Annotated in this window: 52 protein-coding genes (1 of these 52 only partly in view); 29 read left to right on the forward strand and 23 right to left on the reverse strand. The window is 71.6% G+C overall.

Annotated features, from left to right (window positions below; all coding sequences use genetic code 11):
• The 12 genes from ACGFRB_RS23430 to ACGFRB_RS23485 form a co-directional block, all read right to left on the reverse strand.
• On the reverse strand, positions 1-617 hold the 5' portion of the coding sequence (locus ACGFRB_RS23430) for a hypothetical protein (protein WP_393245578.1). The gene continues 484 nt to the left of window position 1, outside the view; the window shows 617 of its 1,101 coding nt (coding positions 1-617); it begins with the start codon at positions 615-617; its stop codon lies off the left edge, out of view.
• 2 nt (positions 618-619) lie between these two features.
• Entirely contained in the window at positions 620-1,366 is a 747-nt protein-coding gene (locus tag ACGFRB_RS23435) for a glycosyltransferase family 2 protein (RefSeq protein ID WP_393245580.1), read from the reverse strand.
• Between the two features lie 25 nt (positions 1,367-1,391).
• A complete protein-coding gene (locus ACGFRB_RS23440) occupies positions 1,392-1,976 on the reverse strand; it encodes a hypothetical protein (protein WP_393245581.1) in 585 nt (194 codons plus the stop codon).
• Positions 1,976-2,347 carry a hypothetical protein gene (locus tag ACGFRB_RS23445; RefSeq protein WP_393245583.1) on the reverse strand — a complete coding sequence of 124 codons (372 nt, stop codon included), beginning with the start codon at positions 2,345-2,347 and terminating at the stop codon, positions 1,976-1,978. Before ACGFRB_RS23445 ends, ACGFRB_RS23440 begins: the two co-directional genes overlap by 1 nt.
• 71 nt (positions 2,348-2,418) lie before the next feature.
• Complete coding sequence (locus ACGFRB_RS23450) at positions 2,419-2,943, reverse strand: hypothetical protein (RefSeq protein ID WP_393245585.1); 525 nt, start codon at positions 2,941-2,943, stop codon at positions 2,419-2,421.
• Positions 2,944-2,977: 34 nt separating this feature from the next.
• The gene (locus ACGFRB_RS23455) at positions 2,978-4,471 is read right to left on the reverse strand and encodes an ATP-binding protein (RefSeq protein ID WP_393245587.1); all 1,494 of its coding nucleotides are present in this window, start codon (positions 4,469-4,471) and stop codon (positions 2,978-2,980) included.
• Between the two features lie 23 nt (positions 4,472-4,494).
• Positions 4,495-4,923: a DUF6238 family protein gene (locus tag ACGFRB_RS23460; protein WP_393245589.1), complete on the reverse strand. Its 429-nt coding sequence runs from the start codon at positions 4,921-4,923 to the stop codon at positions 4,495-4,497.
• A 42-nt stretch (positions 4,924-4,965) separates the two neighbouring features.
• A complete protein-coding gene (locus ACGFRB_RS23465; RefSeq protein WP_393245591.1) occupies positions 4,966-6,414 on the reverse strand; it encodes an SCO6880 family protein in 1,449 nt (482 codons plus the stop codon).
• Positions 6,415-6,503: 89 nt separating this feature from the next.
• Positions 6,504-7,847 (reverse strand): ATP-binding protein, encoded by a 1,344-nt coding sequence (locus ACGFRB_RS23470; protein ID WP_393245593.1) that lies wholly within the window; start codon positions 7,845-7,847, stop codon positions 6,504-6,506.
• A 27-nt stretch (positions 7,848-7,874) separates the two neighbouring features.
• Positions 7,875-8,558: a hypothetical protein gene (locus ACGFRB_RS23475; protein ID WP_393245595.1), complete on the reverse strand. Its 684-nt coding sequence runs from the start codon at positions 8,556-8,558 to the stop codon at positions 7,875-7,877.
• Positions 8,558-8,887, reverse strand: a complete 330-nt coding sequence (locus ACGFRB_RS23480) for a DUF6112 family protein (protein WP_393245691.1) — start codon at positions 8,885-8,887, stop codon at positions 8,558-8,560. Before ACGFRB_RS23480 ends, ACGFRB_RS23475 begins: the two co-directional genes overlap by 1 nt.
• 120 nt (positions 8,888-9,007) lie before the next feature.
• A complete protein-coding gene (locus ACGFRB_RS23485; RefSeq protein ID WP_393245596.1) occupies positions 9,008-10,090 on the reverse strand; it encodes a C40 family peptidase in 1,083 nt (360 codons plus the stop codon).
• 703 nt (positions 10,091-10,793) lie between these two features.
• Here ACGFRB_RS23485 and ACGFRB_RS23490 point away from each other — a divergent pair.
• The 23 genes from ACGFRB_RS23490 (at position 10,794) to ACGFRB_RS23600 (ending at position 28,292) form a co-directional block, all read left to right on the forward strand.
• Positions 10,794-11,549 (forward strand): DNA-methyltransferase, encoded by a 756-nt coding sequence (locus ACGFRB_RS23490; protein ID WP_393245598.1) that lies wholly within the window; start codon positions 10,794-10,796, stop codon positions 11,547-11,549.
• Positions 11,550-11,766: 217 nt separating this feature from the next.
• Positions 11,767-12,327, forward strand: coding sequence for a DUF4913 domain-containing protein (locus tag ACGFRB_RS23495; RefSeq protein WP_393245693.1), 561 nt, complete (start codon positions 11,767-11,769; stop codon positions 12,325-12,327).
• Complete coding sequence (locus ACGFRB_RS23500) at positions 12,324-12,803, forward strand: type II toxin-antitoxin system RelE/ParE family toxin (protein WP_393245600.1); 480 nt, start codon at positions 12,324-12,326, stop codon at positions 12,801-12,803. The genes ACGFRB_RS23495 and ACGFRB_RS23500 overlap by 4 nt, the downstream gene beginning before the upstream one ends.
• Complete coding sequence (locus tag ACGFRB_RS23505) at positions 12,800-13,453, forward strand: DUF3631 domain-containing protein (RefSeq protein ID WP_393245602.1); 654 nt, start codon at positions 12,800-12,802, stop codon at positions 13,451-13,453. The genes ACGFRB_RS23500 and ACGFRB_RS23505 overlap by 4 nt, the downstream gene beginning before the upstream one ends.
• Before the next feature lie 45 nt (positions 13,454-13,498).
• Complete coding sequence (locus ACGFRB_RS23510) at positions 13,499-14,146, forward strand: hypothetical protein (protein ID WP_393245604.1); 648 nt, start codon at positions 13,499-13,501, stop codon at positions 14,144-14,146.
• A 117-nt stretch (positions 14,147-14,263) separates the two neighbouring features.
• Entirely contained in the window at positions 14,264-14,602 is a 339-nt protein-coding gene (locus ACGFRB_RS23515; RefSeq protein WP_393245606.1) for an SH3 domain-containing protein, read from the forward strand.
• Between the two features lie 123 nt (positions 14,603-14,725).
• Positions 14,726-15,430 (forward strand): hypothetical protein, encoded by a 705-nt coding sequence (locus ACGFRB_RS23520; RefSeq protein ID WP_393245608.1) that lies wholly within the window; start codon positions 14,726-14,728, stop codon positions 15,428-15,430.
• A gap of 282 nt (positions 15,431-15,712) precedes the next feature.
• Positions 15,713-15,901 carry an SH3 domain-containing protein gene (locus tag ACGFRB_RS23525; RefSeq protein ID WP_393245610.1) on the forward strand — a complete coding sequence of 63 codons (189 nt, stop codon included), beginning with the start codon at positions 15,713-15,715 and terminating at the stop codon, positions 15,899-15,901.
• Between the two features lie 36 nt (positions 15,902-15,937).
• Positions 15,938-16,381 carry a hypothetical protein gene (locus ACGFRB_RS23530; RefSeq protein WP_393245612.1) on the forward strand — a complete coding sequence of 148 codons (444 nt, stop codon included), beginning with the start codon at positions 15,938-15,940 and terminating at the stop codon, positions 16,379-16,381.
• On the forward strand, positions 16,378-16,716 hold the full coding sequence (locus ACGFRB_RS23535) for a hypothetical protein (RefSeq protein WP_393245614.1): 339 nt from the start codon (positions 16,378-16,380) through the stop codon (positions 16,714-16,716). Before ACGFRB_RS23530 ends, ACGFRB_RS23535 begins: the two co-directional genes overlap by 4 nt.
• Entirely contained in the window at positions 16,717-17,130 is a 414-nt protein-coding gene (locus ACGFRB_RS23540) for a hypothetical protein (RefSeq protein ID WP_393245615.1), read from the forward strand.
• Between the two features lie 35 nt (positions 17,131-17,165).
• Complete coding sequence (locus tag ACGFRB_RS23545) at positions 17,166-18,062, forward strand: winged helix-turn-helix transcriptional regulator (RefSeq protein WP_393245617.1); 897 nt, start codon at positions 17,166-17,168, stop codon at positions 18,060-18,062.
• Complete coding sequence (locus tag ACGFRB_RS23550; RefSeq protein ID WP_393245619.1) at positions 18,059-18,484, forward strand: hypothetical protein; 426 nt, start codon at positions 18,059-18,061, stop codon at positions 18,482-18,484. Before ACGFRB_RS23545 ends, ACGFRB_RS23550 begins: the two co-directional genes overlap by 4 nt.
• A gap of 31 nt (positions 18,485-18,515) precedes the next feature.
• Positions 18,516-19,781 carry an MFS transporter gene (locus ACGFRB_RS23555; protein ID WP_393245621.1) on the forward strand — a complete coding sequence of 422 codons (1,266 nt, stop codon included), beginning with the start codon at positions 18,516-18,518 and terminating at the stop codon, positions 19,779-19,781.
• 45 nt (positions 19,782-19,826) lie between these two features.
• Positions 19,827-21,020, forward strand: coding sequence for a hypothetical protein (locus ACGFRB_RS23560; RefSeq protein ID WP_393245623.1), 1,194 nt, complete (start codon positions 19,827-19,829; stop codon positions 21,018-21,020).
• A 26-nt stretch (positions 21,021-21,046) separates the two neighbouring features.
• Entirely contained in the window at positions 21,047-21,850 is an 804-nt protein-coding gene (locus tag ACGFRB_RS23565) for a DUF317 domain-containing protein (RefSeq protein WP_393245625.1), read from the forward strand.
• A 16-nt stretch (positions 21,851-21,866) separates the two neighbouring features.
• Entirely contained in the window at positions 21,867-22,346 is a 480-nt protein-coding gene (locus ACGFRB_RS23570; RefSeq protein WP_393245627.1) for a hypothetical protein, read from the forward strand.
• An 84-nt stretch (positions 22,347-22,430) separates the two neighbouring features.
• Positions 22,431-24,119 carry a collagen binding domain-containing protein gene (locus ACGFRB_RS23575; protein WP_393245628.1) on the forward strand — a complete coding sequence of 563 codons (1,689 nt, stop codon included), beginning with the start codon at positions 22,431-22,433 and terminating at the stop codon, positions 24,117-24,119.
• 215 nt (positions 24,120-24,334) lie between these two features.
• Complete coding sequence (locus ACGFRB_RS23580; protein WP_393245630.1) at positions 24,335-25,876, forward strand: restriction endonuclease fold toxin-2 domain-containing protein; 1,542 nt, start codon at positions 24,335-24,337, stop codon at positions 25,874-25,876.
• Between the two features lie 26 nt (positions 25,877-25,902).
• Positions 25,903-26,340: a hypothetical protein gene (locus ACGFRB_RS23585; RefSeq protein ID WP_393245632.1), complete on the forward strand. Its 438-nt coding sequence runs from the start codon at positions 25,903-25,905 to the stop codon at positions 26,338-26,340.
• A gap of 461 nt (positions 26,341-26,801) precedes the next feature.
• Positions 26,802-27,113, forward strand: a complete 312-nt coding sequence (locus ACGFRB_RS23590) for a DUF317 domain-containing protein (protein WP_393245634.1) — start codon at positions 26,802-26,804, stop codon at positions 27,111-27,113.
• A 79-nt stretch (positions 27,114-27,192) separates the two neighbouring features.
• On the forward strand, positions 27,193-27,516 hold the full coding sequence (locus tag ACGFRB_RS23595) for a hypothetical protein (RefSeq protein WP_393245635.1): 324 nt from the start codon (positions 27,193-27,195) through the stop codon (positions 27,514-27,516).
• 188 nt (positions 27,517-27,704) lie between these two features.
• Positions 27,705-28,292 (forward strand): DUF317 domain-containing protein, encoded by a 588-nt coding sequence (locus tag ACGFRB_RS23600; RefSeq protein WP_393245637.1) that lies wholly within the window; start codon positions 27,705-27,707, stop codon positions 28,290-28,292.
• 159 nt (positions 28,293-28,451) lie between these two features.
• Here ACGFRB_RS23600 and ACGFRB_RS23605 read toward each other — a convergent pair whose 3' ends face one another.
• From ACGFRB_RS23605 to ACGFRB_RS23650, 10 genes are all read right to left on the reverse strand, one after another.
• Positions 28,452-28,736, reverse strand: coding sequence for a hypothetical protein (locus tag ACGFRB_RS23605; RefSeq protein WP_393245639.1), 285 nt, complete (start codon positions 28,734-28,736; stop codon positions 28,452-28,454).
• Positions 28,737-28,765: 29 nt separating this feature from the next.
• Positions 28,766-28,966 (reverse strand): hypothetical protein, encoded by a 201-nt coding sequence (locus ACGFRB_RS23610; protein WP_393245641.1) that lies wholly within the window; start codon positions 28,964-28,966, stop codon positions 28,766-28,768.
• 29 nt (positions 28,967-28,995) lie between these two features.
• Entirely contained in the window at positions 28,996-29,415 is a 420-nt protein-coding gene (locus ACGFRB_RS23615) for a hypothetical protein (protein WP_393245643.1), read from the reverse strand.
• A 340-nt stretch (positions 29,416-29,755) separates the two neighbouring features.
• Positions 29,756-31,456 (reverse strand): mobilization protein, encoded by a 1,701-nt coding sequence (locus ACGFRB_RS23620; RefSeq protein ID WP_393245645.1) that lies wholly within the window; start codon positions 31,454-31,456, stop codon positions 29,756-29,758.
• A gap of 4 nt (positions 31,457-31,460) precedes the next feature.
• On the reverse strand, positions 31,461-31,985 hold the full coding sequence (locus ACGFRB_RS23625) for a plasmid mobilization protein (protein ID WP_393245646.1): 525 nt from the start codon (positions 31,983-31,985) through the stop codon (positions 31,461-31,463).
• A gap of 245 nt (positions 31,986-32,230) precedes the next feature.
• A complete protein-coding gene (locus ACGFRB_RS23630; RefSeq protein ID WP_363009328.1) occupies positions 32,231-32,422 on the reverse strand; it encodes a hypothetical protein in 192 nt (63 codons plus the stop codon).
• Positions 32,419-33,402: a DUF2637 domain-containing protein gene (locus tag ACGFRB_RS23635; RefSeq protein WP_393245648.1), complete on the reverse strand. Its 984-nt coding sequence runs from the start codon at positions 33,400-33,402 to the stop codon at positions 32,419-32,421. Before ACGFRB_RS23635 ends, ACGFRB_RS23630 begins: the two co-directional genes overlap by 4 nt.
• Positions 33,403-33,453: 51 nt before the next feature.
• The gene (locus ACGFRB_RS23640; RefSeq protein WP_393245650.1) at positions 33,454-34,065 is read right to left on the reverse strand and encodes a WhiB family transcriptional regulator; all 612 of its coding nucleotides are present in this window, start codon (positions 34,063-34,065) and stop codon (positions 33,454-33,456) included.
• 118 nt (positions 34,066-34,183) lie between these two features.
• Complete coding sequence (locus tag ACGFRB_RS23645) at positions 34,184-34,945, reverse strand: ATP-binding protein (protein WP_393245652.1); 762 nt, start codon at positions 34,943-34,945, stop codon at positions 34,184-34,186.
• A complete protein-coding gene (locus ACGFRB_RS23650; RefSeq protein WP_393245654.1) occupies positions 34,942-36,072 on the reverse strand; it encodes a hypothetical protein in 1,131 nt (376 codons plus the stop codon). The genes ACGFRB_RS23645 and ACGFRB_RS23650 overlap by 4 nt, the downstream gene beginning before the upstream one ends.
• Positions 36,073-37,109: 1,037 nt before the next feature.
• On the opposite strand from ACGFRB_RS23650, the gene ACGFRB_RS23655 reads away from it, so the two are divergent.
• Positions 37,110-38,048: a helix-turn-helix transcriptional regulator gene (locus tag ACGFRB_RS23655; RefSeq protein ID WP_393245656.1), complete on the forward strand. Its 939-nt coding sequence runs from the start codon at positions 37,110-37,112 to the stop codon at positions 38,046-38,048.
• A 102-nt stretch (positions 38,049-38,150) separates the two neighbouring features.
• On the opposite strand, the gene ACGFRB_RS23660 is transcribed toward ACGFRB_RS23655, so the two are convergent.
• The gene (locus ACGFRB_RS23660; protein ID WP_393245658.1) at positions 38,151-39,365 is read right to left on the reverse strand and encodes a helix-turn-helix domain-containing protein; all 1,215 of its coding nucleotides are present in this window, start codon (positions 39,363-39,365) and stop codon (positions 38,151-38,153) included.
• Positions 39,366-39,653: 288 nt separating this feature from the next.
• Between ACGFRB_RS23660 and ACGFRB_RS23665 the strand changes: the two genes are divergently transcribed.
• Genes ACGFRB_RS23665 through ACGFRB_RS23685 form a run of 5 tightly spaced genes read left to right on the forward strand, consistent with a single transcriptional unit; the run spans position 39,654 to position 42,711 of the window.
• A complete protein-coding gene (locus ACGFRB_RS23665) occupies positions 39,654-40,214 on the forward strand; it encodes a hypothetical protein (protein ID WP_393245660.1) in 561 nt (186 codons plus the stop codon).
• Positions 40,211-40,732 carry a 2'-deoxycytidine 5'-triphosphate deaminase domain-containing protein gene (locus ACGFRB_RS23670; RefSeq protein WP_393245662.1) on the forward strand — a complete coding sequence of 174 codons (522 nt, stop codon included), beginning with the start codon at positions 40,211-40,213 and terminating at the stop codon, positions 40,730-40,732. The genes ACGFRB_RS23665 and ACGFRB_RS23670 overlap by 4 nt, the downstream gene beginning before the upstream one ends.
• A 37-nt stretch (positions 40,733-40,769) precedes the next feature.
• Positions 40,770-41,297: a dCTP deaminase gene (locus ACGFRB_RS23675; RefSeq protein ID WP_393245664.1), complete on the forward strand. Its 528-nt coding sequence runs from the start codon at positions 40,770-40,772 to the stop codon at positions 41,295-41,297.
• Positions 41,297-41,770, forward strand: a complete 474-nt coding sequence (locus tag ACGFRB_RS23680; RefSeq protein WP_393245666.1) for a hypothetical protein — start codon at positions 41,297-41,299, stop codon at positions 41,768-41,770. The genes ACGFRB_RS23675 and ACGFRB_RS23680 overlap by 1 nt, the downstream gene beginning before the upstream one ends.
• Before the next feature lie 32 nt (positions 41,771-41,802).
• The gene (locus ACGFRB_RS23685; protein ID WP_393245667.1) at positions 41,803-42,711 is read left to right on the forward strand and encodes a class I SAM-dependent methyltransferase; all 909 of its coding nucleotides are present in this window, start codon (positions 41,803-41,805) and stop codon (positions 42,709-42,711) included.
• The last annotated feature ends 180 nt before the right edge of the window (positions 42,712-42,891 follow it).

The following is a 42,891-nucleotide window of genomic DNA, read 5'->3' on the forward strand; positions in this document are numbered from 1 at the left end:
GGCAGGAACTGCCCCGCCACGAGGGAAGCCGCACGCGCGGGGGAGGCGCCCAGCACCACGGAGCGCGGGGCGAAGACGTTCTCATAGCTGTCATCGAACGTGCTGGACGCGCACGCACCGAGCAGATAGCCCTCGGCATGGCCGGGACGTTCGATCAGGATCAGTTCCGTGCCGGCGCCGTTACCGAGGACGGCCCCGAACGGGACACGGCGGTGTTCCATCGCCTGGACCAGCTCGCCGCTGTCCCACAGCAGCGGGATCCAGTCCTCCTGCCACACTGGATGGGCGTAGACCTCTGTCTTCGCCGTCCACGTCCCGGGCAGACGGGCGGCCAAGACGGTGGCGTAGTCGCCGATGTAGGGGCGGGTGCTCGCGGTGACGACGGCGCGGTGCCGGCGCGCGGTGCGGAGGAATTCGGGCATCACCGCCTGGAGCGCGGTGATGTCGCGCAGCGTGTGGATGCCGGTCTCGTGCCGCTCGAACCCGGCTGTGAGACGCAGCGCGGTGTCCGCCCACTGGTACTTCTCGCCGACAGGTACGGCGACCAGGCCCTGCGAGGCGCTGGCGGACAGGATGATCTCGGCCGCGGGACGCGACTGCCGCTCGTGCTCGGTCACGCTCACTCCGCCCGGGCTGTGACGAAGACATCGCGCAGGGCGTGGCCGAAGGCGTGGGCGTGGCGCCGGGCGGCGAGTTCGAGCTCGTCGTACCGCGCGCCCCGTGTCATCTGCCCTTCGTGCCGGCGGTACTTGTACACGGGCAGCGGCAGCAGCACGCCGGGCGCCAGGGCCGTGGTGCCGACGGCCGCCATGTAATCCTCGCCCTGGACGAGGCCGCCCATCCCGCCGGCCGCGCGCACGAGGCGGGTACGGGCCAGAATCGTGGTCGGCCCGATCGGGATGGTGTCCTCGGGACGCGGCCAGTAGGTGACGACGTCGCCGGCGTCGTGGAAGCCGGGCGGCACCGGGCACTCCCACAGACGGGTGGAGCCGTCGGGCAGCCAGTCCTCGCTGTATCCGGCGACCCACCCGAGCCGTTCGGTGAACGCCTCCAGCCGTACGCCCAGGCTCCAGTCGTGGAAGGCGTCATCGTCGTCGGCCCAGTTCACGAACTCGGTGGTGACGAGGTTCAGGCCGAGGTTGCGGGCGCAGGCGGCGCCAACCTGCCGGGGCAGCGCGAGGATCCGCACACGCGGGTCGGCTGCGATCGTGCCGGGGACGCGACCGGGGGCAGCGCCGTCGAGGACGAGGACCGCCTTCCACGGCACGGTCTGCCGGGTGAGGCTCGCGTGCATCTGCTGTAGGTAGGGAAGGCGTTCGGGGCGGAGCCGGGTGGTGATGACGACGGTGATCTGCGGGGAGGACAAAGAGCGTCTCCTGTGGTCGGGACGGTCAGCGGGTGGCGCGCAGCCGGGAAGCGGCTGGGGCGGGCGTAGTCGGCGAGGCGGTCTTCAGCGGGCTGCGCGGCGCGTGGACGGGAGCGGGGCGGCCTTGCTCCCACTGCGACCGGCCGCCCAGGATGCGGGCGAGGGGGGAGGTGTCCCAGCCGACGATGGGGCCGCGGGTGTCCCAGGTCAGGGATATGACCTCGATGCCGTGGTCGTGCAGGACGTAGCCCCAGTCGAGACCGTCGCTGTTGCGTTCGGTGATGAGGAACGGCTCGGCGGGCTTGCCATCGGGGGTGATGACGTCGGTGAGAGGCGTGCTGGGCGGGAGTGCTTTGTGACGGTCGAGCTGGTTGAGCACGTGGTCCGGGGCGCCTCGGAGAAGATCGAGGCCGAGGTTGCTCCATTCATGCGGGGCGTCGATCAGGTGGTGGCGCAGGGCGTCGATGTCGCCGTTGAAGCGGTAGCGCAGGGCGCCGAGGAGCAGCGGGAGCTGGTAGTCGGGATAGCCGTCGAAGTGGCAGTAGATGCCGGCGTACCGGCTGCCGGTCGCGGGGTCGGTGGGACGGGCGATGAAGCTGCGTGTGCCCATCAGGCTCCTTGGCGGCGGGTCGCGGAAGGGGGGTTTGGCGGGGCGACGGGACGCGGGTGAGACGAGGAAAGCGTCGAGTGGCCCCTCGGCGGAGCGGGGGCAGGAGCCAGGCTTGCCATGCGTTCGGGGGCGACATGGAGAATTTCGCCGAGGCGGCGCAGCCGGATGGCGGTGTCGGCGAAGTCGACGGCGAGGTAGAACGCGTCGTCGTCCCCGTCGTTCCTGTCGTAGGCGCGGGCCCGGGCAGCGGCGGCGTCGAAGAACCCGGCGGTCCGGGCGAGCAGCCCGTCGCTCGCGTCCAGGACCTGGTGCAGCAGAGCGGCGACTTCGTGGGGGCCGGAGGAGCGTACGGACTCGGTCAAGGCGGCCACGAGGGCTCCGCACGGGAACCGAGGACCCGGATCATCACGGGTGCCGGACGGATGGGTCTGGTTGGCCGCGGTCACCGGGCGGTCCGCGGCTTGGTGGTGGGAACACTTGCCGAGTGGAACGGAGCGCTCGGAGTGGGTGTGATGTTGGCGGGGTGCCGAGGTGCGAGCGGTTGTGAGACGGGGGCGCGTTCGGGCGAACGTTGTTCGAGCGACAGCGTGGCGAGTTCGACTGCGAGCCGCTTCGGCAGGGTGACGGCGTCTTCGACCAGCTCCTCCAAGCGGACTTGTAGCGTGACCAGATGATCTGCCGAGTCGCTGGCGCCATGTTCACGGCACCAGCGGACCGCGGCTTCCACGAACTCCTGCATCTGAGGGAAGGCGCCGTGATCTTCGTCGAAGGTGTGCGAGAACACCTCGGTGAACCGCCCGGCATCGGGGGCGGATTCGAGAGCCTCTACCGCGGCGCGGACGGAGACACCGGAGTCGGGCGGCTGCACGCATGGAACCGGGTGGTCGGTGCCGGAGGCAGCCGTGGGGATAGGCCGGGCAACGCGGCGTGATCCCTCGTACTCGTAGTAGACCTGGGAAACGGCCATGGGTAGCTCCGATCGTGAGGAGGGCGACCCTCGCTCAGTGCATGCGGGCGTCGGTGTCGAACAGGGAAAGCTCGGCGGGGTGGAGGCGGTGCTGGACGACGAAGGAGCGTCCGGCGACTCGCCACAGGCCGCGGCCCCGGGTGAGGTGGGAGAGCGCTCCGGCCTCGACGGACGTCAGGCCGAGGAGGCCGGAGGCGGCGGAGAGCTGGTCGGCTTCCTGGCGGTAGATCACGCGGGTGGAGCAGTCGGCGAGCAGGCCCTCGGCGAGCGCGCGGCTCTGGCTGCCGGCGTCACCGGCGGACAGCAGGTCGGACAGCCGGTGGATCACCAGCAAATTCGCGATTCCGAGGCCGCGGGAGAGCTTCCACTGGGCCTGCATGCGCATGAGCAGGGCGGGATGGCGCATCAGACGCCACGCTTCGTCGTAGATGACCCAGCGCCGGCCGCCGTGGGGGTCGGTGAGGGCGGCTTCCATCCAGGCGGAGGCGCAGGTCATGGCGAGGACGAGGGCGGTGTCGTCGCTGCCGCCGAGGCGGGAGAGGTCGACGGTCAGCATCGGCCGGTACGGGTTGAAGGCGGTGGTGGACGGCGCGTCGAACATGCCGGCCAGGTCGCCGTGCACGAGGCGGCGCATGGCGTGGGCGAGGTCGCGGGCGGCGTCTCCGAGGCGCCCGGCGAGCATGCCGCCGGCGAGTTCGAGGCCGGGCCCGTCGGCCAGGGTGTGCGCGACGTCGCCGAGCAGGGGTTCGCGGCCACAGGCACTGGCGCGGGTGACGGCGGTGTCGAGGGCGACATCGAGGACGGTGTGTTCCATGGGCAGCAGGTCGCGGCCGAGGACGGTGCGGGCCAGGGATGCGAGCAGGAGCAGACGCCGGGTGCGGACCTCGCCGGCCCACTCCGCCTCCGGTACGGACGGCGGCCGGGGCGGGGTGCCGAGGGGGTTGAGCCGCCCGGGCAGGCCGGGGCCGAGCGCGATGGACTCGCCGCCAAGGGCCTGGGCGACGGCAGTCCACTCGCCCTTGGGGTCGCACGGCACGTAGACGCGGTAGCCGAAGGCCACCGACCGCAGGGCCAGACTCTTGGCCAGAGCGGACTTGCCCTGCCCGATCACCCCGGCGAGCAGCATGTTCGGGTTGGTGAAGCCGTCGATCTTCCCGTACAGGGAGAACGGGTCGAAGGTGAAGGACCCTTCGGCGTGCAGGTCTTTGCCGATGTAGACGCCGTCGGAGCCGAGTCCGCCTTCGGCGAGGAAGGGGTAGGCGGCGCTCGCGACGGCGGTGGTCATGCGGTGCGCGGGGAGTTTGAGCCGGCTGCCGCGGGCGGAGGCGGGGCCGGGCCGTCCGGCGGGCGGATAGAGGGGTGCGGGGAACGCGGCCTCGTGGGGCTGTCCGCCGGGGCCGGCTGTCTCGGCGGCGTTGCGGGCGCGGGCTTCGGCGCGAGCTGTCTGCCGGCGCAGGGCGCGGCGCCCGGGCCGGTCGATGCCGTGAGGGGTGAACAGGGGAGTGGCGCTGGTACGGCGGTGGGACACGGGTCGCTTCCGGTCGGAGGGGGTCAGGACGCGAGGTCGGCGGCGGTGGTCTTGCGCCGTATGGCGTGGACTGCGGCCAGGTGGCGCTGGCAGATGGTCAGGACCGGGGGGCCTTCGGGAAGCCGTTCGGGCCGGCACGCGCCGTCACCAAAGGCGGCGGGCAGCAGGTGGAAGGCGGCGTGGACGGAGTCGGCGGCCTGCCACAGCCGGGTGTGGGCGGCGGCCAGGTGCCGTGCGGCGGCCGGGCGCTCGGGGTGGGTGTGCTCGGCGAGCTGGTCGACGAGGCGGTGCAGGGCGGTCAGATGAGCGTGGAGGACATCGAGGTGCGGCCGGTCCACCGGCCCGGGCGCGCCTCCCGCGGTCTCGCGGGTGTGGTGGCGCAGGCCGGCGGTCGCGGCGCGCAGGTAGGGGTGCGCGGTGCCGGCAAGGTCGCGGCGGGTGTCGGGGAGCATGGGCTTCTCGCGAGGTGAGGGCGCCGTCGGGCGGCGCGCGGGCTACAGGGTGGCGCGGGCGAGCGGGAGGGCTGCGGCGGTGAAGGCGGCGGCCTGCTGGTAGGTCAGGCGGCGCAGGTCGACCTGGGCGTCGGCGGCGGCGGTCTCGATCTGGGTGCAGGCGGCGTCGAGGGCCTGGTCGCTGGTCGCGGAGACGGTGAGCAGTCCGGTCAGGGCGACGTCGGCGTGGCCGGAGATGAGCTGCTTCTCGCGGGTCTTCACGTCCGCGTACTCGACGCTGTCGGCCTCGGAGTCGACCTGCCCGCGGCGCCGGCGTTCGGAGGCGTCCGAGATGATCGCGGCCTTGCGGCGCTGGACGTCCCGAAGGGCGGACTCGATGCCCTGTGGCGCGTAGACGAGGGAGAAGGTGCGCCGCACGCCGGCGCTGAACATCAGGCTGTGCAGGAACCCGGGGTGGACCTCGGTCCGCGGCCAGTTCTCGACCCAGAAGGTGGCGTGCCGGGCGCTGTCGGTGATCAGCCGGTCGGGTGTTTCGACCTGGGCGACGGGGCCGGCGGCGGCCGGATCGGCCTCGGCCTGCCCGGTGGCCGACCACTGCTGCAGGCGGGCGGTGGAGGCCGGGTCGTAGGCGGTGCGCAGCACGGCGGCGATCTCGCGGGCCCCGAGCCATCCGGAGACGGTCAGCCCCGCGGTGCGCGCGGCCTGCGCGACCGAGGAGGTGGTCTGTTCCATGACGGTCGCGGCGCCGTCGAGGCCGCCGCCGGCCTGGCTGATCAGGCGCTTGGCGGCCTTCAGGTCCAGGGCGACGGCCAGGTATGCCTCGTGCGGGGCGGCGGCCGGTCCGGCGGAGGAGAGGAGGTCGGTGTAGATCTGCCCGGCGAGAGGGGCCTGGGGGTTGCCGTGCTCGGTCCAGTGGCGGGCGAGGCTGTCGCCGGAGTCCGGCACCGTACGCTCCAGGACCTGCACGGTCGCGACGCGTCCGGTGCGGGCGATGCCGGCGAGCGCCCGCCCCCAGGCGGACACGTTGGCGTTCTGGGTAGCCGGGTCGAGCAGGGCGAACGCCCGGCTGGAGACGCGCGCGACGGCGGTCAGGGTCTGGCCGTGCGGGTCGTGGATGGTGGCCGTACCGGAGGCGGAGGTGGTCACGCGCAGGGACGCGGCGGCGCCGGGCAGGTGCAGCATTCCTTCGGCCCGCGGGCGGGAGACCGGACGCGTCCGCCAGAGGGTCTGTCCGGTACGGCGGCGGTACGCGTAGCGGGTGACCAGCGGTGCCCAGTCGATCAGCGAGCGGCCCTCGCGCCGTACGCCGATTAGGACGGCGGTGGCGATCCACAGCGGAGCGAGGACGACGGCGCCGGCCAGACCCGCGGTCGTCACGGTGACGAGCAGCAGGGCGAGGGCCGCGGCCAGGAGTACGAGCTGCGGCAGGCTCAAGCCGAGCAGGATGCCGCGCCGGGAGCGGGCGGGGAATTTGACGGTGAGAACGGACACGGTTCTTTCCGGGTCGGGGCCGGGGGCAGGACGGGTGCGCGTGGCACCCGGGTCCTGCCCCCGGCGGGCGGGCGCGGGAAGGAGACGGGTTACAGGCCGGCCTGTGTGCCGGGCTGGGCGGCGCCGTCGCCGGCGGACGGTGCTCCCTCGGCGGGCGGCATCGGGGTGGAGGGGGCGCTGTGCTCCCAGCCCTGCTGACCGCCTTCGGAGCCTGTGCCGGCGCTCCAGTCCGGCGTACCGCTGTCCTGCCCGTCGGCCGAGCGGCTGCCGCTGTGGGCCTGCGGAGGTGCTGCGTGGTGCAGGAGGTCGCGCAGGTCGTCCCCGGCGCCGCCGCTGCTGGCGCTGCCGCTCTTGCTCATACCGGCCGAGCCGGTGGGGCTGGCCGCGATGTCACCGGGGAACCCTCCGCCACCCGCGGCCCGCGCACCGCCGGCTTCCGCTCCGGCTCCGGCTGCCGCCGCGCCGCCGGTCCCGGCGGTCGCCACCGCGGCAGCGGCCTTCCGGCCGGCGTTCTCGGCGTGCTGGCGGGCCACCGATGCGCCGGCCCCACCAGCGCGGTGGATCGACTCGCCGTCCGTGCCCTCGGACGCCCAGTGGACGAACTTGAAGACCATGTAGGGGCAGAGCAGGACGAGGAGCATGATCACCATGCCGGCCGCGACGTCCGCGAGCGCGCCGATCCCGTCCTTGCTCTCGGTCTTGGCGAGCGCGGACAGGCCCAGGATGACGACGATCGTCATCAGCAGTTTGGAGACGACGAGGGTGGCGGTGGCCTCGATCCAGCCGCGCCGCCACCGGCGGGCGACCTCCCAGCCGCCGCCCGCTCCCGCGAAGATCGCCAGGGTGACGAGGATGAGGATGCCGACCTTGCGGACCATCATCACGCACCAGAACAGGAACGCTCCGACGGAGGCGGCGAGCGCGGCGACCACGGCTACCAGCCAGCCCAGCCCCGAGATCGCGCCGATCTGCGAGACCTTCACGATCCGGCGTACGGCGGAGGAGATGTCCGTCTCGGCCGCGGCGAAAAGCCCGTCGGACAAGGCGTCGACGGCCTCGATGGCCACGGTCGTGACAGCGATGGCACCGAACGCGAACAGCACGCCCGACGCGGTGCCTGTCAGGGCTTGGGCGAGGGCTTGCCCGTCCCGCTTGAAGGCTGCCTTCACCAGCTGGGCGCAGAACGTCGCGACGAGCACGAGCAGCCCGATAGGCAGCAGCGTCTCGTAGTTGTCGCGGAACCATCCCGCGCCGAGGTCGATGGTGGTGGTCCGGTCGATCGCCTTGGCCGCGAGCTCGGCAGAGGCGGCGGCGAGGTCGCCGGCGCTCTCGGCCAGCCAGTTTCCGATCGACCCGACCGGGTCGGACGCGAAACTGATCACATCGCTGACGTCGCAGATGGACCCGGCTACGGGCAGGTCACAAAAGCCCACGCGGGCGTTCCTTTCGTACGGGAGGGACTACGGGGCGACGCGCGGGGCGACGGCGACCAGGCGGCAGTCCGTGCCGGGACGGCACTGCACGGCGAGGGTGACCTGCCGGTCCTCCGCGCCGGAACCGCCGCCGTTCCAGGCGAGCTTGGTCTTGCCGCGGACGGTGACGGCGTAGATGTACGCCTTCGTGATCGCGGCCGGATCGTCGGCGAGGGCCTGCTTGAACGCGGACGGGAAATGAGCCTCGCCGGCCACCGCGGTGGCGTGCTGCCCGTTGTCCGCCAGTCGTGACCACAGCACCGGATCGGGGACCTGGGCCTGAATGGAGTCCCAGTCCGCGTACGCGGACTCGGTGGTCATCCAGGCGCGCATGCCGGCCAGTTGCTGGGCGTGGGTGGTGGTGCGGGCGTCGAAAGCCCAGAGCATGACCGCGCCGGCCTTGGCGAACGCCAGCGGGTCGCCGATCGAGGGCGGCCCGGGGACGGGCGTGGTCGGGAGAGCGCCGTCCGCGGGCGGGGCGGTGGTGGTGTCCGTGTTCGTCGAAGCGGACGCGCTCGGCCGCGGCGTCGCGGGGCCGGCGCGCTTGTCGTGGCCGGTCCACCAGGCGACCGCCGCGGTGAGGACCAGCAGGACGGCCAGTACGCCGGCCGCGATGAGCGCGCGCCGCGAGGGCCGCCGGCGGATACCACGGGGGAGGGAACGTTTCCCCATCAGTGGACCTGGGATCCGAGCGCGGAGAAGAAGGCCACGATGCCGTTGGCCGCGCCGAGCCCGAGGGCGGCGCCGGCGGAGACGACGGCGCCCTTCTTGCCGGTCGCCTCGGCCTGGTGGCCGCCGGAGTGGTGGCCCCAGGCCCACACTCCCAGGCTCACGGCGAGCGCGCCGACCACGGCCACGATGCCGAAGAGGTTGAGCGAGTTGACGATGCTGCGAAGGACGTCGAGACCGGGCAGGCCGCCGCCCTTCGGTGAAACGCCGGGGTCGTAGGCGAGGTGGACGAACCGGTCGTGCAGAGAGGGAGTGAGGGTGGCGGAGGAGATGGTGCGCTCCTTGTGCGGGCAGAGCGAGGCGACCCTGCCGGGGAACGGGAAGAAAGAAGGGGGGGGGAGGTGGTCCGGTCCGTCCGGCGCTCAGGGAGAGGCAGGCCGGGCGGACCGGTGTCACAGGACGCGGCGGGCGCTGTGAGCGGCGAAGTCGTCGAGGGACGCGAAGCGGACGTTCCGTCCGGTGCGGGGCGCTTCGAGGACGAGGCCGTGGCCGGCGTAAAGGCCGACATGATCGGGGCTTGCCGGGGTGCCTCGGCTGAACAGCAGGTCACCGGGGGCGAGTTTGTTCAACGGGACGGGGCGTCCCTCGCGGACCTGGGTGTATGTGGTGCGGGTCAGCGTGATGCCCCCGGCCTTGTATGCCTGCTGGACCAGCGAGCTGCAGTCGCAGCGGCCCATCGGGTCCGGCCCATGGGCGGCGGTGCAGCTGCCGCCCCACTGGTAGGGCGTGCCGAGCTGCTCCATCGCCCAGTTCAGGGCTGTCCTCGCGCGAGGGCCGGCGTCGGCCGGGACTGTGTAGCCGTTCGGGACGGTGCCTTCGGTGATCGGGCCGGAGGCGCCGATGTGGTCGAGCGCGTCGCAGGGGCCGGATGCTGCGCCCTCGGTCCCGGGGGAGGTCAGGGTGGGGGCGATGGCGGTGCGCAGGGCCCGGGCGAGGGGTTCCCACTGCGCGTACGCGTCGGGGTATGCGGAGCGCTGCACCTTCTGCGCGGCCTGGGCGACCGTCATCTGCTGCCACCCGGGCACCCTCAGCAGCGCCTCGTAGAAGCGGGTGCTCGCGTGGACCGGGTCGCGGATCTGGGCGGCGCTGCCCCAGCCCTGGCTCGGCCGCTGCTGGAAAAGCCCCAAGCTGTCGCGGTCTCCGTAGGAGAGGTTGCGCAGGCGGGATTCCTGGATGGCGGTAGCCAGTGCGACGACCTGGCCGCGCTTGGGAACTCCGAGGGCGACGCCGGTGGCGACGATGGTGCGGGCGTGGGGGATCTGTTCGTCGGGCAACTCCAGCCCAGGGACACGCAGGTTGGTGACGACGGAGCCGCTGAGCACGGCGGCGACCTGATGCTGCACGGCGCCCGAGTCGACGCCGCACAGTGCCGCGGCACTGGCTGTGGAGCTGCCGGCGACGGCCAGGACGGCCGTGCCGGCGATGAGGAGAGGGGACAGGCAGAGCACGCCGATCGCGGCGGCGGCGCCCTTCACTCGCGGGCGGCCTCCGGCCGGCGGGCAGCGGAGCGGTCACCTGGGTACGGGGTGGGACGGGTCACGGCGAAGTCCTCGTGGCGGGGCTCCGGCCGCACGGTGTGCGAGGGAAGGGCCGTGCGGCCGGAGCGGTGGAGCAGGGCGGGCGGGCCCGGGGTGGGTGCGTGTTGCCTCACACACCCACCCGGGCGAGGAGACCTACGGGCGGAACATCAGCAGACCTCCTGGTCAAAGGGCGGACGGGACGTGGTGCGGGGGCGAGTTACGGGCGGAACATCGGCGGGCCTCTCAAGGGGGACGAAGGAGTGGGCGGAACGGGGCGGGGCGGGATCAATGGCGGTACACGGTGGCCTCCTGGACGGGGTTGCTGTGGTGATCACGAATCGGGGGCGGAGCAGGGCGCGTGCGGGGTCACGGACGGAACACGAGGGCCTCCAGGGCAGGAGAGGGCATGAGGGGAGGGGCGCCGTCGGCGGTGTCCGCCGGGCAGTGACAAGACAGTAAGCCCGAATCCCCGGTCACCGAAATCGCGAGACGAAATCCTCGTGATTCAGGGCCCTTTCAGCGACGATGCCTCTCAACCGGGGATCGTGCCCTACAGTTTTGGCCTCCCCGCGCACCCACCGCCTTCTGTCTTTCAGTGGGTCTTCGGCGCGGTCTGGAGCTCTTCTCCCGCATCCCTTCACCGAATTGGGGCCCGCTCTTGTCTTTTTCCCTGCACCAGGGGGACGCGCTCAGCGTCCTTTCGACCCTTCCGGACGCCTGCGCCGACTCTGTCATCACCGACCCGCCGTACAACTCCGGCGGGCGGACGGCGAAGGAACGCGCCGGACGCTCCGCCCGGCAGAAGTACGTGTCCGGCGACGCCAAGCACACGCTGCCCGACTTCACCGGCGAGCATCTTGACCAGCGCTCCTACACGCTCTGGCTGACCCAGATCATGACCGAGGCGTGCCGGGCCACGAAGCACGGCGGCACGGCCCTGCTGTTCACCGACTGGCGTCAGCTGCCGGCGACCACCGACGCTCTGCAGGCCGCTGGATGGCTGTGGCTGGGCGTCCTGACCTGGCACAAGCCGCAGGCCCGGCCTCAGAAGGGCAAGTTCCGGCAGGACTGCGAGTTCATGGTCTGGGGCGCGAAGGGCAAGATCGACGCCGCGGCGAATCCGGTCTACCTGCCCGGCCTCTACTCCGCCTCGCAGCCCTCGGGCAAGGAGCGCCGGCACATCACGCAGAAACCGACCTCAGTGATGCGTGAGCTGGTGAAGATCTGCCCGCCGGGCGGCACCGTCCTGGACTTCTGTGCCGGATCGGGCTCCACCGGGGTCGCCGCCCTGCTCGAAGGACGGCATTTCATCGGTGTCGAGAAGACCGAGGAATACGCCGCCGTCGCCACCGAGCGGCTGACCGAGACCCTCCAGCAGACCGCGTCCCAGGCCGATTTCACGCTGGCAGTCTGAACCGCACCCGCCTGATTACTCCTGTGGGCGGGCGCAATATAGCGCCGGATCCCCGGTTTCCGAAACCGGGGATTCTCCGGATCATCGGGGTCGCTGAGTAACCGGCTCCGGCTGCAAGGAGATCCTTTTCGTGTCCGAATCCACCGAGCCCCGATCCGGCGGGGCAACGGGCCCGGTCCGCCTTCCCCGACCTGGCCTCGATTCCGTCGAGGAGTCCATGCGCCGGCTGCTGGACCGGTCGGCCGAACAGGCCCGCCTGATCGACGACCTGCCCGCCGCGCCAGCCGGTCCGAGAGCGGCGGGCATGCCGTTCGCCGGATACCCCGGCATGCCCGCCTTCACCCCGCCGCCCGACCCCAAGCCGATCCTCGAACTCGACGGCGAAGAGTTCGAAGACGAGCTGGACACGCTGACGGACTGGGTCGACAACGTCCTGATGGACGTCTACGGCGCCGAGGTCACCACCGCGGCGCCCTGGTGCCCGCAGTGGCAGGAACACCTCGACGTCGTGGCCTGGCTTCACGCCCTGTGGATGGCCTACCAGCAGCACAAGGACGCCGAAGCGGGCCCCTCGGGCATGTTCGTCTGGCACCGAGACTTCCTCACCCACGCCATGGCCCATGTCCGATCGCCCGGCGGTCCGTTGAGCGCCTGCCAGACGGACCCGGACCGGCTTGAGCACCGGCTCCTTCGCGGCCCCGGCCCCTCCACCCGGTCCGCTGCCCGCGACGACGGAGCAGCCGACGGTACGCTCCCGCAGGACAGGCCCGCCTCGTGACCCCACCAGGGCCGTACGGGCTGTCGTTCCACCTGGCGGCCGTGGCCGAACTCCAGGCCCTCCCCCGCGACATCCGCGACCGCGCCTTCCGCATGTTCGAGAGCGTCGTCAACGCCCGGATCGCGGGCACCGCACTTGTCAGCGACCTGAGGGAGTACCGCAAGCTCCTGCTGGGCGAGGAGCGAGAGTGGCGGATCGTCTACCGCATCCAGCAGGCCCCGCCCGACTTCGGCAGCGGCCCGGAAGTGCACGTCGTCGCCGTGCGCCACCGGCACGACGTCTACGACACCGTCCGCGCCCGCGCGGACCTTCCACGGCCCGCCACCGGCCCCCGCGCCCACGCCGCGCGCACCCTCCCGCCGCAGATGCGCCGCCGCGAAGCCCAGCCAGCCGCCCCCGCCGTACCGGCACCGGCATGGCGGCCGGCCGATCTGTTCACCACCCCCGACACCGACTTGAAGAGGACCCGACGGTGACCACCCCCCTGCGCCTTGACGCCCTGCCCGGCCTCATCACCCGCCTGCTGACCGACGCCCTCCACCCCACCCCGGCGCCGCACCCACACCACCAGGCGCTGCTGCAGGCCAAAGAAGCACAGACGGAGATCGACCGCGCCCTTCGCGCCATCCTCGACGGCCCGACGCCGACGACCCAGGCCGACATCGAAGCCGAGCTGAACGACGTCATGGAACTGCTCGTCGACAAGCTCGACACCGACCGCGAACTGCGTCTCCTGCTCGGCGACGACACCTGCTGCGCCGGCGCGGAGCCGGACCACGAAGAGCAGACGGCCGTCGCCGAGACCGCCCCAGCCTCCGGGGACCATGCCGGCGTCGCGCCGAGTGTCCTGGACCGGTGCATCGTCTCGGCGTGCCTGTCCGCCTTCGACGATCACGGCGCACCCGATGCCCTGGCCTCCGCCGACCTGGTCGCCGCCCTGCGCACCATGCCCGGAGTCGCCGAAGAGCACTGGCCGCTCGCGGAGCTCACCCAGCCCCGGCTCGCCGCACTGCTGCGCCCCTACAAGGTCTCCACCCGAGACCTCACCCTTCCCGACGGCCGCCGCCGCAAGTCCTACCAGCGCGCCGCCCTCCAGGCCGCGCTGCCGGACGACTGCGGCTGCTGACCGGCCGCGTCCGTGACCGCGTCCACTCGTACCACGGTGCCGACGGTGCTGGACCAGCAGATCGAGCAGATCGTCGGAGACCTCACCGACTTCCACCGCGATCATCAAGCCGGCCTGCTCACCGATGAGCGCGCCGCTCTGGCGAGCGCTCATCGCGAACTCGGCGTCGCGGAGAGCGCGGTCGCCTACCACCGCACCCTGCTGGCGAGCCTGGCCTCCGGCGCCCGCCCCGTCGACGACGCCCTGCTCGACCGGATCCGCCGGACCGTGCACGAGCTGACCGAGGCCACCACCGTCCGCGACGCCCGGCACACCCACGCCGCCACTGCCTTGGAGGCGGTCCGAGCGAGCACCCCGCCGCCGGGCCCGGCCGACAGCGAGCTGACCGCGCACGACTTCGCCGTCCTGCTCTCCCTCGTTCGCGGCGGGACCCTGCGCCAGCACCTGCATACCCACCGCGTCTCGGTCCGCACCAAGCAGGCCCAAGTGGTGGACTACGCCGCCTACCAGCGCCTGGAAAAGCACGGCCTGGTCTCCCGGGACACCTCCCGCGGTCTCATCGTCGGCCAGCCCGTCACCCTCACCCCCGCCGGACGCGAAGCGCTCCTCGGCTCCCGCCGTCCCGCGCCCGCCCGGCCTGCCGCGCCGGCCCGGCTCGTAGGTGCCTGGCCGGCTTCGGCCCGCCACCGCTGAACATTCCGCCCGCCGGCATCCACCGCGGACGGGACCCCTTCGGCCACCGGCCCCACCTCTATCGCCGCCGCTCCCGGCAGCGCACCCCTTGTCCTCCCGGATTCAGGAGACCCCCCTTTGCGTATCAACCGTGCCGCCCTGGCCGTACTCGCCCTGGCCACCCTCGTCATCCCGGGCTCCGCGGCGACCGCCTCCGCGACCCCCGCCCCCGCCGCCCTCCCTCTCGCCCGCGCCTGCGATCAGCCCGGCCCGTGGATGATCGGCACCAGCGCCGTCAACATCCGCTCCCGCGCCACCACCAACAGCACCGTCGTCGGCGTCCTGTACAAGAGCCACCGCTTCACCGTCCACTCCTCCTCCGGCGGCTGGCACTACATCACCGACCTGACCACCGGCGTGAAGGGCTGGGTCTCGGGCACCTACGTCTACCGCGACGTGCGCATGTGCCTCGACTGACCGCCGACGCTGTAGCGGCCGGCTCCCGGCCGCGCCCGGTGCGGCGCCCCTGGCGGCGCCACATCGGGCCACCGTCTCCGCGCGGATCCCCGCCCACCCTTCTCCTGAAAGCCGAATCCACCCGTGACCGACCAGAATCCCGACTTCGGGACGGAGGACTTCGTACCGACATCCGCCGGCCACGAGCAGCTCCTGGACCTGTTCGAGGGCACGGAGTTCAAGGTGCTGGGCGAGTACCGCACCTGGACCGACGCCTACTTCGTCCTGCACGACGAGTCCGCCACCTGGGGCATCCCGGGCAGCCCGCAACTGCGGGCCGTGCACGTCTCCCGGGACCTGCGCGAACGCACCTACCAGGCAGACGCGGCGGAACTCCCGCTGTACGCGATGGCCGAGTCGTGGCTGATCAGCCGGGGCTGCCCGGCCGGCGCCATCCCCACCCCCGCGGCCCGTAAGAGTGCGGACGATGCCACTCGCGCCCTGGAGGCCCGAGTACGGGAAGCGGGAAGCCGGTTCGCGCTGCTCACCAGCTACACCGACGACCAGCGCGCGGAGCCCGAGACCGCCGTGGTGCTGCGCGCCCTGGACCCCCAGGACTCGCCCGAGTTCCGTGTCCTGCTGGAGAGTTACGACCGCTGGACCGGCACTCACACCCTGAGCGAGGGCGGCTTCGCCACCCGCGAGGACGCCGCCGAATGGTGGGGAGCCTGGATGGAAGAGGAAGCGCCGCCCCTTGTTCCGCCCGCTTCGCCCGCGCGTGGCCCGGTCTCCTCGAGCCTGCCGGTCGCCCCGTCGGCGCCGACCGTGACGCGGTCACCCGGGCGCTGAAGCCCCATAAACCCGCCTGGTGCTGGGGTCACTTCCACGCAGCTGTGAGCTGCGGAAACGGGCGCAATATACGTGACGATCCCCGGTTTCCGAAACCGGGGATTGTCCGGACCCTTGCCCATGTCGCCGCCCTGTTCCGGGGCGGTCGATTCCCGTGTTCTTCCAGGTCTGGAGCTCCTTGCCGTGTGCTACTCACCCACCTCGATCACGGCCACCGTTCTGAACGGTGGCACGCCCGCGTCCGCGCCTCGCCCGGTACGGCGTCCGGCAGCGTGGAGCGTGGTGGCTCTCGCCGTCGCCATCCGCGCTCGCGCGCAGTCCGACGCGACGGTGGTGGGCGTGCTGCGCCGCGACGACGAGTTCACCGTGCTGACCACGGCCGCCGGCTGGCGGCACGTCACCACCGCCGACGGTGTCACCGGATGGGTCGAAGCCGCGCAAATCCGCCGCGACGAGCCCATGCGCCCGTAACGCCTCCGCCGGCCCCTTCTCCTGGAGTTCTTCTTCGTGTCCGACATCCCCGACTTCCTCGACGGCGAGATCGTCACCGTGCTCACGCAGCAGATCGAAGACCGTTTCGCGATGCCGCTGGCCGACCTGGCCCGCGCGGTGAAAGCCGCACCCCGCGCACACGCCGGCGCCACCAACGTCGTCCACGCTCACGGACTGCTCACCCAGGCGCAATACGCCCTGGAGAACGCCGAGGACAGGCTCGTCGCCGCCCTGGAAACCGCCGTCGGCGACATCCTCGACGACCCGGTGATGGGCCTCGCGCAGCAGGTGAACGGCGCCGTCGAACAGCGCGACGCCCACGCCGAGCGGCTGCGCTCGCTCCTGGAGGCCATGGCCGAGCAGCCCGCCACCCGAGCACGGCCGGTATCACGGCTGACCACCACGCTGCCCACGGCGGTGCCGGCCCGCCCCGTCCGGACCGCCCGGGCGGCACGGTGAGCACCGCCCGCAAGCCGAGCAGCCGCGACACCGCCCTGGAAAGACGGTTCGGCGCCCCGATGGCCGAGCTGTACGACCAGGTCGTCCGCGTACGGGACCGGGTCCGCGAGAGCATGGCTCCAGGCGGAGATCTGGACGGGCTGTCAGCCGAGGCTCTGCAGACGGACGTGTACTGGATGCAGGCCGCGCTCGACGCCCGAGGCGGCTACCAGCGGGCGCTGGACTCCCTGCTGGCCTCGATGCCGCCACCGGCCGCCCGCCCGGCTCCCGCTGTGACCAGCGTCCTTCCCCCGGCCCTGCCGGTCGCGAAGGCGGCGGCTGCTCAGGGGCGTTGAGTGTTCGATCCGTACGCCGCCTCGCGGAGCGCGGGGGAGCGGATCGAGGCCCTCTACGGCCGCCCGGTCGGGGAACTCGCAGCCGAAGCCGAGACCGACCCCTTGCTCTACACCCTGCTCGACTCCTTCGACACTCTGCGGAAGGCCGACCGCGCCATCCCGTTCTACGCCGAGCAGCTGCACAGCCGGACCGGCCCCGAGTGCGCGGTGACGGACACGGACGCGGGACACGTCGTCGACGCCGCCCGGCGGCTGGCCCAGGCCGTTACCGTCCGCGACGCGAATGCCCGGCTCCTCGGCAACCTTCTGCGAAGTCTTCGCCGCGTTCCCGCCGCCGAGCCCGATCCCCCGCAGGCGCTTTCGCCCGCCGTGCCGCCGCCGGCTCCTGCCTCCGCCGTGGCCCGCTCGCGCTAACCCCTTCCCCCCTCTTGCCCCCTGGAGTTCTTCCCGTGGCCGCTGCCCGAGTCCCGTCCGCCGAACTGTCCCGTGTCGTCGAGACGCTGGAGATGATCGCGCCGCGCTGGAGCGTCTGGGTGCTCATGACGCTCGCCGCCGATGAGCAGCCCCTGCGCTACAGCGATGTCCGCTCCCGTCTGCCGTGGCTCGGCGATGCCCAGCTCACGTCCCGGCTGCGCGGCCTGAGCGAAGCGGGGCTGGTCGAGCGCACCGCCGTGACCTACCGGCACGTTTCCTACGGACTCACCGACCGTGGCCGGGCGCTGCTGCCCACCCTCCACGCTCTGGCCGCCTACGGCGACCAGCACCTGGACAAGAGGCTCGTCGACACGACGGTGACGAAGGACGGCAAGACGACGGTGGTCCGGCTGCCGGAGCGGATCCCGGCCGCGCAGAACGCCGAGGACACCCTTGCCCTGATCACCTACAAGCACGCCACGACCCTGCTGTGGACGCTTCGGGAACGCGGACCGTCGACCTTGAGCACGCTGCGCAAGGTGACGATGCCCGACCTGACAGCCGGCGCGGTGCACTCTCCGGCGAACAGGCTGCTGGAGGACCGCCTCATCGCCCGCACGGCCTCAGGTGGCTTGGAGAAAGCGGGTCGTGAACAGGTATGCCTGACCGATGCCGCCCGGGCGCTGGCACCCGTCTATCAGGCGGTGGCCGCGTGGGCGTCCGGCCGGCCGCAGTCGGACACCGACGACCACCCGCTGTGGGGGACTGTCCAGCTCCCGGCCGCCGCGCGGTCCGGGCAGTGGGCCGCCCATCAGGCCCGCAATTCCACCCGCTCCACCACGGCGGTCGCCCAGCCGGCCGGGCCTATGCCGGTGAAGGCGTGGCGGCCGGCCGAGCTGTTCTCCTCGGCCGCGAGCGGACCGTGCCGGTGACCGGCCGCACCCCGTCGCGGCAGGATTCGCTGCTCGGGCAGGCCACGGTCCGCTCCCTGCTCGGCGGCATCCCGTCCGCCCGCGAATCGGGCGGCGACGTCTTGGCCGAACTTGCTGGGCTGGTCCGGAAGGAAGCCGACGAGCTTGACGGCATCGACGAGCAGCTGCAGTCGCTCGCCGAGTACGCCATCGACCAGCTCAAGGTCATCACCGAAGGCCGCGACCAGTACCGCCATCGCTCCACCGACGGTGTCCTGCAGCTCACGGGCCTGCGTATCGACATGCTCCTGGCCCGCCGCGGTGCCGCTGTCCAGCACCTGACCGCCCTGTGCGCCGCCTACAAGAAGGCATCCCCGCCCGCAGCCCCGGCCTCCCGCCCCGCACCGAGCCCGGCTCCGGCTCGCCGTGCCGCCCGCCGCTGACCCAGCCCCGTACTACCCCACCGGAAAACCGATGCCCCGTACGTCTGTTCAGCCTCGGCCGCCGGCCGGGCGCCACGCCCGCATCCCCGACTTCGGCCCCGTGCGCGGCCTCTATGTACCGCGGGCCGCGGACGCCGCCGCGTTCGCGATGAGCACCTACGGCATCCCGCTGCTCGTGCTCGCCGTCACCGGCTCGGCCGCCCTGACCGGACTGGCCTTCGTCTGCGAATGGGTGCCCCGGCTCTCGGCGTTCGCGCTCGCGGGCGCGGCGGTGGACCGGATCGGCAGCACCCGGGTGATGCGCATCGCCTCGCTCGCGCGCGCCGCGGTCGCCCTGGGCGCCGCCGCCGTCCTGCCCGCGGCCGGCACCGGCACGGTCGCGGTGGTCACCGTCATGGCGCTGGCCGCCGCGACGGGCGTGCTGTGCGAGTTCTGCTACATCGCGGGCGAGAGCGCCGGCGGGGCCGCCAGCCGGGACGCCGGAGACGCCGGCCACCGGGTCCAGGCCGCTCTGCTCGGCATCGACCACTGCTCCACCCTCGCCGGCCCGGCCCTGGCCGGCTTCCTGCTCGAATACGTGGGCGCGACCGGCATGCTCACCACCATCGCCGCCTGCTCCGTGCTGTGCGCCGTGCTCGCCCCGCGCCAGCGCCCGCGGTGGCCGCGCGAGGCACCCGTCCCCGTCGTCCAGGGGATGAGGACCGGATGGTCGACGCTGCGCTCGCTGCCCGCCCTGGGCTGGCTGTGCGTCGGACTGCTGCTGTCGAACATGGCGATCGGCCTCGTCCAGGCCGCCGGCCCCGTGCTCGTCGTCCAGCACTTCGGCGGCACGAGCAGCCAGGTCGGACTTCTCTGGTCGGCCGCCGCCCTCGCCTCCCTGGCCATGGTCACCCTCGCCCGATTCGCCATCGACCGCGCGGGCCTGTGGCCCGTCGGCGCCGCAGCCGCCGCCCTCGCCTCCGCCACGTGCCTCGCCGTATCCGCCGCCCCCACGTACCTGGTCTTCCTCGTCCTGGTGGCGCTGCTGATGGCCGGCGAGGCCGGGATGACCGTGGTCCTGCGGACCCTGCGCGCCCGCCTGATCCCGGCCGAAGTGTTCGGCAGCACGCTCTCCTTGATCATCCTGCTGCTGCTCGCCCCGTTCCCGGTCGCCGGGGCCCTCGTCGCGCTCACGCCGCCCGACCTGCTCGGTCACGTCATCACCGCCTGCGCCGCCCTGCAGACCCTCGGACTCGCCCTGTCCTTCGCCAAGCTCCGTACCCACCCCGCCGTACAGCGCCCGGCCACCACCCCCTGACCTCATTTACCGTCCACGCCCGCACCGCACCAAGGACCTGTTGACATGACCGAGCCGTCCGACAGCACCCCGCACGGATCGCGCCTGCGCCTCGCCGAGGTCGCCGACCTCGACGACCAGACCTTCGCCCTCTACATCGAGACGCGGTTCGACCAGCTGGTCACGGCCGCGGTAGCCGACGCCGACGGCCTCCTGCGTCCCGCCCAGCACCACTTCCTTCGCGACCCCCGGCGCCTGGAGCCCCTGCGGGACGCACTGACCTACGCCTCGGGCGACCTCCAGATCGCCGTCGAGCGGATGACGTACCACCGCGACGCCCGCACCGCCCGGACCGGCCGCCTCCTGCGCCGCGTACGCACCGCCCTGCAGGAGACCGAACGCGCCCTTGCCACCGAGCGCCGGGAAGACGCCCGCCGACGCGCCGCGGGCGGTGGGCCGCAGACCGACGTGGTTCTCGTCGCGCGCGGCTGGCTGACCGCGGCCCTGCCCGACCACTTCGAGCGTCTGCTCGCCCAGACGCTCACCGAGGCCGGACTCCCCGTCCGCCCCCCGGCGGCCGACGTACTCGACGTCGTCGAGAACGGCTGGAGCGACGGCTACCTCGACGCCCCGCGCACCCCGGAGGTGGAGCGACTGCTGGCCAAGGGCCCCGTCGCCTTCCGCGGAGCGGTCGCAGCAGACGCCCGTGACCAGGCCGACCGCATCACCGAACTACGCCACCCCCTGCTCCAGCGACGCTGGGCCAAGGCCCTGGCAGAACTCACCGACCTCACCGTCCCGGTGGCCCGCGCCTCCAGCAACTCCGCTCTCGGACGGCTGCCCGACGACGTCTACGACCTGCCGGAAGCCGACGCGAAAGCGGTCCTCGCCGCGCGCCGGTTCCTCGTAGCGGTCTGGCAGCGCCGTGTCGAACACACGCGCCTGCTGAATCACTACGCCGCCACCGTCACCGACAGCAGCCGCACCAGTCCACGGGAGGCGCTTCGCCTCCGCGCCGTCGACAAGGCCATCGACCGTCTTGTCGCCGAACAGCCGGACGCCGCCGCCCGCATGCTGACCGGGCTGCAACAGCGCACCGCCAGTGACGGACTGGCCGGCCTCACCCCCACCGAGCGGACCAGCCTCAAGCGCCGGCTGGTCGCCGAAGCCTGCGCCGCCGCGCGTACGCCCCGCCCGCTGACCACCGCCCTGCCGCCCGGCCCCGCTCCACTCGCGCGCACCGCCGCCGCTGCCCGCTGACCACCACCGCACCAGGGAGTTCCCCCTTGTCCGCTCCGCAGCCCGTCGACGGCGATGTCTACGTCACTCCCCGGTACCTGGCCGGATCCTCCGGCACCGGCGACGCCGGCTTCGCGCCCGTCGCGCACTGGCCGCACCACCACCTCGACGAAGGCCCCCACCAACTCGTCGTCACCAGCCCGGACCACCGCATCCGGATCGGCTGGGCCGGGGACGACCACGACCTGTGGACGATCAGCGCCGCACCGGACGCCGTACTCGCGGCCCGCTGGACCGCCACCGCCAATCAAAACACTCCGGCCGAGCTCGTCGGCGCTCTCACCGCCCAGCTCGCCCAGGACTGGGCCGAAGGCGAAGACCGCTTCCTCGCGGCACCCTCCGTCTACTGGGCAAGGGGCGTGAGACCCCTGCTCGACGCCGGGTGGACGCAGCACAGGAACGACGGCTTCATCTACCTCACCTCTCCCGACGGCCACGCCGGCGCCGACATCGACCTCGTCCAGCGCAACGAGGAGTACGTGACCTTGTGGGCGGGACCCGACGGGTGGGGAACCCGGGCGGAGATCAGCTTCACCACCCAGGCCCCGGACCACCTCATCGCCGTCACCGCGCAAGCGTTCACCGACCCCGCTCCTGTCGCCCGCTGGCACCAGCACCTGGCCGCGGGCCTCGCCGCCCGAGCCCAGCTGACCCCCATCACCCCGCCGGCCCCCACGCCCCGGGACATCCGGCCCCGCATCGCCACCCGACGGCCCGCCACCGCCGCCAGCGTCCCGCGCTGGAGCACCACCACCCCTGCCGCGCCCGCGCGCCCCGCCGCCCGCCGCTGACCCACAGGACCCGCCCGTGCCCCTGTTCGCCGAGCAGTTCTTCACCGACCACCTCCCCCTCCCCTACCCCGAGGCGACCGTCGTCGCAGACACCTACTACGCCCAGCCCTCACCCGACCAGCCACTCCGGCTGCGCATCGACTTCTCCGATGCCCGCTACCACAAGCGCTACGACGCTCTGCGCGTCGAGGCCGTCCACCCCGAACGCGGCAGCATCGACACCCAGTTGCTGACCTTCGCCGACCACGGCGCCTTCGCCGCCCGCGACCAGCGCATGGGAACCAGGCCCGGGGAAGGGGCCTACGGCACGTTCACCGACTGGCACGACACGGAAACACCGCCGTGGATCGGCATCGACGTCACCCACCTCAAGGCAGCGATCGACCAGTACGTCCAGATCTGGTTCCCCGGCGCCCCATCGACGCGCACCCGGCCGCGCCTCACCACCCAAGCCGTGGCCGCGCCGCCGGCTGCCGCTGCGGCCCGCCACCGATAACCCGCGGACCACCGGCGCCGCCGCGCGCCCGGCTCACCCCTCCACCCGACTCCGCTTCTTCACCGACAGGACCCCTTTCTCTTCATGCGCCTTCACGCCGCTCGTCCCGCCCACCTTGCCGCCGCCGTCGCCGCATGTGTGGCGGGGGGCATGTTCCTCGCCGCCCCGGCCCTGGCGACTCCGCCGGCCGGCGGGCTCCTCGGCCCCGGCTACACGATCCCGGACTCCGAAGGAAACGCCGACGCCAGCCACATCGGCGCCTACGGCCCGCCCGGCCCGGCCGTCCACGGCGACACCGAGACCTACTGCGCCGACCCCGAACGCCGCGGCCCGGCCGACGCCGGCGGCTACAGCGCCCCACAGCCGCTCACCTCCTGGACCTCGTCGGTCACCGGCAAGGCCGTCCCGAAGGAATCCGTCTCCCGAGCGGCATACGTCATCGGCAAGTACGGACAGACCCGCGACGCCGCGCAGGCAGCGGCGGTCGACGCGGTCGTCTACGAGTACCTGGCCGGCGGCACCTACGCCCTCGACGGCGCGCGCGGCAAGCAGCGTCTGGCCTATCCGGTCGTCTCCCCGACGGCCCGCACCCTCGCCCAGCAGTACGTCGCCGAGGCCGAGCGGCTCGCCGGCCCCTACACCCTCACGATCACCCCGTCGGTGAAGGCCACCACCGCCGGTACGAAGGTCACCGTCACCGTCGCGGTCACCACCAGCGCGGGCAAGCCCGTGCCGAAGGTGACCGTCGACCTGGCCGAGACCGGATCGGGCACCACCACGGGCAAGGTCACCACCGACGAGGCCGGCCACGCGACCTGGTCCTTCACCGCGAAGACACCCGGCACCGCCGACATCGCGGCGAAGGCCGGCGGCCTGCCCACCACCGACCTCGCGGTCCTCACCCCGAAGAACACCGCAGCCCAGCGCATGCTCCTCGCGGGCGGCACCACGAGCATGCAGGACTCGGCGGCCGTCACCATCGACGAAGCGACCGGCGGCGTCACGATCCGCAAGAAGGACCCCGAGGGCACCCGCCTGGCCGGCGCCGCCTTCCAGCTCCTGGACAAGGACGGCAAGAAGGCCGCCGAGGGCACCACCGACGAGCAGGGCGTCCTCGTCTTCGACCAGCTGAAGGCCGGCACCTACCGCCTGCGCGAAACCTCCTCCGGCAGCCCCCTGCACGCCCTCGTGTCCGATCAGACGATCACGATCACCGCCGGACACACCGCCCAGTCCAACCCCCTCGACATCGTCGACCCGTTCAAGAAGGCCACCTTGACGGTGAAGAAGACCGACAAGAACACCGGCGAGACACTCGCGGGCACGGTCATCGCCATCCGGGCAGACGAGACGGACAAGACCGGCAAACGCATCCCCGGGAAGACTCTCGCCACGCTGACCACCGGCACGAACGGCGCCGCCCAGGCAGACCTCGACGTCACCCTGAAGGCCGGCACCCGCTACTGGGCCGCCGAGACACAGGCCCCCGACGGCTACCAGCTCGACACCACACCCGTCACGTTCACCGCCCACCCCGCCGAAGACCTCACCGTCACCCTCACCGACCAGCGCACCCCGACCCCGCCGCCGAGCCCGAACACCCCGCCCACGACGCCCCCGGCCAGGCCCAGCACCCCGCCGTCCGGCTCCCTGGCCCGTACCGGCGCCGACACCACCCCGTGGCTGATCGCCGGGGCCACCGGCCTGCTCGCCGCCGGCGGCGGCCTGTACTACCTCACCCGCCGCCGGCGCACCGACACGACGACCAACTGACATCCTTGGGGCCCGCAGCCGCGGGCCCCAAGGCATTTCCTGCACCTGCATCGCACCGCCGGGCGCACGTGCAGGGAGCCATCGCCCGCAGCATCCCGACCTGCGCCAGCGGAAATCGGCCATAGACATTCGACAGTGCCCTACATGGCCGGGTGCCCCCTTCGTAGGCGTGTAGGGTCCGTCGAACAGCCTGCTGGGCGAGGGGGCGAGGGAAGTTGAATCTTCAGCACAAGGCCACGAATTACGTCAACGCCTCGTGGTCGATGGTGCGGCTGCGGGACCTGATCTACGACATGGTGGGGCTGCTGTTCACGGAACTCAGCAGCCATGGTGGGATGGCGGGCGACGACAACGCCGGCCGGGCCTTCGCCGCCGTCTACAAGCCGGCCGTGAAGACCGTCTTCGATGCAGCCGGCCTCGCCCATCAGGTGATGGCGAACGGCGCGGGCGCCATACTCAAGGCCACCGAGGACTTCCTCAAGCAGGAGAGCGCGATCGCCGCCTCCCTGCTCGGCCAGAGTACGGATCTCGGCATCGGCGCCCAGCCGGCGAAACCGGATTGCAGTCCGCGCGCCAGCCACAATGCCGAAGAACTTCCCGAGGTCGTCGGCGAGACCAGCTGGAGCGACCAGTATCTGTTCAGCTCCCGCTTCCACGGCCAGCGGGACAAGCTCCGCAAGACGGCCAACGTCTGGCGGTCGGCAGCGGCCATTATGGACGACGCCTACTGGGACTCCGAAAGCGCCTGGCGCACCGCGAGCGCCCAGCAGCTCGGCGAGACCGCCGACGCCGTCCGGACCTTCTTCACCGCTTTCGTCGGCAAAACACCACCTTCGTCCCGCGTCGGCGAGGACGAGACTCTGATGGCGAACCTGCCGTCCGCCTGCCGGATGATCGCCCACGCATGCGACGCGTACGCGGATCACATCGAGACCGCCCTGAAGCGGATCCCGGAACAGAACGACCCTCTCTTCGGCGAGCCGCTCCCCCTCTGGGAGCAGCCCCAGTTTGGGGGAGAGGGGCACGACGGCGGGCTGCACGAGCTTGTCGCGGGCGACATGCACATAGCGAGCCTGGGCAACATCCCGCCCGCGCTCGACAGCTCACAGTCCAAGGTCCCCATGCCGCAGCCGGACAGAGGCGGCTTCCTGCCCTTGCCGTCCCTGCCGCCTCTCATCGCACCGCTGATCCGGACACCCCTCCTCGTGCCCGTCGCCTATCGGCCGCCGAACGGCCCTCGTGTGCAACCGGTCACCCCGCCGACGCCGCCGAACCCCCGCTTCCCGCCCCTCACCGCCCCCGAGCAGCAGAACTTCCAGACCTGGCTGAACTCCCTGCGCGCGGGCGACGTATCGGGCGGGAGGCCCGCCGAGGTCGCCTACCAGAAGCGGGTCGCGGGATACCCGGAGTACGAGGTTCCCATCCCGTCTGGCATGAGCGCCAACAGCACGCTGATGGTCGACGGCTTCCGGGACAGCGACGGCATGGCGATCGAGGCCAAGTACGTCAACAAACCGGACAAGCCGTGCTACCGCTCGCTCGATGAACTCCGTGAGAACCACCGGACCGGCAGGAAGGATTTCCTGTACGACGGGGACCGCAAGGAGCTGGCGAAGTACAACGCCGCGCTCAACGACCCGCGCAACGCGGAGATGCGGGGCGTGGAGACGGTCACCAACAACGCGGACTCCGTCGCCTACTGGCGCGTGATGATGGCCGCTTACGGTGTCAAGGGCTATGCCCGATACGTACCCTGACCGACACGCGAAGAGAGAGCGAGCACGTGGACGCGTCCGAACTGGCCGAACTCCGCACCATGTACATCTTCGGCCCCGCCGAAGGCTCCACTTGGGGCCTGACCTACGAGGTGCTTGAGCGCAAGCTGCGTGAACGGGACGCGGACGCGTTCGTCCGAATCGACGAAGGGGGACCCATCCGCGGGTCCGTCATGCACTTCGGCATCACTGTCGGCGAGGAAGTGCTGGAGGGCATGGCGAAACTGTCCCCGGACGGCATCGCCATCGAGGACTGCACGGCCCTTGCCGCAGCGGAGGTCGTGCGGTGGCTGAGGGGAAGCATCGTTCCGGCCGGCACCAGTATCACCTTCACGACGGAATGGGGCCTGGAAGCCGACATGCCCGAAGAGCTCGTCCCCGACGTTCCTCGCCCCCGCCTCGTGGCCACCTTCTTCGCCCACCTCGAAGCCACCGGACTGGACTGACAGGTCCTGAAATCGCGCCGTTCGTCGGACTCCGGGATGCAGCCGTGCAGAGGTAATGCCGCGAGGGGACCCTTCGCCGTATCCGGGCTTGAGATAGGGCCCCGCCAAGTCGAACCGGTAGCGGAGGCCCCGTCAGGCAAGGCGCCCGCCATGGTGCGGGCGGACGCAGCGGCAGAGATGAGGGAAGAGACCTGCCCGAGCCCGCCGAGGGGATACGGCCACCGGCTCCCGTTCTTGGCTCACCGGTGCGCGAGGGGAGTGCGGACGGTCACTGGCGCGCACGCCACGACCCCAGTTCGCCCCCGGCAGACAGGAAAGACCGCACAAGGACTGGTGCGCCGGCCGGACGCATGTCAACCTGAACGACCCGTTCCGGAAGAACCGGAAAACTGCATGTCAAAGAGGTGATGCCCGTGACGGTCGAGCTACCGTCTGCTGGATTCCGCACCACGATCACGGACTTGAGACTCCGCGAATGGCTGATCGGTCCGGGCCAGCCGACCGACGTCACCGACACCTTCCCCGCCGCGAACGGCGACTTCCACTTCATCGTCGACGACCGCGCCGACACCCACATCGCCTCCGCCGACGGACGCTTCTACCTCGGCCACTTCCCGGCCGGCCGGCCGGGCGCCGAACAGGAGGGCTGGGTCCTCGCCATCACCGGCACCGCCCGCGTCCCCGGCTACAAAGCGGTCTTCCACCCGGACACCCCGGCCCGGCTGGTCGCGGCCGTCATCGCCGAAGTCCTGGCCACCGCCGCGCGCCTCTGAACCCGGCACCGTGAACCGGCCCGCCACGCCGAGCCACCAGGACCCGCAGCATTCGTGTGACCGCATGCAAGGAGCGCACTTGCCCACGCCCGGCCCCGACCTGACCGTCCGCGACCTGATCAGCCGCCTCTCCGCCCTCGACCCGGACACCCCGGTCCGCCTCGCGATCAACCCCTTCTTCCCGATGGCGCACCGGCTTGCCGACGTCGTCCTCGGTGAAGACCTGGACGGCCGGTCGACGGCGTACCTCGCCGAAGACCCAAAGGCCGTGCAGTACGGACACCTGCCCCGGTCGGTCGCCCAGGCCCTGACCTGGATGCCGCCCGCCGACCCGCCGAGGACCACTCGCCGACGGCTGCGCGCCGTCACACCGCTTACCCCCGATGAGAAGGAGCGCTACTGACCCCGATCCCGCCCTCGGACCCCGTACTTCCTGCTCTTCCCGCATGGTGGGTCACCCCCCGACACCTGGCTGGCGACGACGGCGCGCTCGCCGACCATGTCGCCTCCCGTCTTACCGAGGCCGGCTGGACCCAGCTCACGCTCGTCCGCGGCCGACGCGAACCGAGCGAGCCGGACCGGTCCCGCCAGGTGGTACGCAGCACCAGCCTCTACATCGCACCGGACGCCCTGCGGTGGGCCCAATGGGTCCTGCCCGACGAGCCGATCCTCCTGGGCGACCGCCCTGTGGCCTGGACGGTATCCGCTCGTGCGGACGAGGCCGGACTTGCGCAGTGGACCGCCTACTTCTCCACCGGCGTCCCGCCCGAGACGGTCGCCGACTTCCTGCTCGCCCTGGCGGCCCGCCCGGACCCGGCACACGGGTACGCCGGCCCGCACCTGGTCTTCGAGACCCTGGCCGAACGAGGCTGGACCCGGGACATCGACGATCACACCATCGTCTGCGATCCGCGGCTCGCCGCGGGCATGGCCCTGGGCGCCCTTCCTGAAGACGGTATCCAGGACGGCGACGTCCTCGCCACCGAACCGTCCGGCTGGCAGGCGTGGTGCGAACCGCGAATCGGGGCCGGCTACCTGTGGACGGCCGTTTTCTCCGCCTCCACCCCGCACGACCTCGTCGCCGCCTTCGCCGCCTCGCTCGCATCCCCCGAACCGGTACTGCGCCACACCCTGCCCGACAGCAGCAGGGGTCAGCTCTGCCTACGACCGACGGTCTGACCACCGGCGTCCGGCCTCCAGGAGGCCGGCCCGCGCAGCACCTTGGCGATCTCTCGTAATGCCAACGGCCCGGGGCCAGGTTCATCAACCTGGCCCCGGGCCGTTGTTTGTACCTTCTGCCTCGGGTGAGGGCCCATCCGTCACGGTGCGGCGTTCTGGCTACTCCTCGGCGAGTGCTCCCCTGCGGTGTGCGACCACGGCGCGGATGCCCGCCTCTCGTACGGTCTGGGCGTTGCGATCGCCCATGAGGGCCGCCAGCTCGGTCAGCGCCCGCGTGGTCGTCCCGCGCTCCGGCACGTGCACCCGGCCCGGACCGATCAGCCGGGCGCCGAGGAGCTGTTCGTTGTCGAACCCGTACGCGGCCAGCCGCAGGAACAACCTGCCGAGCGAGCCGACTTGCGTGGCGAGTCGTTCGAGCTGTTCGGGGGCGAGTAGTTCGGACAACGGGACCTCCCGGAAACGAGGGGCAGGAATCAGCGGGCAGCGGCTTTGTCCAGGGCCCTGTCGACGTGAAGCTTGACCTCGGAGGGGGAGCCGGAGAGCACCACGAGCAAGGAACCGTCGCGGACAATGATCTGCTGCGTCACCTGCGACCGGCCGTTCGCGCGAACGGTGAGGATCTGTGCCCATTGTTCCTCACCCAGAGGCGGGGCGGGCGTGATTCGGGTTCTCACCTGGAAGACGGTGGCCGCAAAGGCAACGGTCAGGCGAGACCGTAGCCGCGCAGCCCCTCTTCCAGAGAGCCGAAGGTCGCGTCGGCGGGCCCGCTGTGGCGGTTGTACCAGGCGATGTCGAGGGCCGGATCCAGCGTGGTGTGGCCGACGGGGCACCGCAGCCAGATACGTCCCTGGGTCGCCAGGATCGCGAAGTTGCGGTACAAGCCGCACTTCGTGCAGGTACGGACCTCGCCCTCGACAACCAAAGGGCTGGGCCACACCATGAACCGGTTGCGGTCGGGATCGATACGCAAGCTCTCCGGCAGGAAGTCGTCGACCACCGGCTGCTGCTCGTCCGGGCGGCCCTCGGGCTGCTGCTCCCGAGGCCACTGCGGGTAGTCCAGCCACGGCACACCTGCCGGCCCCAGCCCCTCCACGTTGTTCTTCGCCTTCCTGCGCCCGAACATACGGCCTCCCCTCGCTCGCCTGCCGCACCCCTGCGGCGGATGACGAGGATGCCCCGGCAGGCTGACCTGCGGCAACTTGCGAATCCCTGAACGCCTGGACCGGGAAGCCCGAACTCTCGCAGTGGCCGGTCAAGTGCCGCGGCGTCGGCAGAAGCTGCCCGGATCAACACGGCCCGCAGAGCGCCCTCCAGCGGCAGTCCCTGCGTCCGGGCCGGGCACGCGGCCTCCGAGCCGCTCGTTCAACGCCTGGCCGGGGAGCGGGCGGCCTTCTGGCGGAAGGGGCACGAGGCGGACGGGCCGCCCCCTGCCCCGTCGGGCCGGGGCCCTCCCGGCCGGGTGCTCACCGAGTCGGGCTGCGCCGGGGCTTCCGCTGGGCAACGGGGTCAGTGCCCGAACGGGAGTGGTGAGCACGGTCGTCAGTCGGATCGGCGGGCAGTCCGGCCGCGCGGCGCAGCCGCCACACGAGTACGTCACTGATCGAGTCCGCGGTGTCGAGCTCCCGGCGCCGGACGGCGCCGGAGAGCAGAGCGGCTGGGTCGTGGCCGGCGGCCTCGGCGTCGGCCAGGGTGGCGGCGAGCGCGGCCCATCCATGCTCGGCGAGTATCTGGTCGGCGAGTTCGGGGACCGCCTCCCATACGCAGGTTTCCTGCCGCCGCAGCTGCGGGTGGGAGAGGCGCCGGCCGCGCCGGCGGAGCGCGGCGAGCGGGTGTTCGGCGGCGTCCTGGTAAGCGGCGCGCAAGTGCTGCGCAGCCTGCTCGGCGGCGTGGGCCTGCTGAGCGTGGCCCTTGCGCGCGTGCCAGTGGGCGGCGACGACGACGAGGAAGAACAGCATGTCGATGGCCATGGCGGTGGTCGCGCCGTCCTCACCGCGGCCGAGCGCCGGCCCGCCGTGGATCAGGTCGCGGGCGGCCTGCCGCAGCGCCTGGTCGTGCCCGCGTACGGCACGGACGTGGGAGCGGGAGGCCCGCTCGAACGCCCAGGCTGCGTCTCGCAGTTCCTGGCGGGTGCGGGCGGCGGAGGTCTGGGCGAGCGCGTCGAGGATCTCACCGGTGGCGGCGATGTGCGCGGCGGCGACCGCGTCCTCGCCGTCCTCGACGACGACGATCGCCTCCCACGCCGCTGTCGCCGTGCGCCGACGTGCGACAGACGGCGCCGGGTCAATGGGCGACATGGACTGGAGCTCGGCCTCGTCCTGGCGGTGATCGGTTCCGGACCAGCGTTCGCGGATGCGGGGCAGGGACAGGTCGGGTGCGAGGCGGGTGCCGGGGTAGTAGACGGGCTCGCCGTCCTTGTTGAGGTCGCCGGGCAGGGCGACCTTGTAGCCGAGGAGGTCTCCGGAGGGCGCCACACGCGTCTGGACGAGGAGGCCGGCGGCGGCCAGGCGGGCGAAGAACTCCGCTTCGCTCAGGGCGCCGGCCACGGCCCGGCGTACGGTCTCGCGCAGTTCCTCGCGGGCGGTGCGCTCGCGGCCCTGGCGCGCGGCCTTGTGCCGCTCGGCGCTGGTGGGGCGCTGGGCCGCGGTGCCGTCGCCGGGCTTGAGCCGGTGCAGCCCGAGTTCCTGTTCCAGGAGGCGGGCTGCGGCCTGGACGCGGGCGGCGTCGTGGTCGAGGTCGGGGCGGTAGCCGTCCTCGCGGGCGAGGGTAGCGAGGATGTGGATGTGGTCGTCGGCGTGTCGTACGGCGACCCAGCGGCAGCCCGCGCCCTGATCGGGGTCGTCGATGCCGGCGGCGGCGACCATGCGGCGGGCGATGTCCCCCCATTCGTCGTCGGACAGGATCCGGTCGGCGGGACCGTTGCGGACGGACAGGTGCCACACGTGTTTCTTCGCCCGCTGCTTGTCGTCGAGGAGCGCGAGGGGCTGGTCGAGGAGCCGCTGCAGCTGCTTGTACGTGGCGTCGGGGTCGCGGCCGGGGTCGGGTGCGGCCTGGTCCCAGGAGGCGACCAGATGCGGGTCGATGTGTTCCTCGGCCTTGCCGGGCCCGTAGAGGTAGTACAGCAGGCCGATGGTGCGGGTGCCACGCTTGTGGATCTTGGGGACCATGTTCCTAGCGGTGTTCGAGGAGCTTGTCGGTGGCGGCCTGGACGCGCTCGGTCGCACGCCGTACGGCGTCGAGGACGGCGTCGAGCTGGGCGTCCGGTGGCCGGTCGCCCATGTGGATGGCCCTCGCCATCTGGTTGAGGTTGTTGCCGACGTGCCCGAGGTGCCGGCGGGCGGCGAACATCTCCGAGATCAGCTCGCGTTCGCCGGCGATGGCACCGGCGGCGCGTTCGGGGTCGCGGGCGGCGGCGAGCCCGCTGCGAGCGAGGAACGCCGGCAGGCTCGTGCGAGCGGCGGCAGCCGCCTCGGCCAAGCGGTACTTCTCCTCGTCGTTGAGACGGACACTGCACACGTGAACGCGCTTGTCGGCGTCGGTCTTCGGCGAGCGCTTACGCGAAGCGGACTTCGGGGCGCGGCGCTTGCGGAGCGGCACGGACTGCTCCGGCTGCGATCCGCCCTCGGTCGCCGCCTCACGGTCCAGCACCCCCCGGTGCTGGACCGCTCCCGCCACCCCAGGGGCGGGCTTGGCCAAGACGCGCTTCCCCGCCGGGGAAGAGTGTCTTGGCCGATAACTTGCTCCCTCTGGGTCCGAGTTGACCTCATCGATCCGGACGTCCACGGCGTCGGACGCGGCCGGACCGTCGGGCCCGGACCGGTCCGGGACCGGTCCGTTCATCATGCGGGTCATACGGGGATCGGCTCCTTAAGAAGGACAGGAACAAGGGCGAACGGGGCGGTGGCCCGACACGAGGGCCGGGCCACCGTCGGGCTTGCTGGCTAGCAGCACAACTTGCAGCGGGAGTAATGGCGGGACAGAGCTCTCGCCATGTTCAGCCGCACGCCCTTGGCGATGCGGCTGCTCGCCATCGCGGGGTTCGTACCTGCGTGCCGTGCTGCATGGTTGGTCAGGGCGGTGATGTCGAACTGGAATTCCGACTTGATCTTCTCGAAGCGGTCGCAGGTCTTCATCGGACTCCTTCGGGGGAAGTAGTGGCGGCGGTGGCCGCGCGGACGCGGGTTAGCACCGGCCCCATGTGCTCGTTGCCGAGCTGGATCTTGCGGCTGCGCATGATCGCCCGGAGCTGGGCTCGGGTGACCTGGGCGTTGCCCTCTCGGGCCAGGACCGCCGGCACGTACGGGAGGACCATCTCGACGACCTGGTCCTCCGACAGACGTCCCGGTCCGGTCCGCGATGGCCGACCCGCTTGGACCCGCGCTCGTACGGTCCGCGGACGAGCCGGGGCCGGACGTGCCCGCCGTGCCCCCCGGCGGGCCGACGCTGCTTCGACCTGACCCCGGTCCGGTCTGGGTCCGGCGCCCGGTCCGGGTTCGGGGTCCGGGTTCGGTCCGGGTTCGAGTTCGGGGTTCGGTCCGGGGTCCGGGTTCGGTTCGGCGTCCGGTCCGGGTTCGGGTCCGGTGTCCGGTCCGGGTTCGAGTTCGGGGTTCGGTCCGGGTTCGGGGTCCGCGTCTGGTCCGGGTTCGGGGCCCGGGGCTGGGGCCGGACCGGTCTGGTCCGGGTCCGGCTTCGATGCACTGGTGACGCCCTGGTGGATCTGTCGCATCAGGACGCCGAAGGCGAGCATGCTGGCGGTGGGAGGGACAGCGGCGACGACGTAGTCGAGAAGCGGGACCGACTCGGGTGCCGAGCCGCCGACGCCGAAGACGTTCAGGACGACCGAGCCGAGGGAGCCGGTGACTGTCACGCCGATGGCCGACCAGTCCGTGACCCGGCGCAGGCTGGCCCGGAACATCATCAGCTCGCCCGCGATGATGAAGGCGTCCAGTGTCGCGGGCCAGGCCCATCTTCGTTCCGGTGAGTGGTCCAGACCGTGCTGGCCGGCGACCTCAGCGAGGTGGGCGTAGGACAGCCAGAAGCCGGCCGCGGTGAGGATGGCGATCACGATCACGGCCGCCGTCAGAGCGAAGCGGTCGGCGGTCTCCTCGGTCAACAGCTGCCTTTCGTGTGGTGAGGGTGTGGGTGGTGCAGGGGCAGCGATCGGTCATGCCGCCTGCCGCAGCGCGTGGATGAGTTCTTCGGTCTGGATCTGGCGTGGTGCTGGGCAGAACGTTTCTTCAGGGGTGGTCGCTTCGCTTTCACCGGCGTCTTCCGACGCCCAGTAGCGGTCGCGGTCTTCGACCGCGTGGCCTGCGTCTCGCAGGAGGTCTCGGGCGTGGTCGAGGTCGACGGCGAGGGTGTAGGCGAGGTGCTCGGGTGACCATCCGCGGACGTAGGCGTGGCGGGTGACGGAGTCTCGCTCGGCGGCGGTGAGGAAGACGTCGCGGCCCATGATCGCGGCGCGTACCCGGGTGTAGTCGAGGCGCTTGGCGACCTTCGCGTGCCAGGGCCGGCGCTCGGTTTCGGTCAGGCCGCCCCACGTGCCCCAGCGGATGTCGTTGTCGAGGGCGTGGGTGAAGCAGTCCTGGCGGACCGGGCACCGACCGCACAGGGTCTTGGCTTCGGCGATGGCGGCGTGGCCGCGCGGGGGCGCGAAGAAAAGCCTGTCGGCTTCAGCGGCCGGAAGGCCGCGGCAGGCTCCGCGGTCGTGCCAGGAGATGTCGGCGATGCCCCGCAGGGTCGGTGTGGGCGTGTTGTTGGTGGTGATGTGACGCATGGGGTGTTCTCCAGGGGGTGCCGCCGGGCAGGCGGGAGCGGCACGGCGCACGGCGAGGGTGCGTCGGCAGGCCAGGGCGGCAACGTGATGCTGGCGGTGGTGGGGCGGTGGTGCTTGGTCAGGCGGCGCGGAAGCGGCGGTCCGGGCCTTCGAGGTGGACCGGGGTGCACATGCCGGACAGGCGGGAGAGGACGCGGTCGCCGACCTTGTCGCGCAGGACCGGCTGGCGGGGGTCCATCTGCGGGGTGCGGACCGGTGCGAGGTTGGTCGTGACGATGGTCGGGAGACGGTGTTCGCAGCGCCAGTTGAGGAGGCGGAAGGTGATCTCCTCCGTCCACTCGCTGCTCTTCGCCGCGCCGAGGTCGTCCAGGAGCAGCAGCGGCATTCGCACGATCCGGCGCAGGAGGTACTCCGGATCGTGCCCACCGCGGGCACGCATCGAGCCGTACAGGTCGGCGGCGGTCGTCTTGTGCCAGCGCACCCCGCACCCCGCGGCGGTCAGGGCCCGGATCGCGCCGTACGCCTCGTGGGTCTTGCCGGCGCCGGTCGGCCCCCACAGCAGCAGGCTGCGGCCGTGGGTGATCTCGCGCTGGCCGGCGGAGCCGAAGTGCGGGACGAGCGGGCTCGCGGAGTGTCCGACGGCGCTGTCTGCCACCGAGCGCACCCACCGGGCGACATCCGGGTGTTCGACCCGGGCCTCGCGGTAGTCGTACGGGATCCGCTCCTGGGCCGCCACCAGGGCGGGGCTCGGCTCCGGGGCCTCGGCGAGGGGCGCGGCGGTGTCGAGGGTGATGCCGCGTTCGGCGAGCTTGCGCTGCATCCAGGCCATCGCCGGGTTGTCGGCGGTAGTCTGCGGGTCTTCGAGCCGGGTGCGGATCACAGGGCGACTCCGAAGGTGCCGGTGGGCGCGGCCGGGTTCATGTACGGCGTGTAGGCGGGGGAGGCGGCGGACCAGGGCCCCGCGCCGGAGGCGGACGCCGGACCGCAGGCGGGGACCGGCGGGTTGATGGCCTCGTTGACCAGGCTCGGCAGGACGCTCGGGTGCAGACTCTTGGCCCGCAGCCGCTCGAGAGCCGGCCGAAGGACCTCGGGCTCGAAGCCCTCGTCCAGCAGCTCGCGGATCATCCTGCCCAGGTGGCCCAGGAAGGCCCTCGGCGGCTTTCCGCCCCCGCAGCCGCGCACATACTCGGCGATGAGCATCTTCGCCGACAAGGTACTCGCCTCGACCGTCTCCAGGACGCTGTCCGGTGAGGTGCCGGGCGCGGGCGCCTCGCGCCCCCTACGGGAAGATCCTAGGTCCAAGATCCTAGATCCAGAGCGTGAGCCCTCAGTGAATGTGGCCGCCGTCACGCCGCCAGATGCGGCGGAAGCACTCTGACCTGCAGTTTCATCAGGCGAGGGGGTCGCGTGCGGGCCTTCGGGAGATGTGGCGGCGATCACGCCGCCTGCAGTAGAAGTGGTGTGGGTCACTTCCTCGGATGACGGGGTCGAAATCGCCGTTTCGGTGCGTATGAGTCCGCAGTGAACATTCACGGAATCGGCCTCTTGTGCGCGGCGGGCGGGCGCTTCGCTCGTGAAGTCCGGCGCCGGCTGCCCGCCGTACCGGGGGTTCCCCTGGCCCGGGCATCGGGCGAGGCCGCACTCGCCGCACGCCCGCGCCGCGTCGTGCTGCGGGCAGCGCGGAAGCCGGCTCGCGGAGGGGCGGTTGATCTTTTGGTGCCGCTCCCAGGTCACGATGTGCAGCCACGTCTTCCCGTCGCAGCCCGTGTACCGGCAGATCAGCCCACGCTCCGCAAGCTGCTCCAGGTCCTGGGCGACGTGGGCCGGCGTGTGTTCGGGGCGCAGCGCCCACAGCCGCCCGGCGATGATGGCCGCGATGTCGCGGTGCCGGCCCGCGTCGTCGGCGTGGGTGAGCAGGCCGAAGAAGGTGAGAACAGCCGTCACGTCCACGGAGGCGAGATCCTCGGACTCGAAAGCCTCGGGCTTGATGGTGCGGATGCGGGCCATCAGGCCTCACCCCCGTGCCGGCGGGCCGGAAGGGGGGTGTGGGTGGTGTCCGTCGCGCGGTCCGCGGAACCGGTCCTTGGGGTCCGGCTTTCGCGCAGGGCCGGGCTCATGTAATGCTTCTCCCTTGAAGTGCCGCCGCGACCGGTGTTGCCCCGTGGGAAGGGCCGGTGCGGTGATGGTGGGTCGATCTCTCCGCCGTTTGCCTCGGTGAGGAGATAGGACTCTTTGCGGTGTCGGCGCCTGGGGGTTTGCCCCTCCCGGGCGCCGTAGCGCTTTTCAGGATCTACGGGGGCGCACTCGCATGCTCCGTTCGTCGGTCACCGGTTTGCCTCCCGGTGGGGGACGATGAACATACGTAGACGGTCCGCGCAAGTCCAGCGTTGGCTCTATATTCCGTGACAAGTCGCATCGCTCGGAGGGTGAGGGATCGGTGCGAACTCTCCTACGGGGCGTCACCCCTGCAGATTGCTGACGCACTGACAGGCGATGACCTCCCCTAATCCCGCGCGGCGGACGATCGCGCCGCTGACCTGCTGTCGATCAGGATTTAAGCCCGCTCCGCGATCAGCGTCAACGGTCCCGCACTCCGGGAATTACGCGCGTAGACCCAGGCTGTGAAGGTGCCCACGAATCACTGGGAGGGGCAACTCCACCTCTTTTGAAGAGGGCTGATGCCCCGTCTTCTCTCTGCGGTAACTCCGGGGGAGGACTTACCCAGGGGGAAAGAAAAAAGCGGCAATAATTTGCCGCTTTCGAAACCGGCAATAGATTTCCGGTTTCGGTGTCCGGTTCGTGGTTGATCGACTCCATATCGCTCCATCGCCGCTCCCTACGCAAGCGTAGGAACGTGTGGGATGGGTCACCGGCGTTGAGGGGTGCCGGATTCCATGATCGAAAAAAATGATCTCGTACTCTGGAACAGAGGCAGGGGTGGGCCGGTGCATTGGCACGGGTCCACCCTCTTCTTTTGCCTTGGCTCGGGGATAGACAGCCACGCGGAGAGGCGCCGTGGACGGAATGAACAAAAGGAGAAGCGGATGGGCGTCACAGAGCCCCTCCCGGACAACAGGGGGACCGGGTGCGAGGCAGGGGAGGACGAACACCATCAGGGAGACCCGAAGTCGGAGTCCTCTGGTCACCCGCCCCGGGAGGCGGGGCAGCCCTGGGCGGGCCAGGTCATGGGATTCGCCGGCCAGCTGAAGGCGTGGCGGAAGATCGCCGGCCACCGCCGGGGCCGCCGCGTGACCCAGGACGAGTGTGCGACGGCCGTCGGAAGGTCAGCACGCTGGTGGAGAAGCCTGGAACGAGGCGACGGCCGGACTCGCCTCGACCGCGAACAGTGTCGGCGGCTCGCCGATCTCCTGCAGCTCGACCGCGACGAACGCGCCGCGCTCCTGCTCTACAACAACCTCGCCACGACCGGGGAGAGCGGGCCGGTGGACCCCCGAGTCCACAGCAGCCTGCGCCTGCTGCTCGACCAGCAGATGCCCAGGCCGTCCTACCTGTGCGACCCCCACTGGAACATCCTCGTGTGCAACGCGTCGATGGCGGAGTGGTGGCCCTGGGCGCTCGAACCCCGCGCCAACCTCATGAGGTGGGCCCTGCTGGATCCTGAGGCGCGCACCCAGTACAACGACTGGGAACAGCATGCTGCGGAGTACGTGAAGATGCTGAAGTTCGCCCTCGCCCGGAGCGACGCGGCCGAGCTCCTGGCCCTCATCGGCGAAGTGTGCGCGGACCCGGACGTCCGACACATCTGGGAGACCACCACCGAACTTGCGAAATCGCGCGACGGCCACCTCTTCCGCATGAGCATCCCCATCATGGGGTGGGAGCCCATCGACGTCGTCAGCCACGTACTCCACCCCTCCGCGCTCCCGAATTGCCGCATGGTCGTCATCACCCAGATCCAGCAGGCGCGACCGACCGGGGCGGCTCCAAACTGCACATGCTCCAAAGTGGAGTTGACTGCCTGACGCGGTCGGGTACGGTTCGGCCGGGCGGTCGAGGTGCTGGCCATGTACGGAGAGGCTGATGGGGAGCCGAGCGGGTTCTTCTCCGACACGACCGTCCGACGCTCACTCGGCTACGGCGGCCAGGGCGGCGCGGAGGTTTCTCGCTGAGCCGGTCTGGGTGGCGATGGCCACGGCACGGGCGGAAAGGTCGGCGGCCGTGTCGCGGTCTCCGCGGGCCGCGTAGATGCGGGCGCTCGCGGTCAGGACCTCGGCCGAGCCGCGGACATGGGTGGTCGGCCATGCGGCGCGGGCGTCGTCGATGGCGCTCTGACCCGTGCTGAGGAGGGCCGGGGTGCTGCGACCGAGGCGGATCACGGTGTGGCCGGTCCACTTGTTCAACTCGGCCGGGTTCAGGTAGCCGATGTAGGGGGGCGTCTCTCCGTCGTCGGCCCGGTCAAGCAGCTTCCAGGCGGTCTGGAGGTCTCTCTGGGCGCTGCGTGCGTCGCCGAGGCACGCGTGGTGGTGGGCGCGGATGGCGTGCCCCCAGGACCGTACGGCCGGGTGGGCCCGGGTGCCGCCGAGCCGGAGGGCGCCGTTCGCCAGTGCCAGGGCGCGGCGGTAGTGGCCCTGGTCGGCGGTGATGCGGCTCATCTGGCCGATGAGGTTGACGCAGCAGGAGAGGTCGCCGGCTTGCAGGGCGTGGGTGGCGGCGTCGTGGTAGTGGGTGGCGGCGGTCTCGGCCATGCCCAGGTCGTAGGTGAGGAAGCCGACGAAGCCGCCGGTGTCGGCGGCGAGGGCGGCGATCTGCTGGCGCTCAGTGGCGGTGGTGGTGGCGGTGTGCCAGGTGAGGATCTGCTGGTGGTGGTCGACGGCCTGTGCGTAGACGGTGGAGGCTCCGCGAAGGTTGTCGAGGCGGCCGTGGGCGGCCCGTAACGCGACGTGCGCGCTCAGAAGCTCGCGGGTGCCGGCATCGGCGAGGCCCGGCTTCAGGCCGGTGGCGAGGGCAGCACCTGCGGCGCCCGCGCCTTTGAGGAAGGTCCTGCGCCACACGTCGTCCCACTTCCCCAGGAAGCCGTCCGCCGTCCGCTCCGGACCCTCGTCGGACGTCTCCCTGCTGCGCTGTCGCTCGGCTACGGCTAAGGACACCAGTTTGCCGTCAGCCCCGAGGGCTTTGTCCAGAGCGCGGGCCATGGAGGGCGTGGGCGGCCGTCGTTGGTGTTCGAGGTCGCTGATGTGGCTCTTGCTGCACCCGGCGCGCCTTCCCAGTTCACGCAGAGTCAGCTCTCCGCGCAGCCGACGCAGTTCCTCGGCGAAGGTCGCCTCATGGGCGTCTGTCATCTATCCACCCCGTCCTGGATCGGTTGTCCGTCCGCACCGCGGTTGCGGACAGCGGTCGCACCACGGTGACCGGCCCACACCCTAAGAGGGCTCCGCGTGTCCGCGTACGGCCCGGGGGCGAGTTGCGGACAAGTGCGGACAGCGGGGATCTACCGGCGGGTGGCGGGGGCGGCCAGCATGGTTGCCACGGGCCTTGAGGCGGACATCGCCGCAGGCCGGCGAGTAGGCCGGCGTGCGTGGACGTACCCCGGTGCCCGGTACCTGCTGTCGTCGACGAGGAGGACCGTCATGCCCAGAATCGCGCTGTACGGCCTGCCCGGTGCGGGCAAGAGCACCTTCGCCGGTCTGCTGGCCGGGGAGCTGGCAGCGGCCGGAGCGGACGTGGTGCGGCTGAAGCTGGGCGCGCCGCTGTACGACCTCCAGTCCGTCGTGTACGCGGTGGCCGGTCGCCCGATGCTGGACGCCGGCGCCCAGGACGGAAAGCTGCTGAACGCCCTGGGCTCGGAGCTGCGGCGTATTAACCCCGGCGCGCTGACCGACGCGTTCGCCGCGCGGGTGCGGCAGGCCGAAGAGAGCCGTCCGCACGCCGTGCTGGTGTGCGACGACCTGCGGGCCCCGGACGTCGAGGCCGTCACCACGCTCGCGTTCACGCTCGTGGAGGTCACCGCGCCCGACGAGGTGCGACGGCTGCGCAAGCAGGCACGGGCCGACCTGTCCGCGGGCGACGAGAACCACCCCACCGAGGCGCCGATCGACGCGAAGCCCCGATGGCGCGTGGAGAACACCGGAACCGTCGAGGAGCTGCGCGTGCGGGCGGCGCGTCTCGCCGCGAAGGTGCTGGCGTCGTGATCCTGACCGGACCGGAGATCGTCCGTCAGCGGGAGCTGCGCGCGCTCACGATCGAGCCGTTCAACCCCGGCCAGGTCAACCCTGTGTCCTACAACTACCGCCTGGGCCCGACCTTGAAGACCCACCGCTCGGCGGTGCTGGACACCCGCGCAGACCACGAGCTGGACGAGTTCGAGATCGGCGAGGACGGCGTCTTGCTGGAGCCGGGCCGGATCTACCTGGGGACGACCGTCGAGGTGATCGGCAGCGCGCAGTTTGTGACGTCGCTGATCGGACGGTCCTCGCTCGGGCGGCTGGGGGTGTTCATGCAGTTCAGCGCCGATCTCGGGCAGCTCGGCGCGTGTCATCGGTGGACGCTGGAGATCGAGGCGACCCAGCCCACCCGCCTGTACGCGGGGATGAGCGCCGGCCAGGTGACGTTCTCGGCCACCGTCGGCGCCCCGCTTCCGTACGACGGCTACTTCGGCCGCCGGTCCGAGGCCACCGTTCGCCCTGCCGGTCTGCTGACCGGCCACTGACCAGACCCTTGTCTCTGCCGCAGAAAGGAGTGCCGTCATGATCCTGACCGGACCGGAAATCGTCCGCCAGCGGGCGGAAGCCCGCCTGATTTTGGAGCCGTTCGAAGAGCGGAAGGTCCAGCCGAACTCTTACGACCTCACCCTCGGACCCAAGCTGGGGTACTACACCAACAAGGTGCTCGACACCCGCGCGAGCAACGAGTTCACCGTGATCGAGATCCCCAAGGACGGCTTCGTCCTGGAGCCGAACCGGATCTACCTCGGTGCCAGCGTCGAGGTCCTGGGCAGCGACTTCTACATGCCGTCCATCCACTCCCGCTCGGGTGCCGCGCGGCTGGGGAGCTTCGCGCACGTCACGGCGGACATTATCGACCCCGGGTCGGTCGGGCAGACGACGTTCCAGATGCGCGTGGTCGAGCCGCTGCGGGTGTACGCCGAGGACGAGCTGGCCCAGGTGGTCTTCCGGTGCGTGCAGGGCGAGATCACGCTGTACACCGGCAAGTACCAGGGCTCGCGCGGGCCGCAGCCCTCGCGGATCCACCGCGACATGTTGGTGGCGGCCTGATGACGGGCCGCCTCGTGGCCGACCCGTCCGCCGGCCTGGCCGATCCGCTCGCCCGACAGCTGGTGGCGGGCGCGTTCGCCGCGATCAGCCGGCGGTACGTGCTGGCGCGCCACCAGATCGCCGCCGTGCTCCTGGACGCCGACGGCGAGATGCACGTCGGGCTGCACGTGGACGCCATGGTCGGCCGGGCCGCGGTCTGCGCCGAGGCCGGCGCCCTGGCGGCGGCCCGGCTCGCCACGGACGCCGAGCTCGTGGCGGTGGCCGCGGTCCGCTACCCCAAGCCCACCGAACCCCCGGTGGCACGGATCGTCCCGCCGTGCGGCCTGTGCCGCGAACTGCTCCTGGACCACGCCCCCGGCCTAGCCGCGATCGTCCCCGACGGCGACCAGGTCGCGGTCGAGCCGCTGGCCGGCCTCCTCCCGCACAAGTACGTGGGCACGAAGTGGCCCACCGAACTCACCATCCGCACCTGACCGGCAACCACGAACCCAAAGGAGAAACCGTCATGACGACCGACTTCCGCACGCCCGAACTGGACGCCCTGGCCAAGGCGATCATCCCCGCGGAGCACTTCAAGTTCTCGGCCGAAACGGCCCGCGACCGGTTCTTCAACGACACCCGCATGCTGGACGTCAAGCAGCGGGTTCACAACCACTACCGCACCAACCCGCAGTCGATGATCGACCACATGATCGCCAACCTCGGGCTGACAGGCTCGGAGGACCTCCTCGACCTCGGATGCGGAAACGGCTTCATCCTGGAGCACCTGCGCCCCCACCTCGCCGACGGGTCCATCACCGGCCTGGACATCGCGCCGGCCGTCCTGGAGGCCGCCCGCGAGCGGATGCACGGCACCGCCACGCCGTGCACGTGGATCGAGGGCAGCGCGGACGACCTGTCCATGCTCGGCGACGACACGTTCGACCGCGTCATGGCGAACTACATGATCCACTACGTGCCCGACCTGGACCGCTGCTTCACCGAGGTCCGCCGGGTGATGCGGCCCGGAGGCGTCTTCCAGCTCACCACCGACCGCCCCGACAGCATGCTGGAGATGTACCAGGTCCACTTCGCCGCCCTGACGGCGATGGGCGCGCCCGAGGACCTGTTCAAGGCCACCCCCAAGGGGCGCCTGTCGCTGGACAACGGCACCGACGTACTCGGCAAGTACTTCGAGGAGGTGGGGAAGGTGGCCTGGCAGGACCAGCTGCGCTTCACCGACCCCGAGCCGTTCATGCACTTCTACCAGGTGGGCCACAACCACTGCTGCGCCTCCTCCACCCCCGACGACCGCCTGGACGCCGACTTCTTCACCGAACTGCGCAACCGGGTCCGCGCCCAGGTCGTCGCCGTGATCGAGAAGAACGGGTACTTCGCGGTGACGAAGTACACCGGGTCCTTCCTCTGCCAGTAGCCGTCACGGTATTTCGGGAAATACGGCTATCGTCCCGGTGCGGGGCATCGCGTTGGTAGTGTCGGGGGGGGGGGGGGGGGGCGGGGACGCCCCCCCCCCCCCCCGGAGGAACGAAATACCCCCACAAACCCCGCGGCGCGTATAACACCGCCCCCCCCCGCGCCCCCCCCCAGGCCCCCA

This window comes from Streptomyces sp. NPDC048718 (genome assembly GCF_043198875.1).
Taxonomy (GTDB): Bacteria; Actinomycetota; Actinomycetes; order Streptomycetales; family Streptomycetaceae; genus Streptomyces.

Bases quoted from the DNA above. Each gene is read 5' to 3' on its own strand.
- ACGFRB_RS23615 (WP_393245643.1), bottom strand. From the start codon at position 29,415: ATGTTCGGGCGCAGGAAGGCGAAGAACAACGTGGAGGGGCTGGGGCCG.
- ACGFRB_RS23655 (WP_393245656.1), top strand. From the start codon at position 37,110: ATGGGCGTCACAGAGCCCCTCCCGGACAACAGGGGGACCGGGTGCGAG.
- ACGFRB_RS23680 (WP_393245666.1), top strand. From the start codon at position 41,297: ATGACGGGCCGCCTCGTGGCCGACCCGTCCGCCGGCCTGGCCGATCCG.
- ACGFRB_RS23560 (WP_393245623.1), top strand. From the start codon at position 19,827: ATGACCGAGCCGTCCGACAGCACCCCGCACGGATCGCGCCTGCGCCTC.
- ACGFRB_RS23450 (WP_393245585.1), bottom strand. From the start codon at position 2,943: ATGGCCGTTTCCCAGGTCTACTACGAGTACGAGGGATCACGCCGCGTT.
- ACGFRB_RS23620 (WP_393245645.1), bottom strand. From the start codon at position 31,456: ATGGTCCCCAAGATCCACAAGCGTGGCACCCGCACCATCGGCCTGCTG.
- ACGFRB_RS23685 (WP_393245667.1), top strand. From the start codon at position 41,803: ATGACGACCGACTTCCGCACGCCCGAACTGGACGCCCTGGCCAAGGCG.
- ACGFRB_RS23575 (WP_393245628.1), top strand. From the start codon at position 22,431: ATGCGCCTTCACGCCGCTCGTCCCGCCCACCTTGCCGCCGCCGTCGCC.
- ACGFRB_RS23665 (WP_393245660.1), top strand. From the start codon at position 39,654: ATGCCCAGAATCGCGCTGTACGGCCTGCCCGGTGCGGGCAAGAGCACC.
- ACGFRB_RS23675 (WP_393245664.1), top strand. From the start codon at position 40,770: ATGATCCTGACCGGACCGGAAATCGTCCGCCAGCGGGCGGAAGCCCGC.
- ACGFRB_RS23440 (WP_393245581.1), bottom strand. From the start codon at position 1,976: ATGGGCACACGCAGCTTCATCGCCCGTCCCACCGACCCCGCGACCGGC.
- ACGFRB_RS23660 (WP_393245658.1), bottom strand. From the start codon at position 39,365: ATGACAGACGCCCATGAGGCGACCTTCGCCGAGGAACTGCGTCGGCTG.
- ACGFRB_RS23630 (WP_363009328.1), bottom strand. From the start codon at position 32,422: ATGAAGACCTGCGACCGCTTCGAGAAGATCAAGTCGGAATTCCAGTTC.
- ACGFRB_RS23640 (WP_393245650.1), bottom strand. From the start codon at position 34,065: ATGCGTCACATCACCACCAACAACACGCCCACACCGACCCTGCGGGGC.
- ACGFRB_RS23555 (WP_393245621.1), top strand. From the start codon at position 18,516: ATGCCCCGTACGTCTGTTCAGCCTCGGCCGCCGGCCGGGCGCCACGCC.
- ACGFRB_RS23460 (WP_393245589.1), bottom strand. From the start codon at position 4,923: ATGCTCCCCGACACCCGCCGCGACCTTGCCGGCACCGCGCACCCCTAC.
- ACGFRB_RS23495 (WP_393245693.1), top strand. From the start codon at position 11,767: ATGCGCCGGCTGCTGGACCGGTCGGCCGAACAGGCCCGCCTGATCGAC.
- ACGFRB_RS23475 (WP_393245595.1), bottom strand. From the start codon at position 8,558: ATGGGGAAACGTTCCCTCCCCCGTGGTATCCGCCGGCGGCCCTCGCGG.
- ACGFRB_RS23650 (WP_393245654.1), bottom strand. From the start codon at position 36,072: ATGGCCCGCATCCGCACCATCAAGCCCGAGGCTTTCGAGTCCGAGGAT.